Source organism: Pseudomonas sp. 58 R 3 (assembly GCF_900006605.1).
Classification (GTDB): domain Bacteria; phylum Pseudomonadota; class Gammaproteobacteria; order Pseudomonadales; family Pseudomonadaceae; genus Aquipseudomonas; species Aquipseudomonas salomonii.
The window spans coordinates 1-57671 of sequence record NZ_CVTT01000069.1; the positions used below are offsets into that span (position 1 = coordinate 1).

General features: G+C 61.3%; 48 protein-coding genes (1 of these 48 running past the window's edge). 18 read left to right on the forward strand and 30 right to left on the reverse strand.

The features are described 5' to 3' along the window. Positions 1 to 3: 3 nt before the first annotated feature. The 8 genes from BFP92_RS23280 to BFP92_RS23315 all read right to left on the reverse strand — a co-directional run bounded on the left by BFP92_RS23280 (position 4) and on the right by BFP92_RS23315 (position 8045). Positions 4 to 303 (reverse strand): DUF6124 family protein, encoded by a 300-nt coding sequence (locus tag BFP92_RS23280; protein WP_083221788.1) that lies wholly within the window; start codon positions 301 to 303, stop codon positions 4 to 6. Between the two features lie 359 nt (positions 304 to 662). Next, entirely contained in the window at positions 663 to 2303 is a 1641-nt protein-coding gene (locus tag BFP92_RS23285; RefSeq protein WP_065931295.1) for a BatD family protein, read from the reverse strand. Next, a complete protein-coding gene (locus BFP92_RS23290) occupies positions 2300 to 4039 on the reverse strand; it encodes a tetratricopeptide repeat protein (RefSeq protein WP_065931296.1) in 1740 nt (579 codons plus the stop codon). Before BFP92_RS23290 ends, BFP92_RS23285 begins: the two co-directional genes overlap by 4 nt. Continuing rightward, a complete protein-coding gene (locus tag BFP92_RS23295) occupies positions 4036 to 5124 on the reverse strand; it encodes a vWA domain-containing protein (protein WP_065931297.1) in 1089 nt (362 codons plus the stop codon). Before BFP92_RS23295 ends, BFP92_RS23290 begins: the two co-directional genes overlap by 4 nt. Next, complete coding sequence (locus BFP92_RS23300) at positions 5117 to 5611, reverse strand: DUF4381 domain-containing protein (RefSeq protein WP_017136650.1); 495 nt, start codon at positions 5609 to 5611, stop codon at positions 5117 to 5119. The genes BFP92_RS23295 and BFP92_RS23300 overlap by 8 nt, the downstream gene beginning before the upstream one ends. Beyond that, complete coding sequence (locus tag BFP92_RS23305; protein WP_056860262.1) at positions 5608 to 6540, reverse strand: DUF58 domain-containing protein; 933 nt, start codon at positions 6538 to 6540, stop codon at positions 5608 to 5610. Before BFP92_RS23305 ends, BFP92_RS23300 begins: the two co-directional genes overlap by 4 nt. Before the next feature lie 5 nt (positions 6541 to 6545). Continuing rightward, positions 6546 to 7505, reverse strand: a complete 960-nt coding sequence (locus BFP92_RS23310) for an AAA family ATPase (protein ID WP_003174327.1) — start codon at positions 7503 to 7505, stop codon at positions 6546 to 6548. Positions 7506 to 7691: 186 nt separating this feature from the next. Then, complete coding sequence (locus BFP92_RS23315; RefSeq protein ID WP_065931298.1) at positions 7692 to 8045, reverse strand: hypothetical protein; 354 nt, start codon at positions 8043 to 8045, stop codon at positions 7692 to 7694. Between the two features lie 492 nt (positions 8046 to 8537). Between BFP92_RS23315 and BFP92_RS23320 the strand changes: the two genes are divergently transcribed. Next, positions 8538 to 13406: an NAD-glutamate dehydrogenase gene (locus BFP92_RS23320; RefSeq protein WP_065931299.1), complete on the forward strand. Its 4869-nt coding sequence runs from the start codon at positions 8538 to 8540 to the stop codon at positions 13404 to 13406. Positions 13407 to 13499: 93 nt separating this feature from the next. Here the strand turns inward: BFP92_RS23320 and BFP92_RS23325 are convergent, their stop codons facing one another. The 4 genes from BFP92_RS23325 to BFP92_RS23340 form a co-directional block, all read right to left on the reverse strand. Then, positions 13500 to 14102: a hypothetical protein gene (locus tag BFP92_RS23325; protein WP_065931300.1), complete on the reverse strand. Its 603-nt coding sequence runs from the start codon at positions 14100 to 14102 to the stop codon at positions 13500 to 13502. A gap of 69 nt (positions 14103 to 14171) precedes the next feature. Continuing rightward, positions 14172 to 14870: a GntR family transcriptional regulator gene (locus BFP92_RS23330; protein WP_065931301.1), complete on the reverse strand. Its 699-nt coding sequence runs from the start codon at positions 14868 to 14870 to the stop codon at positions 14172 to 14174. Positions 14871 to 14887: 17 nt separating this feature from the next. Further along, complete coding sequence (locus BFP92_RS23335; RefSeq protein WP_065931302.1) at positions 14888 to 15589, reverse strand: FadR/GntR family transcriptional regulator; 702 nt, start codon at positions 15587 to 15589, stop codon at positions 14888 to 14890. 169 nt (positions 15590 to 15758) lie between these two features. Then, entirely contained in the window at positions 15759 to 17084 is a 1326-nt protein-coding gene (locus tag BFP92_RS23340; protein WP_169986452.1) for a C4-dicarboxylate transporter DctA, read from the reverse strand. Between the two features lie 217 nt (positions 17085 to 17301). Between BFP92_RS23340 and BFP92_RS23345 the strand changes: the two genes are divergently transcribed. Further along, the gene (locus BFP92_RS23345; RefSeq protein WP_065931303.1) at positions 17302 to 17931 is read left to right on the forward strand and encodes a DNA-3-methyladenine glycosylase I; all 630 of its coding nucleotides are present in this window, start codon (positions 17302 to 17304) and stop codon (positions 17929 to 17931) included. Between the two features lie 50 nt (positions 17932 to 17981). Here the strand turns inward: BFP92_RS23345 and BFP92_RS23350 are convergent, their stop codons facing one another. From BFP92_RS23350 to BFP92_RS23380, 7 genes are all read right to left on the reverse strand, one after another. Continuing rightward, positions 17982 to 18749 (reverse strand): SDR family oxidoreductase, encoded by a 768-nt coding sequence (locus BFP92_RS23350; protein ID WP_056860254.1) that lies wholly within the window; start codon positions 18747 to 18749, stop codon positions 17982 to 17984. Positions 18750 to 18771: 22 nt separating this feature from the next. Continuing rightward, on the reverse strand, positions 18772 to 19839 hold the full coding sequence (locus BFP92_RS23355) for a phosphotransferase family protein (RefSeq protein ID WP_065931304.1): 1068 nt from the start codon (positions 19837 to 19839) through the stop codon (positions 18772 to 18774). A 130-nt stretch (positions 19840 to 19969) separates the two neighbouring features. Beyond that, positions 19970 to 21862, reverse strand: a complete 1893-nt coding sequence (locus BFP92_RS23360) for a pilus assembly protein TadG-related protein (RefSeq protein WP_065931305.1) — start codon at positions 21860 to 21862, stop codon at positions 19970 to 19972. A 90-nt stretch (positions 21863 to 21952) separates the two neighbouring features. Further along, a complete protein-coding gene (locus BFP92_RS23365) occupies positions 21953 to 22903 on the reverse strand; it encodes a 2-hydroxyacid dehydrogenase (protein WP_065931306.1) in 951 nt (316 codons plus the stop codon). Positions 22904 to 22998: 95 nt separating this feature from the next. Further along, positions 22999 to 23523: a cysteine hydrolase family protein gene (locus BFP92_RS23370; protein WP_065931307.1), complete on the reverse strand. Its 525-nt coding sequence runs from the start codon at positions 23521 to 23523 to the stop codon at positions 22999 to 23001. A gap of 182 nt (positions 23524 to 23705) precedes the next feature. Beyond that, on the reverse strand, positions 23706 to 24320 hold the full coding sequence (locus BFP92_RS23375; protein WP_065931308.1) for a TetR/AcrR family transcriptional regulator: 615 nt from the start codon (positions 24318 to 24320) through the stop codon (positions 23706 to 23708). 133 nt (positions 24321 to 24453) lie between these two features. Continuing rightward, entirely contained in the window at positions 24454 to 24894 is a 441-nt protein-coding gene (locus tag BFP92_RS23380) for a hypothetical protein (protein WP_065931309.1), read from the reverse strand. A gap of 494 nt (positions 24895 to 25388) precedes the next feature. Between BFP92_RS23380 and BFP92_RS23385 the strand changes: the two genes are divergently transcribed. The 3 genes from BFP92_RS23385 to BFP92_RS23395 all read left to right on the forward strand — a co-directional run bounded on the left by BFP92_RS23385 (position 25389) and on the right by BFP92_RS23395 (position 29045). Next, the gene (locus BFP92_RS23385; RefSeq protein WP_065931310.1) at positions 25389 to 26666 is read left to right on the forward strand and encodes a serine/threonine transporter; all 1278 of its coding nucleotides are present in this window, start codon (positions 25389 to 25391) and stop codon (positions 26664 to 26666) included. A 125-nt stretch (positions 26667 to 26791) separates the two neighbouring features. Next, the gene (locus BFP92_RS23390; protein WP_065931311.1) at positions 26792 to 27409 is read left to right on the forward strand and encodes a ParB-like protein; all 618 of its coding nucleotides are present in this window, start codon (positions 26792 to 26794) and stop codon (positions 27407 to 27409) included. After that, a complete protein-coding gene (locus BFP92_RS23395; protein WP_065931312.1) occupies positions 27399 to 29045 on the forward strand; it encodes a SulP family inorganic anion transporter in 1647 nt (548 codons plus the stop codon). Before BFP92_RS23390 ends, BFP92_RS23395 begins: the two co-directional genes overlap by 11 nt. A gap of 136 nt (positions 29046 to 29181) precedes the next feature. On the opposite strand, the gene acnB is transcribed toward BFP92_RS23395, so the two are convergent. Further along, a complete protein-coding gene (gene acnB, locus BFP92_RS23400) occupies positions 29182 to 31791 on the reverse strand; it encodes a bifunctional aconitate hydratase 2/2-methylisocitrate dehydratase (protein ID WP_017137496.1) in 2610 nt (869 codons plus the stop codon). Positions 31792 to 32185: 394 nt separating this feature from the next. Here acnB and BFP92_RS23405 point away from each other — a divergent pair, with 394 nt between their 5' ends. Continuing rightward, the gene (locus BFP92_RS23405; RefSeq protein ID WP_065931313.1) at positions 32186 to 32656 is read left to right on the forward strand and encodes a DUF1289 domain-containing protein; all 471 of its coding nucleotides are present in this window, start codon (positions 32186 to 32188) and stop codon (positions 32654 to 32656) included. 139 nt (positions 32657 to 32795) lie between these two features. Here the strand turns inward: BFP92_RS23405 and BFP92_RS23410 are convergent, their stop codons facing one another. Next, on the reverse strand, positions 32796 to 33659 hold the full coding sequence (locus tag BFP92_RS23410; protein WP_065931314.1) for a universal stress protein: 864 nt from the start codon (positions 33657 to 33659) through the stop codon (positions 32796 to 32798). Positions 33660 to 33809: 150 nt separating this feature from the next. Between BFP92_RS23410 and miaE the strand changes: the two genes are divergently transcribed. Then, positions 33810 to 34412, forward strand: coding sequence for a MiaE family protein (miaE, locus tag BFP92_RS23415; RefSeq protein ID WP_056860242.1), 603 nt, complete (start codon positions 33810 to 33812; stop codon positions 34410 to 34412). Here the strand turns inward: miaE and BFP92_RS23420 are convergent. Genes BFP92_RS23420 through BFP92_RS31460 form a run of 5 tightly spaced genes read right to left on the reverse strand, consistent with a single transcriptional unit; the run spans position 34368 to position 39679 of the window. After that, positions 34368 to 35567: an MFS transporter gene (locus BFP92_RS23420; protein ID WP_065931315.1), complete on the reverse strand. Its 1200-nt coding sequence runs from the start codon at positions 35565 to 35567 to the stop codon at positions 34368 to 34370. The two genes, miaE and BFP92_RS23420, sit on opposite strands and share 45 nt — an antisense overlap. A 44-nt stretch (positions 35568 to 35611) precedes the next feature. Further along, positions 35612 to 35998, reverse strand: a complete 387-nt coding sequence (locus BFP92_RS23425; protein ID WP_056860240.1) for an ectoine synthase — start codon at positions 35996 to 35998, stop codon at positions 35612 to 35614. 12 nt (positions 35999 to 36010) lie between these two features. Next, the gene (locus BFP92_RS23430; RefSeq protein ID WP_083221789.1) at positions 36011 to 37129 is read right to left on the reverse strand and encodes an acyl-CoA dehydrogenase family protein; all 1119 of its coding nucleotides are present in this window, start codon (positions 37127 to 37129) and stop codon (positions 36011 to 36013) included. Continuing rightward, entirely contained in the window at positions 37122 to 38210 is a 1089-nt protein-coding gene (locus BFP92_RS31455) for a class I SAM-dependent methyltransferase (protein ID WP_239694310.1), read from the reverse strand. Before BFP92_RS31455 ends, BFP92_RS23430 begins: the two co-directional genes overlap by 8 nt. Next, positions 38144 to 39679: a class I adenylate-forming enzyme family protein gene (locus tag BFP92_RS31460; protein ID WP_122528122.1), complete on the reverse strand. Its 1536-nt coding sequence runs from the start codon at positions 39677 to 39679 to the stop codon at positions 38144 to 38146. Before BFP92_RS31460 ends, BFP92_RS31455 begins: the two co-directional genes overlap by 67 nt. 566 nt (positions 39680 to 40245) lie before the next feature. Between BFP92_RS31460 and BFP92_RS23445 the strand changes: the two genes are divergently transcribed. Together BFP92_RS23445 and BFP92_RS23450 are read left to right on the forward strand one after the other, a co-directional pair. Further along, positions 40246 to 40953: a winged helix-turn-helix domain-containing protein gene (locus BFP92_RS23445; protein ID WP_065931318.1), complete on the forward strand. Its 708-nt coding sequence runs from the start codon at positions 40246 to 40248 to the stop codon at positions 40951 to 40953. Continuing rightward, complete coding sequence (locus BFP92_RS23450; RefSeq protein ID WP_065931319.1) at positions 40954 to 42231, forward strand: ATP-binding protein; 1278 nt, start codon at positions 40954 to 40956, stop codon at positions 42229 to 42231. A gap of 150 nt (positions 42232 to 42381) precedes the next feature. Here the strand turns inward: BFP92_RS23450 and BFP92_RS23455 are convergent, their stop codons facing one another. The 3 genes from BFP92_RS23455 to BFP92_RS23465 all read right to left on the reverse strand — a co-directional run bounded on the left by BFP92_RS23455 (position 42382) and on the right by BFP92_RS23465 (position 45597). Then, positions 42382 to 43173, reverse strand: coding sequence for a MipA/OmpV family protein (locus BFP92_RS23455; protein ID WP_065931320.1), 792 nt, complete (start codon positions 43171 to 43173; stop codon positions 42382 to 42384). A gap of 17 nt (positions 43174 to 43190) precedes the next feature. Further along, positions 43191 to 45014: a serine hydrolase domain-containing protein gene (locus tag BFP92_RS23460; RefSeq protein WP_065931321.1), complete on the reverse strand. Its 1824-nt coding sequence runs from the start codon at positions 45012 to 45014 to the stop codon at positions 43191 to 43193. 94 nt (positions 45015 to 45108) lie between these two features. Next, the gene (locus BFP92_RS23465; protein WP_065931322.1) at positions 45109 to 45597 is read right to left on the reverse strand and encodes a GFA family protein; all 489 of its coding nucleotides are present in this window, start codon (positions 45595 to 45597) and stop codon (positions 45109 to 45111) included. A gap of 91 nt (positions 45598 to 45688) precedes the next feature. Between BFP92_RS23465 and BFP92_RS23470 the strand changes: the two genes are divergently transcribed. The 4 genes from BFP92_RS23470 to BFP92_RS23485 are packed head-to-tail and all read left to right on the forward strand — an operon-like array spanning position 45689 to position 51926. Further along, the gene (locus BFP92_RS23470; RefSeq protein WP_065931323.1) at positions 45689 to 46804 is read left to right on the forward strand and encodes an AAA family ATPase; all 1116 of its coding nucleotides are present in this window, start codon (positions 45689 to 45691) and stop codon (positions 46802 to 46804) included. Further along, on the forward strand, positions 46801 to 47247 hold the full coding sequence (locus BFP92_RS23475; protein ID WP_065931324.1) for a bpX5 domain-containing protein: 447 nt from the start codon (positions 46801 to 46803) through the stop codon (positions 47245 to 47247). Before BFP92_RS23470 ends, BFP92_RS23475 begins: the two co-directional genes overlap by 4 nt. Further along, positions 47234 to 49039 (forward strand): hypothetical protein, encoded by a 1806-nt coding sequence (locus tag BFP92_RS23480; protein ID WP_065931325.1) that lies wholly within the window; start codon positions 47234 to 47236, stop codon positions 49037 to 49039. The genes BFP92_RS23475 and BFP92_RS23480 overlap by 14 nt, the downstream gene beginning before the upstream one ends. Further along, positions 49032 to 51926 (forward strand): bpX6 domain-containing protein, encoded by a 2895-nt coding sequence (locus BFP92_RS23485; RefSeq protein WP_065931326.1) that lies wholly within the window; start codon positions 49032 to 49034, stop codon positions 51924 to 51926. Before BFP92_RS23480 ends, BFP92_RS23485 begins: the two co-directional genes overlap by 8 nt. Here the strand turns inward: BFP92_RS23485 and BFP92_RS23490 are convergent. Further along, positions 51913 to 52812, reverse strand: coding sequence for a LysR family transcriptional regulator (locus tag BFP92_RS23490; protein WP_065931327.1), 900 nt, complete (start codon positions 52810 to 52812; stop codon positions 51913 to 51915). The two genes, BFP92_RS23485 and BFP92_RS23490, sit on opposite strands and share 14 nt — an antisense overlap. A 253-nt stretch (positions 52813 to 53065) precedes the next feature. On the opposite strand from BFP92_RS23490, the gene BFP92_RS23495 reads away from it, so the two are divergent. The 5 genes in view from BFP92_RS23495 to BFP92_RS23515 are tightly spaced (at most 28 nt apart) and all read left to right on the forward strand, a layout consistent with a single transcriptional unit that may run on beyond the window. Continuing rightward, positions 53066 to 53884 carry an HTD2 family dehydratase gene (locus BFP92_RS23495; protein ID WP_065931328.1) on the forward strand — a complete coding sequence of 273 codons (819 nt, stop codon included), beginning with the start codon at positions 53066 to 53068 and terminating at the stop codon, positions 53882 to 53884. Between the two features lie 28 nt (positions 53885 to 53912). After that, positions 53913 to 55076, forward strand: a complete 1164-nt coding sequence (locus BFP92_RS23500; RefSeq protein WP_065931329.1) for an acyl-CoA dehydrogenase family protein — start codon at positions 53913 to 53915, stop codon at positions 55074 to 55076. Positions 55077 to 55086: 10 nt separating this feature from the next. After that, a complete protein-coding gene (locus tag BFP92_RS23505) occupies positions 55087 to 56436 on the forward strand; it encodes an MmgE/PrpD family protein (protein WP_065931330.1) in 1350 nt (449 codons plus the stop codon). A 9-nt stretch (positions 56437 to 56445) separates the two neighbouring features. Continuing rightward, the gene (locus BFP92_RS23510; RefSeq protein WP_065931331.1) at positions 56446 to 57639 is read left to right on the forward strand and encodes a CaiB/BaiF CoA transferase family protein; all 1194 of its coding nucleotides are present in this window, start codon (positions 56446 to 56448) and stop codon (positions 57637 to 57639) included. 15 nt (positions 57640 to 57654) lie between these two features. Beyond that, positions 57655 to 57671: the 5' end (the start) of an HpcH/HpaI aldolase/citrate lyase family protein gene (locus tag BFP92_RS23515; RefSeq protein WP_065931332.1), read on the forward strand. 799 nt of this gene lie beyond the right edge of the window; the window shows 17 of its 816 coding nt (coding positions 1-17); it begins with the start codon at positions 57655 to 57657; its stop codon lies off the right edge, out of view.

Consider the following 57671-nt stretch of genomic DNA (forward strand, 5'->3'; position numbering starts at 1 on the left):
GGGTTACGCGGCGTTCATGCACTCCAGTGCGCGGTCGGCAAGGGTTTTGGCCTGGTTGATCAAGTGCTCGGTGGCGCCGGCCATGTGGTGTTCATCGCCTGTCAGCGTTTGGCGCGTGCCTGCGGCAGTGGCGGCTGCACAGCGCAGCAAATCGCAGATTTGGGCGAGGGCGTCTTCGAAGCTGAGGTCGTGATGCACGGTGAAGGACGGCGGTGGGGCAGGTTGCAGGTAGTGGCGCAGGGCGCGCTCAAAGAGTTCGCGGTCGGGGGTGAAGCGGGGTGGGTCTGGGACGATTTTGGTCATGAATGAAACTCCTAAAAGGTTGGGAGCCATTCTTTTGCAGATCTCACTCAACAAAAGGTGGCAGCTATGTGCGGGGTGAGATAACCGGTCAGGAGCACCCGGCCAGACCTAAGTCTGCCCGCACACAGCCGCCATAGAGCATGTTGCTCGCGGTTGTGGCACTTGGCACTCCGTTCACAGGATCTCACTCCTGATCGCTGATATGCAGCGACGGAGCGAAGGCTAGCCAGTGAAGTGAGCAGGCGCAAGGCCGAAGGATTGTCTAGGAAACTTCCCGCAAATTAAAGGGATATGGACTGCTGGCCTTTAACAATGCATGTCGCCCAGGCAACAGATCAACTGTGTGAGCTGGATCAAGATTACTTGGGGTACAGCGGCGGCAAGCTGGTGGTATCCATCGCCGGGTCTTGCTCGCGCTCGACCATTGGAATCGCCTTGACCGCACGCCATAAATCTTCACCCAGCCAATACTGGCCGCTCTCGCTGTACAGCGCGCCATTCAACCCATCCAGGGCATCCGACAACGGCACAAATCGCGCCGCCATGTCGGCCAGGGTTTCCGGCTGTTGCCGCGCCCAGGCATCCAGCGCCTGGCGTGTGGCTTGCGGGTCGTTGGCCTGGGTGGCGCGTTTGAGGTCGTCCAGCAGCGAGCGTGGGCTCGGGCCGGTTTGGGCCGCGCGCTGCACGGCAGGTTGGCGACGCGCGCGCCACCACAGGCCGAAACCCAACAGCGTGGTGCAGGCGAGTATCAAGGTGCTCAGTTGCCACAGCCACAGGCGGCTATCGTCCGGTGCGGTAATCACCGTTGGCGTGGCGGGCGTGTCCACCACCAGGCTTGGGTTGGTCGCCACTTGCAGCGTGCGCGCGGGCAGGCTGGTGCGTTCCAGGTGATCCTCGTGGGTGTTCCACCACACCACTTCCACGGCGGGCATTTCCACGCTGCCGGCGCGGGTCGGCACCAGGGCTTCGCGGTCTTCACGGCTGCCGATCAGGCCTCGGTCGCTGTTCTGGTTGGCGAGTACCGGCTGGTCCGGGTAACGGCGCAGGCCGTTGATCTCGCTGGTGGGCAGTGCCGACAGTTGTGCGCTGGACAAACCCTCGGCCTTGACCGTGAGGCTGCGCGTCAGGGAGTCGCCGACTTGTACGTGATCGGGTTCAGGGTTCCAGGCTTCACTCAGGGTCAGGCTGCGCGCAGGCAACCAGGCCACGTCGGCGGGGTAAAATTCCGGCTTGGGCTTTACCGTCAGTGGCAACTCGGCCGAGCTGACATGAATCAACTTGCCCGGTTTGGTGCCTTGCAGGGTGTTCTCCTGGGGCGGCCGCGATTCCACCAGGGTGGCACTGAAGGTCTGCGCCGGTATCACCAGGGCGCCGCTGCGCTGCGGGTAGATCGCATAACGGGTTTCGATCACACCGTGTCGAATGCTGTTGATGACCTTTTCGTAGGTGCGCGACTCGCCCAATTGCTCGATGCGCGCATCCGGGATTTGCAACGGCGTGAGGCTGCTGTCGTCATACAGCGACACCGAGTGGTACACGCGCACGGTCAACAGTGCCTGGGCCTGCACGTACACGCTGCTCTGGTCGAGGTTGGCTTCGATAAACACCGGGGCCAGTTCGGCGCTGGTGTTTTGGCTGGCGGTTTCCAGCACTTGCAGGCTGATCGGCTGGGTCTTGAGTTCGCCCACTTGCAGCGGCGGAATCACCACGGTGCCGTTTTCCTTGGGCAGCAACGTGATGATCCAGCGCGTGGTGGCGTGGTTATCGCCGCCCAAGGTGGTGAGCTGGTTGATCTGACGCGTGCCGCTGACTTCGAACTGCGCATCCAGCGGTGACAAGTCGGGTTTACCGAACTGGGTGACGTCACTGGACTCCACCGTCAGCTCCACCGTTTCCCCGGAATTGACGCGGCTGCGGTCGACACTCGCCACCAGGTTGGCCGCCTGGGCGTGGCCTGCCGAGAGTGCAAACAGGAGCAGAAGGGTGGTGCGGCGGCTCATCGAGTCTTGTCCTGATGTTGTTGCTGTTCGTACCAGAATTTACGCCGCAGCAACTCGCCGGGGTTGTCCGGGATCTGCTGCAGCCATTGCTCCAGCGCCTGGCGATGCTCGCCATCGAGGCTGGCATCGGCGGGGCGCAAGGGCGGGGTGGTGGTGTGCTCGTCGCCCAGTTCGCTGCCGGGTACGTCATTGCCGCCGGCTTTGGGGGTGGCGCCCGTCTGGTTGTCGCCGGCACTGGCCTGGCCTTGGCCTTGAGGCGATTGCTCGCCGCCCGTGGCACTTTGGCCGCTGGCGCCCGGTTGCGCAGTTTGGCCGGGTTGGGTGGTTTCGTCATCCTCATTTTTGGCGGGCCTGGCCGGTTCCGGCTGGGCTTTTTCCTGGATCAGGCTTTCGACCAGGGCTTTGTTTTTCAACGCCGGTTGCAGGTCGGGCTGGGCTTCGAGCGCTTGCTCGTAAGCGTCGATGGCGGCTTCCAGTTCACCGGACTTGGCCAGGGCGTTGCCGCGATTGTAGTGGGAATAGGCGTCGTTGCCCTGGGCAAAACGCTTGATCGCCTCGGCGTAGTCACCCGCCTCATACAGTGCTACGCCTTGCCATTGCGGGTCTTCGAAGTGTTCGGCGGCCTCGCTGGGGCGCTTTTTCTTCAGCAGGTATTGGCCTTGCTGGTCGGGGCGCAGCCACAGGTCCTGAAGTTCAAAGGCATAGCTGGGCTGCGGCGCGCCCAACAGCAGCAACGGCAAACAGAACAGCCAGCCTCGGCGGCCCGCGCAGGCGGCGAGCAGCAACAGGGGCAGCAGCAACCAGTAACCCTGGTCGGCCCAGGTATCGAGGTGCAGCAGTTGGCCGTCATTGCGCAGTTGTTGCGGGCCGTCGAGCAGGTTGAGCTGGCGCAGGTCTTTGTCGTCCAGGCGCGCGGCGCGGTAACGGCCGCCCATCTCACTGGCAAAGGCTTTGAGGGTCGGGCTGTCCAGGCGCGGCACCAGGATGGCGCCCTGGTCATCCTTAAGGAACTCGCCGCTTTCCTGGGTCACCGGCGTGCCTTCGCGGCTGCCGATGCCGAGGATCGACAGGCTCGGGGCCTGGGCGCTCTGCAACTGCAGGCGGATGCCCTGGCGCTCCTGTTTCGACAGTGACGAACCCACCAGCAGCAGGCGTCCCTGGCCAAGGCCGGCCTGCTTGAGCAGGCTCAGGGCTTTTTCTACCGCCAGGTCGGCGCGATGGCCGGGCTCGGGCATGATCGAGGGGCGCAAGGCTTCGAGCAGGTTGCGGCTGGTGGCCAGGTCGTCCGACAGCGGCACCAGCGTGTGCGCGCTGCCGGCATACACGACGATGGCGGTGGGCGCGTTGTCACGTGCTTGCAGCAAGTCGTAGAGCTTGCGCCGCGCCTGTTCCAGGCGATTGGGCGGGCTGTCGGTGGCAAGCATTTCCGGGGTCAGTTCCAGCAGCACCACCACCGGGTCGGCGGGTTTCTGGCTGTTCTGTTCAACCCTTTGCCAGCTGGGGCCGAGCAACGCCAACACGGCCAGCAGCCAGGCGACGCCCAGCACCACCCACGGCGATTTGCTCTCGCGGCCGTTGCCGCCACTGAGCAGCACCGCATGAAAGGCCGGCGGCAAAATCATCTGCCAGCGCCCGGCGCGCTTTTGCCGGTGCCACAGCTGCCACAGCAGCCAGCCGAGCAACGGCAGCAGCAACAGCCACCAGGGGCGGAACCAGTGCGGCCACAGGTCGATCATCGACGCCTCCGCAAGCGCAGGCGTTTAAGGCGTTGGCGCCATTGCGGGTGTTGCTGCAAAAAAATGCCTTTGGTCGAGAGCTTATTGAACCAGCGTTGCAATGCGTTATTGGGCCAGCGCTCCTGCACCACCAGCAGCATGCTCAGTATCAGGGCCAGCGTCAGGGGTGCGCTATACAGCGCCTGGGCCGGGCGTGCCTGGGTCGGTTGTTGGGCCACCGGTTCCAGCTGATCGAGGGTTTGCTTGATCTTTTGCAGCTCATCGCCGTCGCGGGCGCGGAAGTAGCGGCCACCGGTGGCGTCCGCGATGGCCTTCAAGGCCGGTTCATCCAGGTCCAGGCTCGGGTTGACGCCCAGGATGCCCAATGAGCCGGTTTGCTCCGGGTCGGCGCCGATGCCGATCGGGTAGATTTTCACCCCTTCTTCGGCCGCCAGGCGCGCAGCGGTCAGCGGGTCGATCTGCCCGGCGTTGTTGGCGCCGTCGGTGACCAGGATCAGCACGCGGCTTTGCGCCGGGCGCTGGCGCAGGCGTTTAAGCGCCAGGCCAATCGCATCGCCGATGGCGGTGTTTTTACCGGCGATGCCGATGCGCGCTTCATCCAGCCAGGTGCGCACGGTGCGCCGGTCGAAGGTCAGCGGCGCTTGCAGGTACGCCTGGCTGCCGAACAGGATCAGGCCCACGCGGTCGCCTTCACGGCTTTCCAGGAAGTCGCCGAGCAAATGCTGCACCAGGCTCAGGCGGCTGACGTCATCGCCCTGCCAGTGCATATCGGGAAAGTCCATGGAGCCGGACACGTCCACGGCCACCAGCAGGTCACGGCCGCTGGCGGCAATCGGCAGCGGTTCGCCGAGCCATTCCGGGCGCGCGGCGGCGGTCAACAGCAGTAACCACAGCACCACGAACGGCGCTTGCTGACGCCAGCCGGGCAGGTTGACCCGTGCGCGGCGGCGCGCCAGGCCTTCAAGGTCGGCCAGGTAGCTGACCTTCAGCGCGGGCTCGCCGCTGTCGGCCACCGGCAGGATAAAGCGCATCAACCACGGCAAGGGCAACAGGGCGAAGATCCACGGCCAGGCGAACTCAAACATGTTTGCGAATCCAGGTATCGACCGCTTGGGTCAGGCCGGCGATGGCCTTGTCGTCGAGTTTGCATTCGGGTTTGTAGGCGCCTTCGACCAACACCATCCAGCGCGTAAGGCCGGCGGCCGGGCAACGGTTGTCGAGGAACGCCAGCCATTTGCGCCCGTTGAGCGTGTGGCTCTGGCTGTAGGGGTAGTCGTTGCGGCACAGGCGCTTGAGCAGGCCATTGAGTTGTTGCAGCCAGGCACCGGCGGGCGCGCCGTCGTAGGGTTTGGGCATCAGCGCCAGTTCGGCCAGGGCGGCGATGCGCAGCGGGTCCAGTGGTTGTTCGGCACGGGCCACGGGGCGGCGTGTGGGCAGGAACCGGCGCAACCACCACAGGCCCCAACCCAACAATGGAATCACCAGCAGCAACAACCACCAGCCCGGCGCAGGTGGCCAGAAGCCGATGGCCGGTGGGGCGATCAGGGGCTGCAGTTGGTCGAGGCTGCTCATTGCTTTTTAACCGGGCGTTGCGGGTTGAGGTATTCGCGCAGTTGCTCGACCATTTCGCTTTGGGTGCTTAAGGGCATCAATAGAATGCGCAGCTTCTGTGCAAGCAGTTCCCAGCGCGCAATACGCTCCTCGGCCTGGGCTTTGTAAGCCTGGCGCAAATCGAAGTTCAGGGTGTCCAGTTCCAGTTGCGCGCCTCTTTGCGCGAAACGCAGCAGCCCCGCAGCGGGCAGGGCGTGGTCCAGCGGGTCAGAAATAGGCAGCAACAGCAGGTCGCAATGCCGTGATAACAGGCTCAGTTGCTGCTCGGCACCTTCGGTCAGGGCGCGCTCGTCGCAGATCACAATGACCAGGCTGCCCGGGCGCAGCACTTCGCGGCCACGGCGCAGGGCCATGCCCAACGCGTCGGCTTCGGGGCGACTTTCGGTGTTCAGGCTCTGGTTCACCCGCACCAGGCGGTTGAGCAATTGCAGCAGGCTTTGTTTACTGCGCCGGGGTTTGATTTCGTAGTGTTCGCTGTCGCCGAACACCAGCCCGCCGACACGGTCGTTATGCCCCAGCGCGGCCCAGCCGATCAGGCTGGCGGCTTGGGCGGCGAGCACCGATTTGAACATTTGGCCGGAACCAAAAAACAGCCGGCAGCTTTGCTCGACCATGATGAAAATCGGCCGTTCGCGTTCTTCGTGGAACAGCTTGGTGTGCGGCTCCTGGGTGCGCGCCGTGACGCGCCAGTCGATGGTGCGCACATCATCGCCGGCCTGGTACACGCGCACCTGGTCGAAGTCGACCCCGCGCCCACGCAGCTTGGAGTGGTGCAGGCCGATCAACGGGCTGCGCTGGCTGGGTGTGGAAAACAGCTGCACTTCGCGAACGCGATGGCGCATCTCAATCAATTCACTGAGCGTGACGCGGATTCCATCGCCGGCATTCATGGGGTTCAAGCGACGGCTACGACGTCGAGAATGCGTTGCACCACGCGGTCCTGGTCAATGCCGGCCGCTTCGGCCTCGAACGACAGAATAATGCGATGGCGCAGCACGTCGAACAGCACCGCCTGGATATCTTCGGGGCTCACAAAATCGCGCCCGGCCAGCCAGGCATGGGCGCGGGCGCAGCGGTCGAGGGCGATGGAGCCGCGCGGGCTGGCGCCATAGGCGATCCACTCGGCCATTTCCGGGTCGAACTTGGCCGGGGTGCGTGTGGCCATGACCAGTTGCACCAGGTATTCCTCCACCGCATCGGCCATGTACAGGCCCAGGATTTCCTTGCGCGCGGCAAAAATCGCCTGCTGGCTTACGCGCCGTTCAGGCTTGGTTTCGCCATTGAGTGCTTCGCCACGGGCCTGTTGCAGGATGCGCCGTTCGACGGCCGCGTCCGGGAAGCCGATTTTGACGTGCATCAGGAAACGGTCGAGCTGGGCTTCGGGCAACGGGTAAGTGCCTTCCTGCTCGATGGGGTTTTGCGTGGCCATCACCAAAAACAATGGCGACAGGTCGTAGGTGCTGCGGCCCACGCTGACCTGGCGTTCGGCCATGGCTTCGAGCAGTGCCGATTGCACCTTGGCCGGGGCGCGGTTGATTTCGTCCGCCAGCACCAGGTTGTGAAAGATCGGGCCTTGCTGGAACACGAAGCTGCCGGTTTCCGGGCGATAGATCTCGGTGCCGGTGATGTCGGCGGGCAGCAGGTCGGGGGTGAACTGGATACGATGGAACTGCGCTTCGATGCCTTCGGCCAGCTCTTTGATGGCCTTGGTCTTGGCCAGGCCCGGTGCGCCTTCGACCAGCATATGGCCGTCGGCGAGCAGGGCGATCAGCAGGCGATCGATGAGTTTTTCCTGGCCGAGAATCTGCGTAGAAAGAAAGGTTCGCAGCGCAAGCAGCGCTTCACGATGTTCCATCGATGACGGTTCCTGGAGAGATGAGCCCCAACGTCGAAAAAAACCGCCGGGCCTGGGGCGTCTACTTTAATGCATCGCGGGGTGCGGCGACTAACGGCGCGGGCGGTATTTTTAGCAAAACGTGTAGGATTTTTGTGTGCAGCGTACAAATTTCACCAAAAGTTACTCGGTCCCTGTGGGAGCTGCCTAAATACGGGCAAAGGTGCCGGTGCCCTTGAGAATGTTCTGCAAGGTTTCTTCCACTTCAGCCATCTCCGCCACGGCGGTGGTGTGGGTGATCGCCAGGCAGTCCTTGCCGCCCAGTGCATCGGCATCGCCGGCCGCCAGTTCAATCACCAGGGTGGTGTCACTCAAGGTGACTTTCAGCCCGTCCAGGGTCGATGGCTCATAGTCCCAGGTCAGCTCAACCTCATCCTCGTCCGGGTAGCGGCTGAGCATGAACATTTCGCCATTTTTGCCGTGACAGCAAAGCATGGCCATGTTGTCTTCTTCGTCGTCGCACGGAGTGGCCATCAACGCATCAGTGTTCATTTGCAGCATGGGAAATCCTGTCTGGGGGCGGGCGCAGCGAGGCAATTGTGCCATTGCGGCGAATTTTGTGCTGCATTCTGTGTCAGAACCAATGCATGACTTGACGGGCAACATCAGTCATTTTTGATACTCGACAGGTTGGAAATAGCCGGTTTTTCTTCGGAAAAATTCGGGTTGCCCAAGTCGCAACCCCAAGCCTGCGTACCGATGACCGAATATGTCGCAGCGTCGCAAGCAGCTGTCTTCCTACACTCGTTAAGCTGCGCAACGGATGTGCCCTGTGCCGGGAGCCTGACCTGCCCGTCTTACCGTCGTCTGGCGTGGAGTGCATCTTATGGAAGTTGTATGTGACCTCATTGTCTTGTCCAGCTTCACCCACCTGTCACCCTGATTCGTTTAAGGTGCTTGTTATCAGTACCGACGAACAGCGCTGACGGTCTCCCTGCAAGGGGATAACACGCGACGCTTCCATCAATAACAAGCCCAAGCGGAGTACCACAGATGGCGTTCTTCACCGCAGCCAGCAAGGCCGACTTCCAGCATCAACTGCAAGCGGCACTGGCGCAGCACATCAGTGAACAGGCACTGCCACAAGTGGCGCTGTTCGCTGAGCAATTTTTCGGCATTATTTCCCTGGACGAACTGACCCAACGTCGCCTTTCCGACCTGGCCGGTTGCACCCTGTCTGCCTGGCGCCTGCTTGAGCGCTTTGACCACACTCAACCGCAAGTGCGGGTCTACAACCCCGATTACGAACGTCATGGCTGGCAGTCGACCCACACCGCGGTTGAAGTGCTGCACCATGACCTGCCATTTCTGGTCGACTCGGTACGCACCGAGCTCAACCGCCGTGGCTACAGCATCCACACCCTGCAAACCACTGTGCTCAGTGTGCGTCGCGGCAACAAAGGCGAGTTGCTGGAAATCCTGCCAAAAGGCACCCAGGGCGAAGGCATTCAGCAAGAATCGCTGATGTACCTGGAAATCGACCGTTGCGCCAATGCCGCCGAACTCAACGTGCTGAGCAAAGAGCTTGAGCAGGTGCTGGGCGAAGTGCGCGTGGCTGTGGCCGACTTCGAACCGATGAAAGCCAAGGTCCAGGACCTGCTGGCCGGTATCGACGCCAGCCAGTTCAGCATCGACGGCGAAGAGAAAGCCGAGATCAAGAGCTTCCTGGAATGGCTGGTGGGCAACCACTTCACCTTCCTGGGTTATGAAGAGTTCGTGGTACGTGACGAGGCGGACGGCGGTCATATCGAATATGACACCGGCTCCTTCCTCGGTCTGACCAAATTGCTGCGTGCCGGCCTCACCGCCGAAGACACGCGCATCGAAGACTATGCCGTGGCCTACCTGCGTGAGCCGACCGTGCTGTCGTTCGCCAAGGCCGCGCACCCAAGCCGCGTGCACCGCCCGGCTTACCCGGACTATGTGTCGATCCGTGAAATCAGCGCCGACGGCAAGGTCATCAAGGAACACCGCTTCATGGGCCTCTACACTTCGTCGGTGTACGGCGAAAGCGTGCGGGTTATCCCTTACATTCGCCGTAAAGTCGCGGAAATCGAGCGTCGCTCGGGCTTCCAGGCCAAGGCGCACCTGGGCAAAGAGCTGGCCCAGGTGGTTGAAGTGTTGCCCCGTGATGACCTGTTCCAGACCCCGGTCGACGAACTGTTCAACACCGTGATGTCGATCGTGCAGATCCAGGAGCGCAACAAGATCCGCGTGTTCCTGCGCAAAGACCCGTACGGTCGTTTCTGCTACTGCCTGGCCTACGTGCCGCGCGATATCTATTCCACCGAAGTGCGCCAGAAGATCCAGCAAGTGCTGATGGATCGCCTCAAAGCCTCGGACTGCGAATTCTGGACCTTCTTCTCCGAATCCGTACTGGCCCGTGTGCAGTTGATTCTGCGGGTGGACCCGAAGAATCGCCTGGACATCGACCCGGTTCAACTGGAAAAAGAAGTGGTGCAGGCCTGCCGCAGCTGGCAGGACGACTACGCCAGCCTGGTGGTGGAAAGCTTCGGCGAAGCCCAGGGCACCAACGTGCTGGCGGACTTCCCGAAAGGCTTCCCGGCAGGTTACCGCGAGCGTTTTGCCGCGCATTCGGCGGTGGTCGACATGCAGCACCTCAACAGCCTGACGGAAGCCAACCCGCTGGTCATGAGCTTCTATCAGCCGTTGGGCCAGGTCTCCGGCCAGCGTGAGCTGCATTGCAAGCTCTACCACGCCGACACGCCGCTGGCGCTGTCCGACGTGCTGCCGATCCTGGAAAACCTCGGCCTGCGCGTGCTGGGCGAGTTCCCGTACCGCCTGCGTCATGCCAATGGCCGTGAGTTCTGGATCCATGACTTTGCGTTCATCGCCGCCGAAGGCGTGAACCTGGATATCCAGCAGCTCAACGACACCCTGCAGGACGCGTTCGTGCACATCGTGCATGGCGATGCCGAAAACGATGCGTTCAACCGCCTGGTACTCACCGCCGGCCTGCCTTGGCGCGACGTGGCGTTGCTGCGTGCTTACGCCCGTTACCTCAAGCAGATCCGCCTGGGCTTCGACCTGGGTTACATCGCCAGCACCCTGAACAACCACACCGACATCGCCCGCGAGTTGACCCGGTTGTTCAAGACCCGCTTCTACCTGGCGCGCAAGCTCACCGCCGACGACCTCGAAGACAAGCAGCAACGCCTGGAGCAAGCGATTCTCACGGCCCTGGACGATGTTCAGGTGCTCAACGAAGACCGCATCCTGCGTCGCTACCTGGACCTGATCAAGGCCACCCTGCGCACCAACTTCTACCAGACCGACGCCAACGGCCAGAACAAGTCGTACTTCAGCTTCAAGTTCGACCCGCGTGCGATTCCCGAGCTGCCCAAGCCGGTGCCGAAGTTTGAAATCTTCGTGTACTCGCCGCGTGTTGAAGGCGTGCACCTGCGCTTTGGTAACGTGGCACGCGGCGGCCTGCGCTGGTCCGACCGTGAAGAAGACTTCCGCACCGAAGTGCTCGGCCTGGTAAAAGCCCAGCAGGTTAAGAACTCGGTCATTGTGCCGGTGGGCGCCAAAGGTGGCTTCCTGCCGCGTCGCCTGCCATTGGGCGGCAGCCGTGACGAGATCGCGGCCGAGGGCATCGCCTGCTACCGCATCTTCATTTCCGGCCTGTTGGACATTACCGACAACCTCAAGGACGGCGCCTTGGTGCCGCCGGTCAATGTCGTGCGGCATGACGACGATGACCCGTACCTGGTCGTTGCGGCGGACAAGGGCACTGCGACCTTCTCCGACATCGCCAACGGCATTGCCATTGATTACGGCTTCTGGCTGGGTGATGCGTTCGCTTCCGGTGGTTCTGCCGGTTACGACCACAAGAAAATGGGCATCACCGCCAAGGGCGCGTGGGTGGGTGTGCAGCGTCACTTCCGTGAGCGCGGCATCAACGTGCAGGAAGACAGCATCACCGTGGTGGGCGTCGGCGATATGGCCGGTGACGTGTTCGGTAACGGCTTGCTGATGTCCGACAAGCTGCAACTGGTCGCGGCCTTCAACCACCTGCACATCTTCATCGACCCGAACCCGAACCCGGCGACCAGCTTCGTCGAGCGCAAGCGCATGTTCGAGCTGCCGCGTTCGGCCTGGACCGACTACGACACCAGCATCATGTCCGAAGGCGGCGGGATCTTCTCGCGCAGTGCCAAAAGCATCGCCATTTCGCCGCAGATGAAAGAACGCTTCGACATCTCGGCCGACAAGCTGACCCCGACCGAACTGCTCAACGCCTTGCTCAAGGCGCCGGTGGACCTGTTGTGGAACGGCGGTATCGGGACTTACGTCAAGGCCAGCACCGAAAGCCACGCCGACGTGGGCGACAAAGCCAACGACGCGCTGCGCGTCAATGGCAACGAGCTGCGCTGCAAGGTCGTGGGCGAGGGCGGTAACCTCGGCATGACCCAATTGGGCCGTGTGGAATTCGGCCTCAATGGCGGCGGCTCCAACACCGACTTTATCGACAACGCCGGTGGTGTGGACTGCTCCGACCACGAAGTGAACATCAAGATCCTGCTCAACGAAGTGGTGCAGGCCGGTGACATGACCGACAAGCAGCGCAACCAGCTGCTGGCGAGCATGACCGACGAAGTCGGCAACCTGGTGTTGGGCAACAACTACAAGCAAACCCAGGCACTGTCCCTGGCCGCGCGCAAGGCTTACGAGCGTGCTGCCGAGTACAAGCGCCTGATGAGCGACCTGGAAGGCCGTGGCAAGCTGGATCGCGCCATCGAGTACCTGCCGACCGAAGAGCAGCTTGTGGAGCGTGCCTCCACCGGTAAGGGCCTGACCCGTCCCGAGCTGTCGGTGCTGATCTCCTACAGCAAGATCGACCTCAAGGAAGCCCTGCTCAAGTCGCTGGTGCCGGATGACGACTACTTGACCCGTGACATGGAGACCGCGTTCCCGCCGAGCCTGGTGGCCAAGTTCGGCGAAGCCATGCGCCGTCACCGCCTCAAGCGCGAAATCGTCAGCACCCAGATCGCCAACGACCTGGTCAACCACATGGGCATCACCTTCGTTCAGCGACTCAAAGAGTCGACCGGCATGAGCCCGGCGAACGTGGCCGGCGCTTACGTGATCGTGCGTGACATTTTCCACCTCCCGCACTGGTTCCGTCAGATCGAAGCCCTGGACCACCAGGTGTCCGCCGACGTGCAACTGGAGCTGATGGATGAGCTGATGCGCCTGGGCCGTCGCGCTACGCGCTGGTTCCTGCGCAGCCGTCGCAACGAGCAGGACGCTGGCCGCGACACCGCGCACTTCGGTCCGCACCTGGCGGCGTTGGGCCTCAAGCTCGACGAACTGCTGGAAGGCCCGACCCGCGAAGGCTGGCAGAACCGCTACCAGGCCTACACCGAAGCCGGCGTACCGGAGTTGTTGGCGCGCATGGTTGCCGGTACGACTCACCTGTACACCTTGCTGCCGATCATCGAAGCCGCTGACGTGACCGGGCATGACGCCGCCGAAGTGGCCAAGGCCTACTTCGCCGTCGGCAGCGCCCTGGACTTGCCGTGGTACCTGCAGCAGATCAGCGATCTGCCGGTGGCCAACAACTGGCAGGCCCAGGCCCGCGAAGCGTTCCGCGACGACGTGGACTGGCAGCAACGGGCGATCACCATCTCGGTGCTGCAAATGGCCGATGCGCCACAAGACATGGAGGCCCGTGTGGCACTGTGGCTTGAGCAGCACCAGGACATGGCTGATCGCTGGCGCGCAATGATGGTGGAAATCCGTGCAGCCGTCGGCACGGACTACGCCATGTATGCGGTCGCCAACCGTGAGTTGCTCGACCTGGCGTTGAGCGGTCAGTCGGTGCTGCAACCGGCTTGATCCCTCGGTAAAACAAAAGCCCCCGCCTCGTGAGAGGCGGGGGCTTTTTGTTGGCGCCACATTCATCAAACCCCACACTTTGATCTTCCAGCGTTAACGACTACCCAAACACGGCTGGATAACTTTTTTTAACCCATCGTTGTTTGCCGGCAATGTGAAGGTCGCCGTCAGCGGCTTGCCGCCTGCCATGGCGGGCGCCAACCAAAGTTTCAGCGTCTGGCCCCGTGAGGCATCACTGGCCCAGTAGGCCAGTTCATCACGCGGCACTTGGGTGCTGAACGCAAAGACGGTTCCTAGCTGGAAAGACCCGGCGTAAGCCCAAACGCCGCTGACCGAAAGCTCAATGGCCGTGCGGGTTCCTGTGGCAATACGCAACGGCCCACTGGTACTGGCGTCTGGACCATGAAAGGGTTCAATATCGAAGCCCAACGATTGCGGCTCTATTTGCAGCGCCAGCCCGGCCGTTGGGTTTCGCGGGTGGCAGCTGATTTCCAGGCTGGCCTTGGTGTGGAAGTTGTTGTAAGCGCTGTCACCAAAAGTCCGTGCGGTGGTCAACATCGGGTTGTCGACGTCGGGCCGCTCAAGCAACCACACGGGGTGCGCGGGTGTGATGATTACGTCGTCACCGGCGTGTGCGTAAACCGTGAGCGATGGTATGAAAAGAGCTGCGAGCAACGTAAAGGCAAAGGGTTGCATAGAAGTATTCATCCGTAGGTGGGCCTTGATGTAAGGAATGAATGCATTCTGCAGCTTAGCGGGCGCTCGTTATGTCGGGCGTTTCCCAAGCGGGAGTAGTTTGTCTTCCAGGTGATCCAGATGCCGGCTCATCAGGCTTGTGGCGCTGCGCACGTCGCGTTGCTCCACCGCATCGACAATCGCCAGATGCTCCTGCCACGCGCAGTAGGTGCAGGCTTTCGCTTCATATTGCGCAATGATCAATGACGTCAACGGCACCAGGCTGTTGAGGAATTGCGCCAACGGGGCGTTGCCTGCCATCTGCGCCAATTGCAGATGAAACTCCCCCGATAATCGAATGGCCGGCCCGCGCTGGTCGCGTTCGATGCAGTCGCGCTCCCGTGCAATCAACTCGCGCAGCTGGCGTATGTGCGTGGTGGTCGCCTGGGCGCACGCCAACTGCACCACGGTGATCTCGGTCATCCGCCGTGCTTCCAGGATCTGCCGCGTCTGTTGCGCATCCGGCGCCGCCACCTGGGCGCGCTGGTTGGGGCGCAGGATGATCACTTGCTGGTGGGACAGTTTGGCCAGCACACGGCGAATCACGCTGCGGCTCACACCAAAGGTTTCGCCCAGGCTCTCTTCGGTAAAACGGCTGGCCGGGGCGATGCGTTGTTCGAGGATGGCGTCGAACAGGCGTGGGTAGATGTCATCCACCGACAGTTTTTTGCCGCCAACCAGGCGCAGGGCAGGGAGGACGGCATTGCGTTGCAGGGCGTGGGCGCTCATGGTCGGTCTCCAAAAAATCAGCTGCCCAGATGGTCGTCCGGGATGTTCAAACGAATGCCCATGCGCAGGCCTTCCTGGAGGATGTGCCGGCGCATTTCGGCGCTGGCCAGGGCGCTGTTCTTGTTGCGGATGGCGCGCACCACGGCGTCGTTCTCCTGCAGGCGTTCGGCCAAGTGCTCGGGCGAATTGCGCAGTACCTGGGCGCTTTGCTTGAGGGCGTTGCTGGTCTGCTGCACCACGTTCTGGAAGATCGGGTTGGAGGTCAGCGCGAACAGCTCTTCGTGAAAGCCGATGTAAGCGTTCATGCCTGCTTCGGCGTCGCCGGCCTCCAGGGCTTCGCGCATGTCCATCAAGGTCAGGCGCAACTGGCCGACTTCCTTGCTGCTGATGGACTGGGCCACCAGGCCGACAATAAAGGGTTCGAGGGTGTAGCGCAGTTGCAGGATATCTTCGAGGCTGGCGTCGGCCACGGCGTCGCTGGATTGCGGTTCGTTGACGCTGGTTTCCAGCACCACCACGCCTTTGCCGGGCATCGAGCGCACCAGGCCGAGGGTTTCCAGCACGATCACGGCTTCGCGCAGGCTCGGGCGGCTGATGCCCATCTGCTCGGCCAGTTCACGCTGGCCGGGGAGCATGTCGCCCTGGCGCCATTGGCCCCGCTTGAGTGCGGCGCGCAGTTTTTCTACGACTGAATTGACGACGGTTGAAGTGCTGATCACGTCTACGTCTCCTTGGATGTTGCCAATACGATGGTCAAATTAGCGATGACCAAAATGTGGGAGCGGGCTTGCTCGCGAATGCGCAGTGTCAGCAATGGATTTATCAACTGACCCGCCGCTTTCGCGAGCAAGCCCGCTCCCACATTTGATTTGTCGCTCATAGACTGGGTTAAAACTCCTGATGCGCCGGCAACACCGGCTTCTTGGCCTGGAAGGCATACCCTTGCTCGCCGTCGAGCACCTTGTTGGCGCGCTGGATATCAATGTCTTTTTCCCAACGGGCGATGGCCACGGTGGCCACGCAGTTGCCGATCAGGTTAGTCAGCGCGCGGCCGATGCCCATGAACCAGTCCACCGCCAGCACCAGCACCAGGCCGACTACCGGAATCGCCGGGATCGCGGTCAGCGTGGCCGCCAAAATCACCAGCGCCGAGCCCGGAATGCCATGGGCACCTTTGGAGGTGATCAACGACACCAGCAGGATGGTCAGCAAATCAGTCATCGACAGCGGCGTGCCGGTGGCATTGGCGATAAACACAATGGCCAGGGTCAGGTAGATCGAGAAACCGTCGAGGTTGAACGAATAACCGGTCGGAATCACCAGGCCGACGGTGGAGCTGCCAATGCCCAAGTGCTCGAGTTTACGCATGATCTGCGGCAATACCGCGTCGGAGGAGGCGGTGCCCATCACGATCAGCAGCTCTTCGCGCAGGTACTTGAGCAGCGGCAGCATGCGCAGGCCGGACAACCGCATCACCAGGCCCAGCACCAGCCCGACAAAGGCAAAGCAGGTCAGGTAGAACAAGCCCACCAGGCTGCCCAGGTGTTGCAGCGAATCCAGGCCGTAGGTACTGGTGGTGAAGGCAATGGCGCCGAATACACCGATTGGCGCCAGGCGCACGATCATGCCCATGATGCGAAAGATCACATGGCTAAGTTCGTTGATCAGCCGCGAGATGCCGGAAGCGGCTTCGCCCACCAGGTTCAGCGCGCTGCCGAACAGCACCGAAAACAGCAGCACTTGCAGTACGTTGTTGTCGGCAAAGGCGCCGATCACCGAGTTGGGGATCAGGTCCATCAGGAACTGGCTGGTGCCGCGAATGTGCTGGCCCTTGTCGGCCAGTTCATTGAGACCGGCGGACGACAGCTGCTCCAAGTGAATATTGGCGCCTTGGCCGATACCGGTGCTGAACGCCATGATCAGGCCGATCACCAGGGCGACGGTGGTCAGCACTTCGAAGTAGATCACTGACTTCAAGCCGATGCGCCCGACCTTCTTCAAGTCGCCGGCACCGGATATACCGCTGACCACCACGCAGAATACGATCAGGCCGATCAGCATTTTGATCAGCTTGATAAAGCCGTCACCCAGGGGTTTGAGTTGCGAGGAGAATTCGGGAAGGGCCAGGCCGCAGATAACGCCTAACATCAGGCCAATCACGACTTGCAGGAAAATCGAACGCGAGCACCATCTGAGCATGGGAGGGATCTCTATTCGGTGCCCTGGTGGTTCCAGGGCTTAATTGTTGTGGTCTTACCGGTATGTCCAGTGCGGGGCCAGTCTACGCCGGGTTTTTTTCAAATCACAAGTAAATATTCGGCGGTTGCCAGGTCCCGGTCTGACCAGTTGGTCGGTAAGGGTGATGCTTGAGCGGTTGGCAGGTAATATTTTTTTTCGCTTATCATCCGCGTCTTGATTGGCGAGGTGACACATGGACAGACCCGGGCTGACCACCGACGCAGCAGGCCAGACGCACTGCACCTGGCGCACTGCCGCACCTGAATATCCGCGTTACCACGACCACGAGTGGGGCGTGCCGGTGGCAGACGATACCCAGCTGTACGAGAAAATTTGCCTGGAAGGTTTTCAGGCGGGCATGGCGTGGATCACCATTTTGCGCAAGCGCGAGCAGTTTCGGGCGGCGTTTGAAGGGTTTGATTTTCGCCGCGTTGCGCAATACGGCGAGGCCGATATCGAGCGGCTGATGAACGACCCAGGCATCGTGCGCAACCGCGCAAAGATCGTCTCGACCATCAACAACGCGCGCCGGGCCTGTGAACTGGTGGACGAAACCGGTTCGCTGGCGCGCTGGTTGTGGGCATTTGAACCTCCGCCAGAGGAACGCCCGACGGTGGTGGACATGGCTTACTGGACCGGCAACCCGACGTCACCGGCATCGGTGCGCTTGTCCAAGGCCTTGAAGAAACGCGGCTGGACCTTTGTTGGCCCCACCACGATGTACGCGCTGATGCAGGCGATGGGCATGGTCAATGATCACCTGGAGGGGTGTGTTTGCCGAGCGCGCATAGAGACGCTACGCCAACAGTTCAAGCGCCCTTGAGTCAACGACTGCCGCTCCCACAGGGGATTGGCAGTGTCTGCAGGCTCTGGTCAGGACAGGAAACCACCGTCCACATTCAGCGACACACCGGTGGTGTAGCTGGACGCATCGCTGGCCAGGAACAGCACCGCACCGGCCATCTCGCTTGGGTCGGCCACGCGCTTGAGCGGGATCTGCGCCAGGGCCATCTTCAGGATCGAGTCGTTCTTGACCAGCGCCGAGGCGAACTTGGTGTCGGTCAGGCCCGGCAGCAGCGCATTGCAACGGATGCCGAACGCCGCGCATTCTTTGGCAAACACTTTGGTCATGTTGATCACGGCGGCCTTGGTCACCGAGTAGATGCCCTGGAACACACCCGGGGAGATGCCGTTGATCGAGGCCACGTTGATGATGCTGCCGCCGCCGTTGTCGCGCATCAGCTTGCCGGCTTCCACTGACATGAAGAAGTAGCCGCGAATGTTCACGTCAACGGTCTTCTGGAACGCGCCCAGGTCGGTGTCCAGTACGTTGCAGAATTGCGGGTTGGTTGCGGCATTGTTGACCAGGATATCCAGGCGACCGAACTGCTCACGGATACCGGCGAACACCTGGGTAATCTGCTCCATTTCACCAATATGGCAGGCCACGGCGGTGGCTTTGCCGCCGGCGGCGATGATCGCATCGGCCACGTGCTGGCAGCCTTCGAGCTTGCGGCTGGAGACGATCACATGCGCACCTTGCTGGGCCAACAGCTTGGCGATGGCTTCACCGATGCCACGGCTGGCGCCGGAAACAAATGCGATTTTGCCGTCGAGGTCGAACAGGTGGGTCTTGGACATGCTGGGTTCCTTGCTCTTGTAGTCAGAGGGCTGATTTAGCGATGACATTCAGGCTCATTTGCTCCAGCAGCTTGTTCATATGGATGAACTGCGCAAAGCGTTTGTCCTGGGTCTGGCCGTGGAAAAAACGGTAGTAGATCTGCTGCACAATGCCGGCCAAACGGAACAGGCCATAGGTGTAGTAGAAGTCGAAATTGTCGATCCGGATGCCGGAGCGTTCGGCGTAATAGTCGACGAATTGGCGACGAGTCAGCATGCCCGGCGCATTACTGGGTTGGCGGCGCATCAGTTGTACCGGCGCAGGGTCCGCGGCTTCGATCCAGTAGGCGAGGGTGTTGCCCAAGTCCATCAGCGGGTCGCCCAACGTGGTGAGTTCCCAGTCCAGTACGCCGATGATCTGCATCGGGTTGTGCGGGTCGAGAATCACGTTGTCGAAGCGGTAGTCGTTGTGCACGATGCTGGAGGTCGGGTGGTCGGCCGGCATCTTGTCGTTGAGCCACGCGCGCACTGTTTCCCAGCTGGGTGCGTCGGGCGTCAGGGCTTTTTCGTAGCGGTCGCTCCAGCCGCGAATCTGACGGGCTACATACCCTTCGGGCTTGCCCAGGTCGGCCAGGCCACAGGCGGCGTAATCCACCTGGTGCAGTTCAACGAACTTGTCGATAAAGCTCTTGCACAGTGCCTCGGTCTTGGCCGCGTCCAGGCCCAGTTCGGCGGGCAGGTCCGAGCGCAGGATGATGCCGTTGACGCGCTCCATCACATAGAACTCGGCGCCGATCACCGATTCATCAAGGCAGTGCACATAGGCTTTGGGGCAATACGGGAAGCCGTCCTTGAGCTGATTGAGAATGCGGTATTCGCGGCCCATGTCGTGGGCGGACTTGGCTTTGTGGCCAAACGGCGGGCGACGCAGCACGAATTCCTGGCCGGGGTATTCCAGCAGGTAAGTCAGGTTGGATGCGCCACCGGGGAACTGGCTGATTTTGACCGGGCCGGCAAGGCCCGGAATATGCGCCTTGAGGTAGGGATCGATGAGGCTGGCATCAAGTTCTTCGCCGGGGCGAATCTGGGTCGATTGGTCGTTAAGCGCCATGCTTATCCCTTCTGCTTATTCTAAAGGCCTTGGACTATTGGCTAATCTAATGCGCACCGCCGCCCAGCGACAAGGTCGGGGCGGCTTAATAGGTTAGCGTGTTGGACGATGATCAGTGGGCCTGATGTGCTCAAATCACCAGCATCGCGCGGCCACCGGGATTGCAGGACAGGTTGGCACCGATTTCGACTTTTGCCAGGTCGATGCCAAGGCCGGCGAGCAGGTTGTTGACGATGGGGTCGAGCAGCGGGCCGAGCAGCCCGGCAATCAAACCGCCCAGGGTGGTGAGCAAACCGTTGACCACGCCCGTGACCAGGCCCAGTACGGCGCCCAACAGGCTGGCCATTTTGGGCGGGTGGTTGATCAGTTGGACGCCGGTGAGTGTTTCCTTGAGGCTGCTGACCGCGTTCGAGCTGGCGAATGCGTAATAGAGCGGTTGCTGGTTGATAGCGGGCGGGTCGGTGTAGGTGTGGGCACGCGCGGTTTTCAACACTTCGCTGTCGACTCGGACGCCCAGGCCGCCCGCGGCAAAGGCCTGCCTGTTGCCGCACACGCCGGTGCCGCGCTTGCAGGTTTTAGTGCCGATATCCACCAGCGGGTATTCGTCTACCTTGAGTGTTTCGGTGGATGAGTACAGGTTCTTGGGGTCAACCTGGCCAATCATCGCGCGCAATGCCGAGGTTTCGCCGAGTACCGACAACGACTTTTTACCGCTGTCGCAACGGTAGCCGGTGACCCTGGCGCTGCCGGCGGCCGCTTCCAGGGCGATATTGAGGGTGTCGCCGATTTCCAGGCTGGCGACCAGGCAGCAATTGGGGTCGAGCAAGCCAAACAGCCCACCCAACAGGTCACTGAGCGCCTGCACCACGCCCCCCAGCAGGTTATTGACCAGGGTGACGATCGGCAATTTTACCGAGATCAAGGTGCGCACTTGGGCGGTGCGCACATAGATGGGTTGCCTGGCGATATCTTTGGGGTTGCCGATGCTGGAAACCTGCCCCGGCTCGATCACTTTGGTCGACAGGGTCACGCCGAGCAGGCCCAGCACATTGACCGGCAGCTCCACGGCAACCGCGCTGGCTTTGTTCGACAGTTGCACAAAACCCTGGATCAGGTTGAACAGTTGCAGGTTCACATCCAATGCAGTTTTGTCGGTGCCGTTCTGGATATTGATCAGGTCGCCCAGGTGCAGGATCTGCGAGCCCGGCGCAATCAGCTTGATGGCTTCCAGGTTGTTGATCACCACGTTGACCGCATCACCGCCCAGCTTGAGCACATCAATGGCCGCCTGGATCAGTTGGCCGACGGTGGCGTCGGTCTTGAGCAACTGGTCGTAACTACCGGCGCTGACTTTCAATTCGATGGCCAGGGCATCCAGGTACTTGAGCAGGCTGATATCGGTATTAAGCAAACCGTTCCAGCCCACTGCGTCCAGTTGCAACTTGCCGCCCAGCAGGCCACCGATCAAGGCGTTAAGGGCAACAGACTGGGTGCTGTCCACGGTCAATAAGGTGCTGCGAACCGTGAGCTGGGCAACCGTGGGGGTTGGCGCGGCGGCGACGGCAGTGGCGCTCAGCAGCGTGGTGAGGTTGACGGATTGGCGCGAGAACAGGGTGAGCACGCCATGGGCAAGGCTGGTGTGCACGCGATGGGTGGCAACCACCCGGATAGCGTCGGTTTTGTTCGGGTCGGCGCTGAACGTGCGCATAAAATCTGCGCCGGTGGCGAGGGTGCCGCAGGCGGTGGCCAGGGTGCGATTGTCGTCGAGGCTGAAGTTGTTGCGCGCCGCGCTTTCAGTTGCAAACTGCGCAGCAGTGTTGGCGGGCGCCGCACAAGTGCCGCTGCGGCTTACCGCCTCCAGCGCTGCGGTGTCGGCCACACGCTGCAATTTTCGCTTCTCCAGGTACAGGCGACCGCTGTCGACCACCAGCAGCAGAAACAGCAGCGCAATACCGAGGGTTAACGCGCCTATCAGGCCGATGGCGCCGCGCTGGCGGGCCGGGCCGAGTCCATGGCCAATCATTGTGCGTTCCTTCGCCGGTCCTGCACCGACGTCCTGAGCATACCCGCAAGCAGTGTAGTCAGGTTTTGCGCCGGCGCTGGCTAATCGCTACTAGTTGCGCGGCGGCAGGGTAACCGGTGTCAGCACTGGGCGGCCGGCGAAATATTCCACCAGGTTATCGGCCACGCGTTGCACGGTGTCGTGGGCCGCTTCCGGCGACAGGCCGGCGACATGGGAGGTGAGCACGGTATTGCTCAGGCACTTGAGGGCGTCGGGCACTTTCGGTTCATCGTCGAACACATCCAGCGCGGCGCCGCCGATACGGCGTTGTTCCAGCGCAGCCACCAGGTCGGCGGTCACCACCACGCTGCCACGTCCGATGTTCACCAGGTAACCGTTCGGCCCCAACGCGTCCAGGGCGTGGCGATCAATCAAGTGGCGGGTGCTGGCCCCGCCCGGCGTGGCCAGGATCAGGAAGTCCGAGGTGCGCGCCAGCTCCACGGCGGTTGCGCAATAGGTGTAGTCCACATCATCGCGGGGCTGGCGGTTGTGGTAACTCACTTCCATGCCAAACCCGAGGGCGGCACGCTTGGCAATCTCCATGCCCACTGCGCCGAGGCCGAGAATGCCCAGTTGCTTGCCACCCAGGGAAGGGCGCATCACTTTCGGCCATTCGCTGCGCCGCACCGCCGCGTCAGTCTGGGGAATGCCGCGCACCAGCGCCAACAGCAAGGCCATGGCGTGGTCAGCTACCGACGGCGCGTTCACGCCAGCGCCGTTGGTGACCACGATCCCGCGATTGCTTGCCGCTTGCAGATCCACGTGCTCATAACCTGCGCCGATCACGCAGATAATCTCCAGCAACGGCAGCGCCGCGATTTCTTCGGCATACAGCCCCAGCGGGCCACGGGTGAGTACCGCCTTGATCTGCGCGCCGTGGGCCTTGATCGCTTGGGCACGCTCGGCCGGCGTCGGCGCCAGAATCACATGAAAGTCATTGCTCTCGATGATTTGCAGGTATTCGTTGATGGTTTCAACCAGGACCAGAACAGTGGTGGGCATCGCAAGGCTCTTCCTGAAGGGTTTGATAGGACGAGTATGCGGGATTTGTAAGACGGAACGATCTGCTCAATCAGAAAAATCCCGCACAGGTGACGCTAGAACTCGATATCCAGCGCTTTCACCCGCTTCACAAATGCTCCCGCCAAGGTCGCATTGTGATGCTCGATGATCGCCTGGGCCGACAAGGTCGGGGTGTCCATGCAGGTATGGCCGTCCTCGGGCAGCACCACCGAAAACCCAAGCTCCACCGCTACGCGGCACGTGGTGTCGATGCAAAACTGGGTTTTCATGCCGACCACCACCAATTCGTCGACCTGCGCTGCCGCCAGTTGTTGCGCCAACTCGGTGCCCAGGAAGCAACTGGGGCGGGTTTTATTGAACAGGTGGTCGCGCGCTGCGTCCACCTCGAGGCCGTGCCACAGCTGCCAGAGCGGGCTGCCTGCTGCAATCGGCGAACCCGCCGGGCCGGTGTGGCGGGCGACGAAGATGGGGGCGCCGGCGTTGCGGGCGCGCTGGATAAGCTGATTGATGGTGCCCAGCACGCGCTCGCGCTCGAAGGGGGATTCAGGCCCGTCGTATAAACCGGTTTGCATATCGATGATCAACAGGGCGTTTGCCATGGTCTTGCTCCTTGCAGTGGCCAGCGGGCGGGGCAATAAAAAGGCCCCGTCCATTACTGGCGGGGCCTTGGGTTGTTGCTGGGTGTCTTTAGCTCTGGCACCCACAGCAACCGCACGACCCGCCATAAGCGGTCGTGGTGGTGGTGCGGGTGAGGCAGGGCTGAGTTAAGTTCATGGCCTGATCATGCTGGGGAGGGTGCGTGGCTGTCAACGGCGCTGTCCGAGTTCTGCTCTTGCAGCAGGGTATTTCTTGCAGCCTCAAGGAATTCATCTGACAAACTGCTGCCGCGTGTCGCACGGGCGAGGGTGAGCGCGCCAATCATCATTGCGTACTTGGCGAGCATCGCCTCGCGGTCTTCATCCTGAAGCTGCGCAAAAACCTGCAGTGACTGTTCAACACCCTCAATAAAGGTATGTTGCAACGCCGTGTCAGCGGGCTCATGGCACATGTCCGGGGTGAAGGCCGAGATGGGGCAGCCGTCGCCAGGGTTGTCACGGTGCCTGGTGGAAAAATACGGGCGCAGGATGGCTTCGCGGGCGGCGCGCACATCATCACTGCGGCTGATTTTTTCCTGCCAGCCCAGGTTCGATTGTTCGAATGCCTTTTGGCACGCCTCGGTGGCCAGCGCTTCCTTGGATGCGAAGTGCCCATAAAAACCGCCGTGGGTCAGGCCGGCTGCGGCCATTACGTCAGACAGGCTGATACCGTGCAAGCCGCGCTCTCGGAAGAGGTGCGTGGCTGCCTCGACGATGATTTCGCGGTTGAGTTCGGCTTGTTTGCGGGAGACGCGCGGCATGGCTGGGTTCTCAGGATGTAGGCGGACACTGCCTGAAACGTACAGGAATGGGGGGGATTCTAAAATAGATTTGTTGTGGAATGTATTCTCCATGGGCTGCCGTGGTGTTTGAAACGGCAGCCCTGCATCGCGACTACTGAGTGGTTTGCGCTTGCCGCGCCTTGGTTTGTTCCGCTTGCGCAATGGGCATGAAGTCGTAGGTTGGGAAGAATTGCGTGGTGTAAACACCCCAGGCGGTGTTTTCGATCGCCAGGTTTACTTCTGCCAGGCGCGACGCGGGCAGGCGCAGGACGATGACCTGCCCGATGCCCATGGTTATGTTCCAACTCACCACTTCCACACCGGCAGGCGGGAATACTTTGTGAAATTGCTGCTTGGCCAATTGTGCCTTCAACTCACTCAAGGGCCGCGACTGATCATGCTTGAGAAACACCGTTAACATGACGGCGTTTTCAGGCGTGGTCGTGTTAACGGTGGTTTGCGTACTGGTTGTGGCGTTGGCTGCGCCGGGAAACAATACGGCGGTTACCAAGGCAGGTATTAAAAGCAGTTTGAGAGCGTTGCTGGGGTTCATGTTGGGCACCTTCATTGTTGTTAACGTGCAGGGTGCAGCATTGGGGCGGGGGAATAATGTCATTCGATAGGGCTGTTTTTTTATTGAACCGCTAACGGGTTAACAGCACGGCACGGTGTTTGTGTGAAGTGTGAGCGGGGATCTTAGTTTGCACCTTGGCGATGGCTCAATGGCTATGTATGGTTCTGTAACAGTTATAGGTCTATTGAGATGAAAATATGAATTAGATGCAGGACGTGTCTTTTTTTAATGTCGGATGTGTCTTGTAAGTTAGTTGTTTTAAATGGATTCCGGATCCTGCGCCTACGCTGCCCCAGCCCTCGCAAACGGCCGCCCAGGGCCCCCTTGCACGCCTGCACCGGCTAACCATTCCTCAGCTAAGTCTTTGCTTATTCGAGAGAATCCCGGACAATCCGGCCCCTTCTATGGACGGGGCGCTGCCTGTCAGGTTTTTCTGACTCGCCCCGGCCGTGTAAATGCGGAGATCCGACCGGATGAATGATCAGGCCAATAGCGTCGACGAACGCTATGCAACGACACCTGCAACCCTCACAAGCTGGAGCCGCCAGGACACCACCTGGATGCTCGGCCTGTTCGGCACCGCCATTGGCGCCGGTACTTTGTTTTTGCCGATCAACGCCGGCCTGGGCGGCTTCTGGCCCCTGGTGATCCTGGCATTGCTGGCGTTCCCGATGACGTTCTTCGCTCACCGTGGCCTGACGCGCTTCGTGCTGTCCGGCCGCGCCGGCTCCGACATCACCGACGTGGTTGAAGAGCATTTCGGCCTCAAGGCCGGTGCGCTGATCACCTTGCTGTACTTCTTCGCCATCTTCCCGATCCTGCTGATCTACAGCGTGGCCCTGACCAACACCGTCAGCAGTTTTATGGAACACCAACTGCACATCCTGCCGCCGCCACGCGCGATCCTTGCCTTTGTGTTAATCCTCGGCCTGCTGGCCGTGGTGCGCTGCGGTGAGCAAGTGATCGTCAAGGCCATGAGCCTGATGGTGTATCCGTTTATCGTCGCCTTGCTGTTCCTGGCGGTGTACCTGATCCCGCACTGGACCGGCGGCATCCTCAGCACTGCCGGCGAAGTCCCGGCGCCGTCCGCGCTGCTCAATACCCTGTGGCTGGCGATTCCGGTGATGGTGTTCTCGTTCAACCATTCGCCGATCATCTCGGCGTTCGCGGTCGACCAGAAGCGCCAGTACGGCGCCAATGCCGATGAACGCAGCTCGCAGATCCTGTGCCGTGCGCACCTGTTGATGGTGGTAATGGTGCTGTTCTTCGTGTTCAGCTGCGTACTGACCCTGTCGCCGGCACAGCTGGCCGAAGCGAAAGCGCAGAACCTGTCGATTCTGTCGTACCTGGCCAACCACTTCGACAACCCGACCATCGCCTTCGCCGCACCGTTGATTGCATTCGTGGCGATTGCCAAGTCGTTCCTGGGCCACTACATCGGCGCCAGTGAAGGCCTCAAGGGGCTGGTATTGAAAACCGGGCGTCGTCCGGCTGCCAAATCCCTGGACCGCATGACCGCCGCGTTCATGCTGGTGGTGTGCTGGCTGGTCGCCACGCTCAACCCGAGCATTCTCGGCATGATCGAAACCCTCGGTGGCCCGATCATCGCCTCGATCCTGTTCCTGATGCCGATGTACGCGATCCGCAAGGTGCCGGCCATGGCCAAGTACCGTGGGCAGGCGTCGAATGTGTTTGTCACCGTTGTAGGCCTGGTCGCGATTACTGCGTTGGTTTACTCGCTGCTGTCCTGATAACCGGCAGCAGGCAGCAAAGCCGATTCGCGCACTGCGTGAGTCGGCTTTTTTTGTGTCCGAAAAAAATCCCGATGGCAATGAGGGCTAAGCTGTCGACGTGTTGGTTCCCTTTGGAGATACCCATGGCTCGGCCCCGTCCGCAACTGGTCACAGGCAAACTGGAAAAACTGCACCCTACACAATTGACGGTCGGCATGGCTGAAGTCGCTGCCAAGCGCGACGCCTGGACCAAACTCAAGCGCAGGGAGCGCGCCGCCGCCCTCGATAAGCACTGGTTTCCTTGTGTGCTGGGGCCGGACGAACGCTACTACATCACCGACCACCACCATTTTGGTTTGGCCTTGATTCTGGAAGAGGTCAAGAGTGTCTCGCTGCTCATGCTCAAGGACCTGTCTTTCGTCGAGCGCAGCACCTTCTGGAATGTCATGGCATTCAATCAATGGGTCCACCCCTACGACGCGCGCGGTTTGCAGCGTACCTATGAAGCCATTCCCCGCAAGATAACCGACCTGCAGGACGACCCTTACCGCAGCCTTGCCGGCCTGCTGCGCACCGCCGGTGGTTACGCCAAGGACGCAACACCGTTCAGTGAGTTTTTGTGGGCGGACTTCTTTCGCAGCCGTATCGGCAGCGATGTTGTCAGCCAGCCAAATGCCAAATTGTTGGGCAAGGCCATGACCCTGGCGCGCAGTCAGGAAGCCCGTTATTTGCCTGGGTGGGTTGGGCCGATTGAAAACTGAAACCGTTACGCCCGTTGCCGTACCCCCCAATCGTACCCAGGACATCCTTGCCGGGCTGTCCATCGCCGGTTTATTACTGCCGGAGGCTGTGGCGTATTCCAGCATCGCCGCATTGCCGCCGCAGGCCGGTGTTATCGCTTTGTTTGCCGGGCTGGTGTGTTACGGCCTGCTGGGCACCAGCCGTTTCGCGATTGTGTCGGCCACGTCCTCTTCGGCGGCGGTATTGGCGGCTGCTACCGCCAGCCTGGCCGGTGATGATCCGGCGCTCAGGCTGTCCCTGGCCTTCGGCCTGGTGCTGATCACCGGCGTGCTGTTTTTGCTGGCCGGTTTGTTCAAGCTGGGCGGTGTGACGTCGTTTATCGCCAAGCCGGTGTTGCGCGGTTTTGCCTTTGGCCTGGCGCTGACCATCATCCTCAAGCAATTGGCGAGTGTGGTGGGCGTACACCTGACCGATAACAACCTGATCCGTTTCCTGCCGCAACTACTGGAACAACTTCCGCGCTGGAACTGGCCGGCGGCGCTGGTGGCAGCGGCAGCATTGGCCGTCTTGTGGCTGTGCGCGCGAATCCCGCGTTTGCCGGGCGGCTTGCTGGTGGTGGTGCTGGGGATTGTTGCCGGGCAGTACCTGGGCTTGCAGGCCCATGGCGTGCCCTTGATCGGCATGATTGATCTGCGTCTGGAACTGGGGCACTTTCCGGTGCTGCCGTTCGCGGATTGGTTGCGCCTGGGCGAGCTGGCCTTTGCCTTGGTCATGATCCTGTATGCGGAGTCCTACGGCTCTATCAGTTCGTTCGCACTAAAACATGGCGACCGGGTGTCATCCAATCGCGATCTGTTGGCGCTGGGCGCGGCGAACCTGGTGTCCGGGTTGTTCCATGGCATGCCCGCCGGTGCGGGCTATTCGGCGACGTCGGCGAATGAGGCCGCCGGCGCCGGTTCGCGCCTAGCGGGCATCATTGCGGCGTTGGTGGTGCTGGTGATCGTGTTGACGGTGCTGCCGTATGTGGCGTTAACACCGGAGCCGGTGCTCGCCGCCATCGTCATCTACGCGCTGGGCCGTAGTTTGAGCCTGCAACCTTTGGGCCGTTATTTCCGGTGGCGCCGTGACCGTTTGCTGGTGGTCTGCGCGGTAGCGGCGGTCCTGGTGTTGGGCGTGCTGGATGGCTTGCTGGTGTCGGTGGCGATCAGCGTGGTGTTGATGTTGCGCCAGATGTCTTCGGCGGATATTCAAGTGCTGGGGCGCTTGGGCGACACTCACGATTTTGTTGACCAACAACACCATGCCGATGCGGTGCAAGTGCCTGGCCTGTTGATTGTGCGGCCCAGCGAGGCGCTGTTCTTTGCCAATGCCGAACGCATCCTGGGTGCGGCGTTGCGCTTGATGCGTCAGTCGCCGGTCGATGCGGTGGTGTTGAGCATGGAGGAGTCTCCTGACCTTGACGGCACCAGTATCGAGGCGCTGGCAGCGTTTTTTGCGCAGGTGCACGGGGAGGGCAAGCGGCTGGTACTGGCGCGGGTGCGGCATGCGGCGCTGGAAGTACTGCAAGCCTTGCCCGAAGCCGTTGCGCCACAGGTTTTGCTGAGTGCCTTGAGTGTCGATGGCGCAGTGCAGTTGGCGTTGCACACCAGGTCGTGAGTGCCAATGATCAAAAAGTGTGGGAGCAGGCAAGCCAGCTCCCACATTTGTTTGGTGGGGTTGTTAGCGCTGTATTCCAGGCATAAAAAAACGCCGCGCATCTTGCGATGCGCGGCGTTTTTTAAATCACAACATCTTAGGCTTGAATCACCGGGATGTTGGCGCTTGCTGCGATCTTGCGGAACTCGGCGATCTGGTCGAAGTTCAGGTAGCGGTAAACGTCACTGGCCATGGTGTCCAGTTTCGCTGCGTAACCCATGTACTCTTCGACGGTCGGCAGGCGACCCAGCGTGGAGGCAACTGCCGCCAGCTCAGCCGAAGCCAGGTAGACGTTCGCGCCATCACCCAGACGGTTCGGGAAGTTACGGGTCGAAGTCGACACAACCGTCGAGTTCGGCTCTACACGTGCCTGGTTACCCATGCACAGCGAGCAGCCCGGCATTTCCATGCGCGCGCCAGCCTTGCCGTAGATACCGTAGTAGCCTTCTTCGGTCAGTTGGTGAGCGTCCATCTTGGTCGGCGGCGACAGCCACAGACGGGTTGGCAGCTGCCCCTTGACCTGCTCCAGCAGTTTACCGGCAGCGCGGAAGTGACCGATGTTGGTCATGCACGAACCGATGAACACTTCGTCGATCTTCTCACCGGCAACGCTGGACAACAGACGGGCATCGTCCGGGTCGTTTGGTGCGCAGAGGATCGGCTCGTTGATTTCGGCCAGGTCGATCTCGATGATTTCGGCGTATTCGGCGTCGGCATCGGCTTCCATCAGCTCCGGGTTGGCAACCCAGGCTTCCATCGCTTGGGCGCGACGTTCCAGGGTGCGTGCATCGCCGTAACCTTCGCCGATCATCCAGCGCAGCAGGGTGATGTTGGAGTTCAGGTACTCGGTGACCGAATCCTTGGATAGCTTGATGGTGCAACCGGCAGCCGAACGTTCAGCCGAGGCGTCGGACAGCTCAAAGGCTTGTTCCAGCGTCAGGTCGTTCAGGCCTTCGATCTCCAGGATGCGGCCGGAGAAGGCGTTCTTCTTGCCTTTCTTCTCTACGGTCAGCAGGCCAGCCTGGATCGCGTAGTAAGGAATGGCATGAACCAGGTCACGCAGGGTGATGCCAGGTTTCATTTTGCCTTTGAAGCGCACCAGGATCGATTCCGGCATGTCCAGTGGCATTACGCCAGTGGCTGCGGCGAACGCGACCAGACCGGAACCGGCCGGGAACGAGATGCCCATCGGGAAACGGGTGTGGGAGTCACCACCAGTGCCGACGGTATCCGGCAGCAGCATACGGTTCAGCCAGCTGTGGATGATGCCGTCGCCTGGACGCAGCGATACACCGCCACGGGTCATGATGAAGTCAGGCAGGGTGTGGTGGGTGGTCACGTCGATCGGCTTGGGGTACGCCGCGGTATGGCAGAACGACTGCATGACCAGATCGGTCGAGAAGCCCAGGCACGCCAGGTCTTTAAGTTCATCACGGGTCATAGGACCGGTGGTGTCCTGAGAACCCACGGTGGTCATCTTCGGCTCGCAGTAGGTGCCAGGACGAACGCCTTTGCCTTCTGGCAGACCGCAGGCCTTGCCGACCATTTTCTGTGCCAGGGTGAAGCCCTTGCCGGTGTCGACAGGTGCTTCTGGCAGTTTGAACAGGTCGGTAGGGCCCAGGCCCAGCTCAGCACGCGCCTTGTCGGTCAGGCCACGGCCGATGATCAGCGGGATACGGCCGCCGGCGCGAACTTCGTCCAACAGCACCGGGGTCTTCATTTCGAAGGTGGTCAGGACTTCGTCGGTGCCGTGTTTGCAGACTTTGCCAGCATGCGGGTACAGGTCGATCACGTCGCCCATGTTCATGTTGGTCACGTCGAATTCGATTGGCAGTGCGCCAGCATCTTCCATGGTGTTGTAGAAGATTGGGGCGATCTTGCTGCCGAAGCAGAAGCCGCCGGCGCGCTTGTTCGGCACGTACGGTACGTCGTCGCCGAAGAACCACAATACCGAGTTGGTTGCCGATTTACGCGACGAACCGGTACCCACCACGTCGCCGACGTAGGCGATCGGGAAACCCTGGCCGCGCATCTCTTCGATCTGCTTCATCGGGCCGGTTTTGCCTTGCTCGTCCGGCACGATGCCTTCGCGTGCCATTTTCAGCATGGCCAGGGCGTGCAGCGGGATGTCAGGGCGGGACCAGGCGTCCGGGGCAGGGGACAGGTCGTCGGTGTTGGTTTCGCCGGTGACCTTGAAGACGCGCAGGCTGATCTTGTCGGCCAGGGTTGGGCGGTTGCGGAACCACTCGCCGTCAGCCCAGGACTGGATCACGCCTTTGGCGTGCTCGTTGCCGTTCTTGGCTTTTTCGGCCACGTCGTGGAACGCATCGAACATCAGCAGGGTGTGCTTGAGTTGGGCGGCCGCGACAGGGGCCAGCTCGGCGTCGTCCAGCAGCTCGACCAACGTCACGATGTTGTAGCCGCCTTGCATGGTGCCAAGCAGTTCAACCGCGCGTTTCTTGTCGATCAGGGGAGAAGTGACTTCGCCCTTGGCCAGGGCGGACAGGAAACCGGCCTTGACGTAGGCAGCCTCGTCAACGCCTGGTGGAATGCGGTTGGTGATCAGGTCAACGAGAAATTCTTCTTCGCCAGCCGGAGGATTCTTCAGCAGCTCGACCAGGCCTGCGGTTTGTTCGGCGTTAAGCGGCTGGGGAACGATACCCAGTGCTGCGCGCTCTTCGATATGTTTGCGGTAGGCTTCAAGCACAGTTATTACCCTCATCAGTGGTCCCACGGGACGCTCATCCAGAAATGAACGGCACGCATGCGCTCGGGGGCTTTTTGGGCCGCAAAGCCAGCGCTGCCGGCATTCCTCACAGAAGCTGCTTTCAAAGTTTTACGCCTGCAGAACGGAGCTGATGAGGGTTGGCGCGGGCTCTGACCTACCGGGTCGAACCTGCGCCAACACCGTTCTGAAGGAACGACTGTGCTCGTGACGCTTTGAAAACAGCTTCCAGCGGATTATTGGCGCCTTACAAGGCCGGATGATTCTACGGCAAAAAAAATCTAAAGGTAAGTTACCTCACCAAGTTTGCTGGGTGATCAACCTTAGACAAAGGGCTAACATGGCGCATCGTTTCGCTGATTTGTGTGCGCTGCCCATGTCCAACCAAGCCATCAAGACCCCCTGCGTCGGCCTGTGCTCCACGGTTTACGGCGATCTCGTGTGCCGTGGCTGCAAACGCTTTCACCATGAGGTGATCCAGTGGAATGGCTATAACGAAGAAGAAAAACGCGCGGTATGGCTGCGATTGGAACAGCTGTTGGTGCAAGTGATGGCGGCCAAACTGGAAGTCTTCGACCCCAAGATGCTGCGCGGGCAGCTTGAGCAGCGCAAGATTCGCTTTGTGCCGCACCAGTCCGAATACTGCTGGGCCTACCAGTTGATCGCCCGTGGCGCGCGGGTGATTTCCAACCTGGAAGCCTATGGCATGGTGCTGCTGCCGGAGTTTCGTGAGTGGGCGCTGCCGGAACTGCGCGATGCCATTGATCGTGAGTTCTTTATCTTGTCCGAGGCGCATTACCAGCGCTATATCGCGCCGGGGTTCCTCAGAGATGCGTTGGCGGACTGACAACACACATCAAACATGTGGGAGCGGGCTTGCTCGCGAAAGCGGTAGATCAGTCAATAATTCGGTGACTGACACTCCGTATTCGCGAGCAAGCCCGCTCCCACATTTGATCTCCATGGTCTGAGGAGGCTATTTCAGGTCAGGCCTTGGTCGCCAGCTCCTGCAGGTGATCCATCAACGTCTGCGGCTTGAGCACCAGCACATCACCTTCCACCGCATCCAGCACCACCTCCGCCGTATTGCCGATCAATGCGCCGGAAAGCCCGGTGCGCGCCACCGTACCGATAATGGTCACCGCCGCTTGCAGCGTGTGGGCGGCATGGGGGATCAACACATCCGCCGGGCCTTCCTCGATATGCAGGTGGGTGTCGTCGATATCAAACTCGGCCTGGAACGCCTTGCATTGTTCGCGATAGCGCGCCTCGATGGTTTCCTTGAGCTGGAAGGTCGGGTCTGCAGCCGACAGCATCGGCGACGGATGGGCACTGATCACGTGCAGCTGCGCTTTGGCCAGGCGCGCAATGTCGAAGCCATGGTCGATGATGGTGTTGTGCAGCGCCTGGTGTTCGCTGTCGCTGTTGCCCACATCAATCGCCCCCAGCACCACCTTGTCGGCCCAGGGCGTCGAGGTTTTCACCAGCAGCACCGCGGTAGGGCAGTAGCGCAGCAGTTTCCAGTCTGCCGGCGTCAGCAGGGCCTTTTTCAATGGGCTGTCCGGGAAGTGCTGCTTGATTACCAGGCCACAGCCTTCGGCCTGCTGCACGTCGATGATGGTTTCATGCAGGCTGTCGTTCCACGCCTGCTCGGTGGTCACGCTGTAGCCGTCCTCCTGCAGGCCGGACTTGAGCAGGCTCAGCAGCGCCGAATGCTCGTGCTTTTTGTCGCACACCAGCAAATGCAGGTGCGCGCCGGTGACCCCGGCAATCAGCTTGGCGCGCTTGAGCGCCAGGCTTTCGGAATGCTCAGGTTCGATCACCACCAGGATGCTGCGAATGGCTTGCATGGTCGGGGTCTCCAAAAGGGTGGGCCTGGAACAACTATAGTTGCTGCCCGCCAGACGTCATGTTGATGCACATCAAGGCCGGTGGCTGGTGGTCTGCGGCGGGGTCGGTATAATCGCCGGCCTTTTGTGATCCTTTTGCCCGTGAGCCCGATGAACCTGCCCGAAATCCACGAATTCCTCGGCTGCCGCACCCCTGACGCCTGGGTCCAGGCCGCGTTGGCCGATCAGCACACCCTGCTGATCGACCACAAGAACTGCGAATTCAAAGCCGCCAGCACCGCCCTCAGCCTGATCGCCAAGTACCACGCCCATGTGGACCTGATCAGCATGATGTCGCGCCTGGCGCGTGAAGAGCTGGTGCACCACGAACAAGTCATGCGCCTGATCAAAAAGCGCAAGGTCGAGCTGCGCCAACTGCATGCCGGCCGTTACGCCTCGGGTTTGCGCAAGGTGGTGCGCAGCCATGAGCCGGTCAAGCTGGTGGACACGCTGGTGGTCGGCGCCTTTATCGAGGCGCGCAGTTGCGAGCGTTTCGAAGCCCTGGTGCCGCATTTGGACGAAGAACTCGGCAAGTTCTACTTCGGTTTGCTCAAAAGCGAGGCCCGGCACTTCCAGGGTTATCTGAAGCTCGCCTACCAGTACGGCGACGCCAAGGACATCGCCCAGGTGATCCAACGGGTGCGCGCCGCCGAGCAGGAACTGATCGAGTCACCCGACATCGAGTTCCGCTTTCACAGTGGCGTGCCAGCCTGAGGCGACGGCCACGCCGATCAGCGCGGTGATCCCGGCCAGCAGCAGGATCACCGTTTGCGTGCCCAGCGGCGCCGCCAGCACGGCGATCAACAGGCCCGCCAGCGGCTGCGCCAGGTTATTGAGCAAGGTGATCACGCCCACTGTCTTGCCGAAGTCCTGCACCGGAATCACCCGCTGGCGGGTGCTGCGCATGTACACATTGAACATCTTGTCGAACCCGGTGATCAGCAGGAACCCCAGGGTGTAAGCCCACAGATTGGGGCTGACGGCCATGATCAACGCCCCGGCCGCGATCATTGAATAGGACAGCCCGCCGAGCACCTTTAACGGCAGGCTGGAACGCGCCAGGTAAAACAGAATAACAATGGTCACCACCGCGCCCGCAGCCTGCAACAACGCATAGGCATCTTTGCCCGCCGCGAACAGGCCGGTGACCATGGCCGCGGACGTGGCCAGCGTGACCCCGATGATCAAGTTGACGCCCACGGCCAGGACAATGATGCGCTTCAGCTCGACCAGGCCGCGGATATGCCCGAAGGCAATGCGCAGCGGTTGCAGCCAGATATCCTGATGCTGCTCAAAGCTCTCCAGGCTGACCGTGGTGTTGCGCTGCCACACCAGCATCGCCAGGTCCGCGAGCACAAACAGCCCGGCAATGCCCACCACCACCCAGTGCCACGCCCACACCTCCAGCATCAGCGCCGCCACCAGCGGCCCCAGCACCAGGCCGGTCTGGTCGGCGATCTGTGAGTAGGACAAGGTCTTGGCATAGGTGTAATGCTTGAAGATATGCGGCATCACCACTTCGCGGGCCATGATGCCCTGGGTCGTCAACACGCCGCACAGCGCCGACAGGATCACCAACCAATAAATACCGTCGAACACGCCATACAACGTCACCGCCAGCACGCATGCCAATGCGCGGTAAACCTGGCTGATATGCAGGATGCGCACCGGCGAGAACTTGTCGCACAATGCGCCGCACACCGGGAACGCCAGGTAACGCGGCAGTGACTCGACGAAGAACGCCAACCCCGCCCACGACACACTGTTGGTGGTTTGGAATACGATCAGCGGCACGATAAACAACAGAATCTGGTCCGCCAGCCGCGACAGGAACAGCGAGATAAAAAAAGCCAGGTAGTCCTTGCGCATGGTGCTCTCGTATCAATGGATCAAAGCGTCAACAAACCGGCTGCTTAATAGCTTGAGCCGCCGGTATCGGTGAGGTTATGGCGCTCATCGCCACGAAGCGGCGGGTTGAACACGCTCACCAGTATCAGATCCTGATGCACGCCACCGCGCAGATAATGCCGGTCATGTTGGTCCAGGACATACATATCGCCCGGGCGGATCGGGTAGATATTGCCGTCCATATCTTCAACCTCACCTTCACCGGCGATGCAGTAGCAGGCTTCCAGGTGATTGCGGTAGTGCAGCAGCGACTCCGTACCGGCTCGCACAACGGTATGGCAGACGGTATAGCCCATTCCGTCTTTCTCCGTCAGCAAGCGGTGACTGGTTCCAGCGCCCCATTCAACAAAGTGAGCGGTGTTCTCAATATCGGTCTTGTTGCGAACAAACATGATCGTCTCCTGTTAATGCTGGGCGTTAAGGCAGTGATGGAGTTCTGAGGTGGCGCTCGCCAACATGGCCGAGTCCCAGTGCACGTCACGGTGGGCGGCCATGGTCTGCAGGTCGCGCCAATGCCTGTGCAACGGGTTCTCGGTGGTCATCAGCGAGGCGCTGCTGTGTTCGACCAAACGCCGCACTGCTTCGACGCATTGGTGGGTGAGGTAGCTGCGATCACGCTTGAGGGCCAGCAACTCGCGCTCGGTGAGCGCGCGTTGTGCCTGGCCCGACGCATGCAGACGATCGACCAATGAATCAAACAGCGCACCGGCTGCTGTCAACTGCGCGCCACTGTGGGCCGCGCGCTCAAGGGCGATGGCGCAAGGGGCTGTGGTATCTCGTGCCAGTGCCTGGAGGTGCAGCTCATAAGCGCCCTCGGCGCATCCCAGAATTGGGCCGATGATCGACGTCGTGATGAACGGCACGATGGGTACGCAGTACAGGTACTCGTGCCCGGCCCCAGCCGGCCGGTGGCCAAACACGTGTTGAAGTGGGAACACTTCGTCATGAGGCACCAGCAGATCGGGCGTCACCACATCATGAGAGCCTGTTGCGCGCATGCCCGTGGTATCCCAGGAATCGAGTACAACGACGTCTTTTTTCGCTATGACAACCAGGCAGCGTTCGCTGGCGCCGGCCGTGGGATGGTTGGGGCATGGGGCATTCAGGATCAACCACGTGGCATGTTCGATGCCGGAACTGAAGCGCCATTGACCACTGACGCGCATGCCCTCAGGTTCAAACCAGAATCGACTGTCCAGGCCTGCTGACGCGGAGGCAAATAGTTGGGGCGTGCCTGTACGGTAGAGTTTCGCCTCGAAGGCCTGGTTCAGGCGTGCGGCGATGGCGGCATGTCCGCCCACCAGGCTGATCAACCAGCCGGTCGACGCGCATGCCCTGGCTGCCGTCCTGGATGAGCGCACCAGCGTTGGCCAGCCAGCTAATGTCGGTTGCGCTCGGCGCGGGCAGACTAACGACAGCAAGCCGCTGGCGTGCAATTCTCTGAGTGTTTGATCGCTCAATTGGCGATTTTTGTCGGCCAGGGCTGCGCGTTCGCGCCACCTTGATAGATAAGCTTCAGGCATTGGGCGCTTCCTTTTGTGTCTGCTTGCCCAGGGAGGCGTGTTCGAAGCAAAAGGAGCGCGGTTGGTTGACTGGGCCAAGCAAATCAATGAATTGCTCAATATGGTCGTGTTCGTCTGAGGCAACGAACTCGCAGAAGTTGGTGCTGTTCCATAGCAGGAACACGTACTTGAAGTGCCGCTGAAGGGCTGCCACCAGCACGTCCATGCACACTTGCCCGTTTTCCATCTGTTCGAGCATTTGCAGGCGCTTCCACTCGATTTCTGCGGCGGTAAAGTAGCGCGTCTTGAAGTCCTGGTCCTTCAACGCTTCTCGGCGCAGATACTCTTGAGGGTCGACGTGATTGACCTTTTCTAAAAAGAACGCGAGGCCGCCTGGCTTGAGCAGCGGTTTGACATGGCTGAGCTGTAAGTCGCGGTCCTGGGTGTAAAACTGGAAGGCCGCGGTTTCGTAAAGGTAATCAAAACCTTCGGCAAATCGTACAAGAGGTGGTGAGCCAAGTAGCGCCGGGCTGACTTTGAAGAACGACTCCGGGTAGAACAGCGAGTGTTCGGGGCTTGCAAACCGGTCGAAGGCGAGCTGATTGGCACGGTTAGGCGAGCAGGTCAGTGTCTGCACCAGGCCGGCAGAGTGAGCTGCCAGCGCGCGGCCGTTGCTGCCGTCGAAGGCGTCGACTTCAAAAAAACTGAAGCGTTGCTCCGGCCCTGTGCGGCGGGCCTGGGAAAGCCGGGTGAGCGCCACACCAATGCGTGCCATTTCCTCAAGAATGTACGGCACGCTGGCCAGGAAATGTGAAAACAGTGGGCCGGCCTCAGCTACCAGTTGATCGTGATAAGCGACGACATCGGCGTCAACGATTGTCTCGCGCAGGTGGCTGGTGAGTGGGCGCGAAGGAACCTGTGTGGAGCCAGTGGCCAGGCTGTGAAAATGCTCGGCCAGTTTAAACATCGAGCTGTTTTGTAAGTCTGTTTCGAGCCTACTGTTGTGCAAGTGATCCATCGAATCGCTCCTTGATGTCAAGCCAGGCCTTTGCCGGTCGTCTTGCCTGAATCGGTTTGCGGCAATGCGTCCATAAACGCCCACTGCGCAGGGACCATGTGCCAGTCCATATGCCGTTTGCAGTATTCATGCAGTGCGGCTTCGCAACTTGAATCATGGTTGCGCTCCAGCACCACACAAGCCTTGGGCAAAAATCCGGCAGACTCATCCGCCACAGGCACTACAACCACTTGGGCGACGGCCGGGTGAGAGGCCAGGCACTGCTCTATTTCGCGCGGGTTGACATTCCATATGTTGCGTGCAAATACATCATCCTTGCGGGCGACGTAATAGAGAAAGCCTTGATCGTCTCGCTTGAAGAGGTCGCCCGTGCAATAGAATCTTTGTGCACCGACTACACCGGTCTTGATAGCCGTATGAGTAGCCTCGGGCATTTTCCAATACTCCAGCAACAGGTAGTCGCTGCTCACCCAAAGTTCACCAATAACTCCCGGCTGTGTTATCTGTTTGCCTTCCTCATCGACAATAAGTGCGGTGACGCCGGGTAAGGGTTTACCAACTGAAGTGGGGTATTTATCAATGTAATCAGGTGGCAAGTAGCTGACCCGTTTGCATTCGGTCAGCCCATAGTTGGAGTAAATCTGAACAGCGGGAAGTGCAGCACGAATGCGTTTTATGTGGCGGGTATACAGCGGCTGGCCACTGCTGGAAATGTAGCGCAGACGAGGCAGTTGACGTTGCCAGTGTTGTTTTGTTTCGGCCAGCAGGAAAAATATCGGCGGGAAGATGTGCATGCCAGTCACCCCCTCGCGTTCCGCGACCTTCAGCACCGCGTCTGCATCCTGAGGCGGGCGACTTTCAATGACCGACGTGCCACCGAAATACAAGGGCATCAGGATGTTGTACACGCCGTAATCGGAAGCCAGTGTGGAATAGCTGAGGATCACGTCGTCGGGTGTGTTGTTCAAATAGGCGGTAACGCTCGTCGTTGCGGCAACCATGATTGAGTGGTTAACGACCACACCTTTTGGATTGAAAGTCGAGCCGGACGTATAGAAGATCGAGGTGATGCGGGCGTCGTCCTGCAGGTCGGGAAGTGCTGCCTGCGCAACGTCGGGCGCCAATACGGCGTGGTCAAGAGAGATGACCTCAGGCGGCGGTGCCTCAGCGTCGCCGATCATTATTATTCGTTCTAAATCGGTGTCCCGACCCAGTGTTTCCAGCGCCTCGCAGCCTTTGGTGATGAGGACCCTGGCACCGGTATGCTTGAGTTGGTGAACCAGTTTCTCGCGGCTGTAAGTGGGGTGCGTTGCCGCCGTAATTGCACCCACGCGCAGGACGGCGAGATAAGCGGCAATGAGATCGATGCAGATCGGTGAATACAGGGCGACGCGATCGCCTGGTTGAACACCGCTGGCGACCAGCAGTCGGGCTATTTGTGTCGTTCTTGCTTGAAGCATTCCATAGCTGCAATGGACGGCATCGAGCGCAACAGCGCACTTGTGCGGGTGGCGGGAGGCGTTATGTTCGATGACCTCGTGATACAAAAGCATGGTGTGTACCTGTATTCAATAACACGCTTAAATAAAGACAGAACGGCTGTGTAAGCGCGGTTCGCTAAATTAAATAAGGGCTGTGTTTGAATAAGGCGCTGAGGTAAGCACCAGGGGTAGCAATCGATAAAAGTTGCGAGTGCACGATATCAACTCCTTTGATATTTATTTTAATTATCTTCCATGACTTTCATCGGCAGGTGTCGCTGAAAAGTGCATGGATAGTTTCATTGGCGTTGTTGGGCTGTCAACGACGGCCGCGTCACTGTTTTGTCACTGCGTCGTGACAATTTAAGGCGTTTGCTCAATAAATGTTAGTGTCGAAACTTCCGAAAATGACGTGAGTTATGGCTGTCAGAAAAATTACGATTTTTCTTGGGCAAGGCTGCGAACGCCGCGATTTGATACGTTAAAAACTCCGGGTGAAATGTTAAAAACCTTTAAAAACATGAAGGTTGTTCGAAAGCCCCACAGAAAGGCGTTTTTTGCTGCGCCCAGTACCTTTTCAGGCCAGCTTGCCACCTATAATGCTCACACTTCAATCCGCGCATCCACACTGAGAACTTATGGAAAACCTGGGTCTGGGCAAGGTCCTGCTCGTTGAGGACGATGAAAAGCTGGCAGGGCTGATCGCGCACTTCCTGTCGCAACATGGTTTCGAGGTGCGCGTGGTGCATCGGGGTGATGAGGCTTTGGCGGCCTTTCTCGACTACAAGCCGAAGATTGTGGTGCTCGACCTGATGCTGCCGGGCCAGAGCGGGCTGCATGTGTGCCGGGAGATTCGCAATGTGTCCGACACGCCCATCGTCATTCTCACCGCCAAGGAAGACGACCTGGACCACATCCTGGGCCTGGAGTCGGGCGCCGACGACTACGTGATCAAACCGATCAAGCCGCCGGTACTGCTCGCGCGCCTGCGCGCCTTGCAGCGCCGTCAGGTGCCGGAGCCCACGGTGCGCGGCGCGCTGGAGTTTGGCCGTCTGTCGATTGATCGCAGTTGTCGGGGCGTCAGCCTGGGTGGTGAGGCCATCGACCTCACCACCATGGAGTTCGAGTTGCTGTGGCTGCTGGCCAGCAACTCGGGGGCTATCCTTTCGCGCGACGACATCCTCAACCGCATGCGCGGCATCGCGTTCGATGGCCTTAACCGCAGCGTCGACGTGTACATCAGCAAGTTGCGCAGCAAGCTCAACGATAACCCGCGCGAACCGGTGTGCATCAAGACCATCTGGGGCAAGGGTTACCTGTTCAATCCGTTTGCGTGGGAGGTTTAGATGCTGCGCCTGTTTCTGCGCCTGTATGTGATCCTGGCGCTGGGGTTGGCCGGGGCGATCTGGCTGGTCAACTACACCTTCGATGAGTTATTGCCCGAAGCCAACGAAGTCTATAACCGCGAAGCCTTGCGCGGGCCGGCCTACGGCCTGGTCGAGCAACTGCGCCCGGTGCAGGGCGCGGCCCGCGATGCGCGCCTGGCCGAGCTGCAAACCCATTACGGCCTGCGCCTCAAGCTGGTGGCACGCGACACCCTGGCGCTCACTGACCGCGAACAACAACTGCTGGCCGGCGGCCAATTGGTGGTGCGCGGCGACTTCATGGAATTTCTGGCCACTATTGATGGCGGCCCACAGCTGCTGCAGATCAAGCTGCCGGAAGAGCCCAAATGGTTGTACCTGTGGGCCTATGGCTTTCTGGGCGTAAGCCTGGCCATCGTCCTGTATTTTTGGGTACGCCCGCACTGGCGTGACCTGGAGCATATCCGCCTGGCCGCGCAGCGCTTTGGCGATAACGACCTCGGCTCGCGCATCCTGCTGCCACGCCGTTCGACCGTGCGCGAGCTGGCCGGGCACTTCAATCAGATGGCCGAGCGCATCGAAAGCTTGATCGCCAACCAGCGTGAGCTGACCAACGCGGTGTCCCATGAGTTGCGCACACCGATTGCGCGCTTGTCATTTGAGCTGGATCAACTCAAGCAACAGGCCGACCCACGCCAGAGCCGCGAACTGATCGCCGATATGTACGCTGACCTTGGCGAGCTGGAAGAAATGGTCTCCGAACTGTTGACCTACGCCAGCCTGGAGCGCGGCGCCACCCAGGTCACTCGGGAGAATATCGAAGCCCACAGCTGGCTCGACAGCGTGATCGGCAGCGTGGCGCTGGAGGCCGAGGCAGCCGGGGTGCAGTTGTCGTTGCGCACCTGTGAGGTCGACTTTATCCAGATCGAGCCGCGCTTTATGGCGCGTGCAGTGATCAACCTGCTGCGCAATGCCATTCGCTACGCTGAGCGACGTGTAGAGGTGTCGCTGGTCAAGTTCGGCAATGGCTACGAAGTGCGGGTCAATGACGACGGCCCTGGTGTGCCGATGGAGGGGCGGTCGAAGATCTTCGAACCCTTCCTGCGCCTGGATGCCAGCCGCGATCGCCGCACCGGCGGCTTTGGCTTGGGCCTGGCGCTGGTCAAGCGCGTCAGCCAGTGGCATGGCGGGCAGGTAGAAGTGCTGGATTCGGAGTGGGGCGGGGCTTCATTCAGGATGACATGGGCGTACGCCGAGTAAAGCTCGGGCCTAGCAGGGTACAGGTGTGATAACCCCTTCAATGTGGGAGCTGGCTTGCCTGCGAATGCGGTGTATCAGTTAAAGAATTATTGACTGACACACCGCATTCGCGAGCAAGCCCGCTCCCACACGTTCTGATCGGCTAGCCGATCAGAACGTGTATTCCAAAACCCCCATCACCGACGTCTGCAACCGTCGCTCCACGATCGGGCTCTTGCCCGCTTCATCCGCCAGGTACTGCACATCCAGCAAGGTCGAGAACTGGGTGTGCTCGCTGATCGGCAGGCTCCACACCAGGTTCAGGCCATTGCTGATATTGCCCGCGCCGGCCTTGTAGGCTTTGAAGCGGCTTTGCGCGGCCTGGCCGGTGGTTACGCCATACCAGGTCTGCAAGTAGTTGCGGTCGCCAAAGTGGCTGCTGAGGCTGGCATCCACCGAACCGTAGCGACCTTCGTACAGGTTGGTGCCCAGGCTCAGTTCCAGGTGGGTGTAGGCCTTGCCGGTGTCTTTGCGGTCGTTCTCCTTGAGGGCATGTTCCAGGGTCGCGCCAACAATCACACCGCCCAGGTTATAGCTGGCGTTGACGCCCAATTGCGGGCGGGCCTTGATCTCGCCCATGCCTTTAAGGCGTTTGGAACCGGCATGCAGGCGCTCGTTTTTGTCCTTGCGCGCGGCGCTTGCGCCGACATACGCACTGAAGCTCAGGGCGTTGCCTTCGTAACCCCAGCCCAGGCCCTTGTCGGTGTCGAGGAAAATCCCCCACGGGCTCACGACTTTGCCGCCCAGCAGTGGCGCGGTCATGCGTTCGTCGCTGCCGCTGTAGCGCGGCAGGTTGCCCACGCCGGCCTTGAGGCTGTATTGCCAGTCGTCGGCAATCGCCGTGTCTGCAGCCGCGAGCAGGCACAGTGAGGTGAACGACAGGCAGAGGTTTTTTGAGCGCATCCGGGTATTTGTCCTTGTTAAAAATTCAAGAGGTTGTTGGGCGATTGCGTGCGTTTGAAGGAGTAACCCGAGGCGCTGAGGCCGTTGACCTGGCGGCTGACGGTATCGCCCAGGCCGTAGCCGTTGCCGGCCAGCACCGCGTGGGCGTTGTCGACGGGAAGCAGGATGTAGTCGGTAAGCGGCTCGTTGTGCAGTTGGCCGCGAATCACCAGGAAGCCTTCTTCCAGACGCACGCTGATGCCGCTCAACGGCGCGTCGGGTTCATGGGTGTTGAGCACCTGATAGGTGCCGATGGTGGAGGCCCAGGCCAGCGGCAGCGGCGGCGGGTCGATGCGTTCACCGATGGCCAGGCGTTGGCCGTGGCTGCGGGCGGTGAGCACTTGGCGGCCCTGCACCGTGACCACGTCCAGCTGAACGCGGCCCAAATCACCGAGGTCCTTGAGCCAAAAGCCCAGGACTTTTTTCTGCGCGCGCAGCCAGCCGTGTTCGTCGCGCAATAACTCGAAGTCAAAGCCGGCCAGTTCTCCGCTCAGCCGATTGCCCTCATCCTTGACCCGAAATACGCCCCAGGCCGTGGCATAAAACCCGGCCAGGCGCTTGCGGTCGACGGCGGCCGGCACCTGGCGCAACTTGAGCCCATGGCTGGGTGCCTGGCAGTCGTCGGCGCACACGGCTTGCCCGGTTTGCGCCTGGAGCAACAGACGCAGGGTCTCGGTGGCCAGGCGTGCGACCAGTTCTTCGGCATTGCTGTCATTGGCCATGATGATCACCGCCAGTTGCTGGTCGGGCAGCACGCTCAACTGCGCGGCAAAATCATCACCGCCGCCACTGTGCTGGTAGGTGCGCACGCCGGGGGCGACGGGTTCATCGCCGCAGGGTGCGAGGAACCAGCCCAGGCCCATCCGGCAATCGAAGTCCAGGGCATTGCCGGTGTTTTGCTGGGTGAACATCTGATCAATCGACGGGCTCTCAAGCACGCGGGTGCCTTTATAGAGGCCATGGGCAAACAGCATCTGCACGTAGTGGCTGAGGTCTTTGGGGCTGGCCCACAAGCCGCCGGCGGCCAGGTCGCGCACCTGCGCATCGGTACTCGCCACGCCGTCTTCGTAACCGAGGGCGCGAAAGCTCAACTGCGTGCCGGTGCCGACAAAACTCGACTGGTTCATCTCCAGGGGCTGGAGCAGGCGACTTTGCAACTGGGCTTCAAAACTTTTGCCGCTGCTGCGCTCGATCGCCGCACCCACCAGCGAATAACCGAGGTTGGAATAGGCCACCTGCGAGCCCGGCGGGCTGCTCAGCCACACGCCCGACACGCGCATCGGCATCTGGCCCATGGCATAGGTGCTGCGCACGTCGCGCAAGTGTTCACTGGGCAAACCGGATTGATGACTGAGCAAGCGGCGCAAGGTGATGTCGCGGTCGGCGGCGGCCTGGTCGGTGTGAAAGCGCGAACGCACGTGGAACTCGCGCAAGGTCTGCTGGATGGGTGCGTCGAGGGCCAGGCGCTGCTGCTCGACCAATTGCAGCGCCGCCGTGGCCGTCAGCAGTTTGGAAATGCCGCCGGCGCGAAACGCCGTGTTGGCGGTCACCGGCACCCCCTGGGCCTTGTCGGCCAGGCCAAAGCCGCGCGCCCAGATCAGCTCCTGGCCATTAACCAGCGCAATCGACAAACCGGGCACATTTTCGCGGGCCAGGTCTTTGGGAATACGCGCTTGCAGGTAGCGGATGATCGCGCCGTAATCGCCCTTGGGAATCGCCGGCGGGGCAGGCGGCTGCACGTGGCAGCCGAGCGTGCCCAGCAGGCAACCCCATAACGGAATACCGCGCAATGTGCGAAACATGAAGAGCACCCGGATGGTGGTTTGGATGCTCGAATGCTAGGGCCATGCCGGCCAACAATCTTTGAGAGCTTTGTCGAGAAACTGTCAAAGAATGTTAACGCGTCAGCCCCAAACGCTCATGCCACTGGGCGATGGATTCTTCGGGGTATTCGTCCAACTGCAAATCGCCCTTGCGCACACTGACTTCCACCCACGGCGCCTTCGAGCCGAGCATCAGGTGCGTGTGCTCAGGCGGCACCGGCAACGGCGTGTCGATGGCCGAGGCAAACGGGTGAATCAACGCCGGCCATTCGGGGCTGAACAGCCACAAGGCGCTGCCGCACTGCGAGCAGAAATGCCGTTCTGCAGTGCTCGCATGCGCGCGGCTGGCGCCTTCGGGCTTGAGGCGGGCGTGGTAGATCGAAATGTGTTTACGCCCGTGAACCTTCAAACTCTTGGCGTCGGCGCCCAGGTTGATCGCATAACCTCCGCCGCCTTGGGTTTTGCGGCAGATGGAGCAGTAGCAGCGCTGGTACGGGTAGGGGTGCTGGCTGGTCAGGCTGAACGTTACGGCGCCGCAATGGCAGGATCCTTCGAGTTGCATGGGCTGACTCCTCAAGGCAGGTTGTAACAACGCTTTGCTAATACTTTAGCCTCAGGCAAAATTCCCCGCTTTGGTTTCAGGGAAGATACCCATGATTGCTCAGTTGCAAAGCGCTGCCACGCAAATCCGCCACGCTGTGCGTAATGCGACCGAAGGCTTGGTCGGGCGCGAGCAATTGGCCGAGCTGATTGTGCTGGCGGCGGTCGCCCAGGAGCACATCCTGGTGATCGGCCCGCCTGGTACGGCCAAGAGCGCCGTGGTGCGCCGTGTGGCGCAGTCCATGGGCGGGCGTTACTTCGAATACTTGCTGGGGCGCTTCACTGAGCCGTCGGAGCTTTTTGGTGCCGTAGACCTGAAAAAACTGCGTGAAGGCACGGTGGAAACCGACGTCAGTGGCATGTTGCCGGAGGCCGATGTCGTGTTTCTCGATGAAGTCTTCCTGGGCTCGACCGCCATCCTCAATACCTTGCTGGGCGTGCTCAACGAGCGCCGCTTTCGCCGTGGCCATACTCAAATTCAATGTCCGCTGCGGGTGTGTGTCGGCGCGGCCAATGGTTTGCCGGACGATGAAGCGCTGGCAGCGTTTGGCGACCGCTTCCTGTTGCACCTGTTCGTCGAGTCGGTGCCGGACAATCAACTGGAAGCCATGCTGGCGGGCGGTTGGCAGTCGGAGCAGCGGCCGGTGCACCAGTTACTGGGGCTGGCCCAGCTGGACACGCTGAGCCAGGCCCTGAAAAACGTCGATCTGGGCGCGGTGCGTCCCGCCCTGGCCCAGGCAATTCGGCGCCTGCGCGAAGCCGGCATACAGTTGTCGGACCGCCGCATCGTCAAGTCTCAACGGTTGATCGCGGCCGCCGCGTTGCTGGGCGGGCGGCTGCAAGCCAGCGACGCAGATCTGTGGCCGCTGCTGTATGTGCTGCCCACTAAAGAGACTCAGCAGCATGGTCGCGAGGTGCTGCGCGACTTGTTTGCCGCGTCCAGCAACAGCCACTTGTTCAGTGCGGTCGAAGAGGCCACCTTGCAACCGATGTCGCGCTTGAATCGCTTGCTGGAAACTGCGCAAGACTACCTGGCCCGCAGCGAGCCGCCCGACAGCCCGGCGCTTGAAGGGCTACTGCGCGAGATCGACGCCAACTTCAATAGCGAGACTATGCCGGAACCCTTGCAGCAGGTACGCGGGCAACTGTCCCGAATGCTGACGCCATGAGTGCCGACCACTACGCCTGGACCTGGCGCCCAAGGCAGGTGCCTGCCGACCCTAAAGCCGCCGTCGCCTGGGGAGACGCCGCGCGCCGCTTGCATGCGCGCTTGCTGCTGCTCGCCGATGAACAGGCGGCGCGCTTGCACGCTACCGCCAGCGGCGACGTACTGGTGGTCACCGGGGCGGCGGCGGATTTGCCGTGGGTGGACGGCGTGGCCTACGCCGCAGTGCACCCCGGCGCGCCTGGGCTGTGGCTGCCCACCAGTTGGGAGCCGACAGTGCCGGTAGACCTGCTCGGCCAAACGCTGTCGGCACGGTTCAAGCGCTCGCCCTTGCTGTTGTGGCGCGAACCGCAAGCCGTAGTGCCATTGGACCGCCTGTTGCCTGTGACGGTTGAACACCTTCAGCGCATCGCGACGCATTGGGGTGCCAGCCATGCAATTGCCTGAAGCCCTGCAACCCTGGCGCCAGTGGCTGGAGTGGTTTGCGCCGCAGCATCTGCCGCTGTTCGCCGATTTGCTTGGGCGCCTTAACCCGGTGCTGGGGCCACTGCGCGGCAGGCAGCAAGGCGGGGTGCCTGAGCCGGATGGCGTGGGTGATCTGCAACGCCGTGGGCCTTACGAGCGCCTGCTCTCCAGCGAATGGCTGCTGGCCGATGAAGTGCCGGATGAGTTTATGCGCCGGGCTGTCGGCGGCGAACATATGTTCCTGGCGCCGCAGTACCGCGCCCGTGAAGCCAACCGCCTGATTGTCGTGCTGTTCGACGCCGGCCCGTTGCAGTGGGGCGCCGCGCGGCTGGTGCATATCGCCTTGCTGATGCTGCTGGCCCGGCGTGCCGAGGAGGCGGGGGCGCAGTTGCGCTGGGGCATCCTGCAAGGCGCTCCGCTGCTGCATGAATTCGATAGCGCGGGGCAGCTCAAGCAGCTGCTCAAGGCGCGCACCTATGAAAGTGTCGCCCCGGCGCACTGGCACGCCTGGCAGGAATGGCTGGCCGCGCAGGGTGAAACCTTGGGTGAGTGCTGGACAGTCGGGCAGCGCTTGCCCAAGGACACGACCAAGACCTGTACGCACCGGGTGCAGGTGCAGCGCAGCCTGGATGGGCACAGCCTGTCATTCGAGTTGCAGGCCGCATCGGTGCGGCGCGTGCTGCTGCCTATGCCGGATGAGGCGCGCGCGGTGCAACTGCTCAAAGGCCAGTTCGACGATGAAGTCCAGGCGCCGCCGCCGAATCTCGCACGTGCGGTGCCACGCGTCGCCTTGACCTTGCCGCCGGTGATCTCCAGCGCCGGTAACTATGTGGCGCTGCGCCTGCTCGATGAGGCGGGCATGGTGGTGATCAAGCTGCCGCACAAAAACCAGAAAAAGTCGCTGGAAGTTCGACGCCGTCTGTGGGGCAAGCATCAGCGCGTATTGAGCACCACCTTTCACCACCGCAGCCTCGGTGCCGTGTTGAGCGACAACGAAAGCCTGACGTTCTGGAACATTCCCGGTATGCCCACCGTCGACAAGCCCGCCCGTGAACAGCTGCAACTGCCACCGGGCACTGCGACGTTCCTGCCGAGTGTGTGGCTGCACAGTCAGAATTCCGTGCGTGTGTACTTGCTCGACAGCCAGGGGCGGCTTGCCTACTGGAAGTCGCGTCAACTCTGCCAGGTGGCGGACGACGTGATGAGCCTGGTACAGGTCGACCCTTTGACCATCGCTTATGTGCGCAGCGAAGGCGGGCAGATCGTCGCGTATTCCGGGTCTGCTGACGGTTTACGCGCCAATGGTCATGCGGTCGGCTCGGCAGCGGGCGTTAGCCAGGTGCTGCTGGCCGCCAACTTTTACTGGCGCCAGTACTGCGGCGGTTGCGCGCTGCTGACCACCCAGGACGGCCACCAGAGTTGGCGCCTGGTGACCCATGAAAGCTTTCCGGCGAAACACGAACAGATCGACTTGGCGCCGGGCTGGAAAGCCATCGGCCTGCACCACGCGTTCGCCCAGCGACAGCTCTACTCACTGGTGCTGCTGGGGCCGAACCAGCACAGCGTCGGGCTCTACGCCGAGGGGCAACAGCGCACGTTGTTTACCACTTCGGCGCCGATTGCCCGCGCGAGTTTTTGCCCCATGAGCGGCTTGATCGCTGTACTGACCACTGACCGCGAATTACTGGTTTACTCGGTTGGCGAGCGCTCCATGCGTTTGCAAGTGATGTGCAACCAGGCACCACAGCTCAGCCAGGAAGCTGCCAATGCTTGAGCCAGAACGGATGCTGATTCGCCGCCCGCTACTCACCGGGCACCAACAGATTGACGGCCTATGGTTTGCCGCCGAGCGTTTTGATGAAGGCGAGCGCAAGCGCCTGATCCTCAAGTATTGGCAAATCGACGCGCGTGCCTACCGCTTTGCCGACGGCGACTTGCTGCAGTTTCACACACCTTGCCCAGTAAACTGCGAAAGCCTGCACGGCTGGCCGCTGATCCGCCAGGGCCTGGGCTTGTCGTCTGCCGCGCTGCACCCTGAGGAATTGCGCCGGCTGCCCGTTGCCGACCTGTGGCTGGTGCGCGGCAGCCAGATCCATGCACTGCAGCTGCGCGATGCACACGTGCTGACGCCTGGGCTGTGGCTCGACATCAGCACCTACACACTGCTCGACACCTTTGACTGCCATACCCCGTTGCCTGCAACGCTGCCGGATGCAGTGATCACCGACCTGCGTGAAATCCTCGGTGGGCCGCTGGAGCCCGTCAGCCCGGAGCGTGAAGCAATCATGCAAGCGCTGCTGGAGCGCCCGCGTCACACGTCGAGTAAAGGGGCTGGCGCCAGCTCGTCGCCCGCGCGAAACAACATGGATGACGCCCGTGAAGTCTCTTCCCCGGTGCTGAAAATCGTGATTGGCTTGCTACTGTTGGGGGGGCTGATCCGCCTCTTCGGCCAAAGCGATGCTGCCGCCATGCTGGCCACGCACACACAGTCCTTCAGCGGTATGCTCCTGGGCAGCGTGATCTGGATGGTTGTGATTACCGCGCTGCTGTTCGGGTTGAACCGCTTTCTGCACCGTGGCGCGTCGGCCCCCGCCCAAACGGCACCCAGGCCGGTTGCCCGCGCACCCGCTGACCCAGGCATCGCTGCGCGTGCCACCCCGCGCAGGCACAAACCTGCCGCGTGGCGCCGCTTGTTGACCCGGCTGACCCAGCATTCCCAGCTTTCCAAACTGTATGGCAAACGCCAGGCCGCCTACATGCAGCGCATGTTGGAGATGTTCGAAGACGGCAATTTCGAAGAAGCCTTGCGCCACGCGATCCCCTTGAACGGCGGTGCCTCCAGCGGTGAACAGAGCTTTGGTACGCCCCAACGCCGCGAGGATTTGAGCCTCAGCCAGCAGGATGGCCCGGCGCGCTCGATGCTGTTTGAAGACGACTTGGCCGAGCACTTGCGCCAAGTGTATCGCCAGACTTTTGAGCGCCTGGACCGTGCCGGTCGTATCGAGGAAGCGGTATTTGTACTCGCCGAATTGCTCAAAGAGCACCAGCAAGCCCTCGATTACCTGGAGAAACACGCGCGCTATCAGCAGGCCGCCGACCTGGCCCTGGCGTGGGACATGCTAGCTGCGGTGATCGTGCGCCTGCTGTGCCTGGCCGAGCAGTGGCAGCGCGCCGTGCAGGTGGCGCGGCGCGACAATGCGTTCGCCGACGCCGTGGTGATGCTCCAGGCCAAGTCGCCGGAAGCCGCCGACCGCTTGCGCCTGGAATGGGCCGAGTCGTTGATCGCCAAAGGCCTGTGGTTGCAAGCCGTCGATGTTATTTGGAGCCTGCCCGCAGAGCGCCCACGCGCCGCGCAATGGCTGCTCAACGCCGAGGCGGCTGGCGGGCGCTTGGGTATTGAGGCGCTGGTTAAACGCGCAATCCTGTTGCCCGAAACGCTGAACGCTTACGGGCCGTGGGTCGAGCAATTGCGTGACGACCCCACGCGCGCCAGCGAACGCTCAGCCCTGGCGCAGGCCTTATTGCTGCACAAGGCCAACACCACCGCCCTGGCCTGGCTGGCCGGTGCCACCGTGCAGGCGATTCTGGCCGATCAATTCAGCGATCAAGGCCAGCTGACCCATAACCAGTTACAAGCACTCGTCAAGATGAGTCGCGACAAAGCGCTTCAGGCGGATTTGCCGGGCCAAGCCTTGAAGCGTACGCCCGTGGTCTCGCTGGAGCGTTTGGGTGAAACCCGCGAGTGGTCTGCGCCGGCCGCGGGCAGCCGGCCGATTTTCGACGCGGCCCCGCTGGAAGACCAGCGTTACCTGGTGGCGCTGGGCGAGGCGGGTGTGATGGTGGTGGATGCGGCGGGCACAGCGTTGTTTCACTTTGCTGTACCGGCGCAGAAAATCGTTATTGCCCATAGCCGACATGTTGCGTTGGTGCTGATCTGGCGGGGGAATGTATGGCGCGTGAGCAAACTGGACCTGGTCAATCGAGTCGCCAAAGACCTCGGTATGCTGGCCATGGATGTCTATGCAAACACCTTTGATGGCAGCAACTGGACCATCGGCAAAGGCTCGCAGTTGCGCGTGGTGGATGTTGACCGTGGCTTTGAAACGCTCTGGCATGTGAGTGATCTACCGGAGTCGGTGCGTGCCATCAAGGTGGATGAACACAACGAATACCTGTGGCTGTCGGCGCCGGGCGGGTGCCTGATGCTGTGGCATTATCGTCTGCCGGAGCGGCGGCTGGTCAGCCGTGAAAGCGCGTTTGACATCGTCGCGACGGACTTCCAGGTTCCCAGTGCCACCGCTGAATCGGCGCAGTATCGGATCAAGCACGACTATGGAACACCCACGCTGATACTGAAGCAGCACGGGGTTCGGAAGCGCTACCGGCTGCCTGGCAACTTACCGGAAGAAGAATGGGATGAGTCCGTCAGCCCGTTTCTATTTGAGGACTGGTTGCTGATCAGTTATCGGGTTGAGGAACACGGCACCTGCTGGCACGTGATCCACCGTGCCAGCGATCGGCTTTGCGTCACGTTGCACTGGCCGCAATCGCCGGCCCAGCTTCGCCGCCTCGGGTCTGATCTGTTGCTGTTCGATGGGCAGGGCCGGCTGAGCCATATCAATATTGATAACGCCAGCCAGCGCAACATCAGCCTGCACTGAGTGTGTCCGGCATCAAGGTGGCGATCAACGCCCGAATGGTGCCGGGCAATGCTTCCAACTCGCGCACCAGGATACTGCGCTCGCGAATCGCCCACGGCTCATCGAGTTTCACCGTCACCAACTGCATGGTCCGGCTGTGCCGCACGGCGGCGGACTCGGGAATGATGCCGATGCCTACGCCGGCCTCGACCATCCGGCAGATCGCTTCGAAGCTCGACACCTGGATGCGCAGCGATAAATGCTTGCCCAGGCGATCAACGTGTTCACGCAAAAAACTCAATAGCGTGCTGCCTTCGTGCAGGCCAATGTGCTGGTAGGCCAGTGTTTGCTCCAGCGTGACCGAAGGCTGGTCGGCCAATGGGTGGCCGACCGGCACCATCAACACCAATTCATCGGTGCTGAAATGCAACACCTGCAAACCTGCGGCCTCAACCGGCCCGGCAATGATGCCCATGTCGCTGGTGCCATCAAGCACACCACGCACAATATCCCGGGACAAACGCTCCTGCAGGTCGACGGTCACACCCGGGCGCTGGGACAGGAAGCCTGCCAGCACCTCCGGCAGAAACTCGGTCACCGCCGTGGTGTTGGCGAAGATGCGGATATGCCCGGCCGAATCCACGCCGTATTGGGTGAACTCGCTTTTAAGGTAATCCACCTGGCGCATGATCAGCCGCGCATGGTGCAGCAGCCGCTCGCCCGCCGGGGTGATCTCCACGCCACGGCTGTCGCGGTACAGCAGGCGCGTGTCCAACTGACCCTCCAACGCCTTGATCCGCGCACTGGCGGCGGCCGGCGAGAGGAACGCACGCTTGGCGCCCTGGGTGAGGCTGGGAGATTCGGCGATATGGATAAACAGGCGCAGGTCGGCGAGATCGAAATGCATGCAAACCCCTATTTGGGCAACGGTGAGGTTCAAGTGTGGGAGCTGGCTTGCCTGCGATAGCGGTATGTCAGCACCGATGATGCTTCTGGTACGCCGCTATCGCAGGCAAGCCAGCTCCCACAGGATATAAGGGCGGACTCGAAGTTGGCGTTCAGCATAACCGAACGCTGGTTTATTGAAATGCAAATTCTCAGAACGGGCAGGCGCTTGCATGATCCGGGGCAGACATTCACTGCCCGAGGACCTGCACCCGATGAGCGCCACTGATTGGATCGGCCGAAGCGAGACCGCCCACGACCACTTGAGCCATAACCTGCTCAAACGCATTGCCGCCACTTTTGGCGAGCCGGTGCCTGCACAGGGCGCCGATTTGCCGCCGCTGTGGCAGTGGTGTTTTTTCCAGGACCCGCTGCCGGAACCCGCCTTGGGCACTGACGGCCACCCGGCCCGGGGCGGTTTCCTGCCGCCGGCCGACAACCGCAATCGCATGTGGGCCGGTGGGCGCATCGAGTTCCTGCATGCCTTGCGCGCCGGTGAGGCCGCCACTCGCGTGTCGACCATCACCCAGGTCGAAGAAAAGACCGGGCGAACCGGCTCGCTGCTGTTCGTCACCGTGCGGCATGACTATTCCCAGGACGGCCGCCTGGCGATCCGCGAAGAGCAGGACATCGTTTACCGCGAGCCCACGCCGCCCAAATCAGGCAGCGGTGACGCCTTGCCCGAAGGTGAATGGCAGGAGTCGATCAGCCCCACGCCAACCCTGTTGTTTCGTTACAGCGCCGTGACCTTCAACGGCCACCGCATCCACTACGACTACCCCTATGTTACCGGCACCGAAGGCTATTCAGGCCTGGTGGTGCACGGCCCGTTGATCGCTACCTTGAGCCTGAGCGCGTTTTGCCGCGCCCATCCCGACGCAACCCTGCGCCGCTTGGCCTATCGCGGCGTGCGCCCGCTGATTGCGCCGCAGCCGTTTGCTGTGGGTGGGAGGGTGATTGAAAACGGGGTTGCAGAACTGTGGGCTGGCAACGCAGACGGTCTGGCTCAGAAAGCCGAAATCCACTTCGAATAATCCAAGAACAACAGGCGGAGAGCCGTTAATGAACCCCAATGACAACGAAGAACTCAATGCCATCCGCGAAGGCGTGCGCGCCTTGTGCGCCGAGTTCGATGCCGCTTACTGGCGCAGGATCGACGAACAAAAAGGCTTCCCCGAAACCTTCGTCAAAGCCCTGACCGACGCCGGCTGGCTGTCGGCGATGATCCCTGAAGAGTACGGCGGCTCAGGCCTGGGCCTGGCCGAAGCCTCGGTGATCCTCGAAGAGGTGAACCGTTGCGGTGGCAACTCCGGCACCGTGCACGGCCAGATGTACAACATGTTCACCTTGCTGCGCCACGGCAGCGAAGCGCAAAAAAGCTTCTACCTGCCCAAGCTCGCCAGCGGCGAATTGCGCCTGCAATCGATGGGCGTGACCGAGCCCACCACCGGCACCGACACCACCAAAATCAAGACCACCGCGATCAAGCGTGGCGACAACTACGTGATCAATGGCCAGAAGGTCTGGATCTCGCGCATCCAGCATTCCGACTTGATGATTCTGCTGGCGCGCACCACGCCGCTGGCCGAGGTGAAAAAGAAGTCAGAAGGCATGTCGATCTTTCTGGTCGACCTGCGCCAAGCCATCGGCAACGGCCTGACCGTGCAGCCCATCGCCAACATGGTCAACCACGAAACCAATGAGCTGTTCTTCGACAACCTGGAGCTGCCCCTCGACAGCCTGATCGGCGAGGAGGGCAAAGGCTTCAAATACATCCTCGACGGCCTTAACGCCGAACGCACCCTGATCGCTGCCGAGTGCATCGGTGACGGTCGCTGGTTTATCGAAAAGGCCAGTGCCTACGCCCGCGACCGCGTGGTGTTTGGCCGCCCTATCGGGCAGAACCAGGGTGTGCAGTTCCCGATTGCCGAGGCGCATATCGAAATCGAAGCGGCGGACCTGATGCGCTGGCGTGCCTGTGAGGAATACGACAGCGGCAAGAATGCCGGGGCCAGCGCCAACATGGCCAAGTACCTGGCGGCCAAGGCGTCCTGGGAAGCCGCCAACGCCTGCCTGCAAACCCACGGTGGTTTCGGCTTTGCCTGTGAGTACGACGTGGAGCGCAAATTCCGCGAAACCCGCCTTTATCAAGTTGCGCCGATCTCCACCAACCTGATCCTGTCCTACGTGGCCGAGCATCTGCTCGAACTGCCACGCAGCTTCTGAGGGCCTGACCATGAGCCATACCCACGCCTTGTGTCGGTTTCTTGCAGACCTGAATTACGAACTATTGCCGGAAAAGGTACTGGCACGCACCGAAGACCTGTACCTGGACTGGCTGGCCTCGGCGCTGGCCAGCAAGGGCGCGCACCCGATCCCGTTGTTTGAACGCTATGCGCAAAAAATGGGACCCGACAGCGGCCCGGCCCAGGTGATCGTCAATGGCGGCAGCACCAGCGCGTATTTTGCCGCGCTGGTCAACGCCGCATCCTCCCACCTGGTGGAGCAGGATGACCTGCACAACAGCTCGGTGCTGCACCCGGCGACCGTGGTGTTTCCGGCCGCGCTGGCTGCCGCCCAGGACCTTGGCAAATCCGGCCGCCAATTGCTGCTGGCCTCGGTGGCGGGCTATGAAGCCGGTATCCGCATCGGCGAATTCATGGGCCGTTCCCACTACCGCATCTTCCACACTACAGCGACCGTCGGCACCCTGGCGGCGGCGGTTGCCGTGGGCAAGCTGATGGATTTTAGCCAGGAGCAGTTCATCAACCTGCTCGGCAGCGCCGGTACCCAGGCAGCCGGGTTGTGGGAGTTTTTGCGCGATGCCGCCGACTCCAAGCAGTTGCACACGGCCAAGGCAGCTGCGGATGGCTTGCTCGCGGCGTATTTGACGGCGGACGGGCTCACCGGCGCACGCAATATTCTGGAGGGTGACCAAGGCCTGGCGGCGGGCATGTCCAGCGACGCTGAGCCTGGCAAGTTATCGGCCCGCCTCGGCAGCCGTTGGGCACTGCTGGAGACCTCGTTCAAGTTCCACGCCTCGTGCCGTCACACCCATCCGGCCGCCGATGCGCTGTTGGATCTGATGCAGCGCGAAGGGCTGTGCGCTGCCGATATCGCCACGGTTCAAACGCATGTCCATCAAGGTGCCATCGACGTGCTCGGCCGCGTGACCAGCCCTGCCACTGTGCATCAGGCCAAATTCTCCATGGGCACTGTGCTCGGCCTGATCGCTGTGCATGGCAAGGCCGGGCTAACCGAGTTCCACGAACACGCGTTGACCGACCCCGCCGTTTCGGCCTTTCGCGACAAGGTCAGCATGACCCTGGATGCGCACGTCGACGCCGCCTACCCGCAGCGCTGGCGGGGCCGCGTCACCGTCACCACGCTCGATGGCCGCACGCTGCAGGGCGCCATCGACGAACCCAAGGGCGACCCCGGCAACACCCTGAGCCGGGCGGAGCTGGCGGATAAATTCCAGCGCCTTACCCAATTCAGCGGCGCGCGTACACCGGCGCAGGCCACTGCACTGATCGAAAAGGTCTGGAACCTGCGCAGTGCAGCGTCCATGGCCCACTGGCTTTGAGGAAGCGTCATGACTAATCAACGACCGCTGGACGGTATCACCGTGATCAGCCTGGAACACGCGATTGCTGCGCCATTCTGCACCCGCCAGTTGGCGGACCTCGGCGCCCGTGTGATCAAGATAGAACGCCCTGGCGCCGGTGACTTTGCCCGTGGCTATGACGAGCGCGTGCGCGGCCTGGCCTCGCACTTTGTGTGGACCAACCGCTCCAAGGAAAGCCTGACCCTGGACCTCAAGCAGGACGAGGCCGGCGACATCCTGCAAAGCCTGCTGGCCGATGCCGACGTGCTGGTGCAGAACCTCGCACCCGGCGCGGCGGCGCGCATGGGCCTGTCGTTTGAAGCGCTGCATGAGCGTTTTCCACGGCTGATCGTCTGCGATATTTCCGGCTATGGCGAAGGCGGGCCCTACGAGAAAAAGAAAGCCTACGACCTGCTGATCCAAAGCGAGGGCGGCTTTTTGTCGGTGACCGGTGGCCCGGGTGAAGACCAGATGGCCAAGGCCGGTTGCTCCATCGCCGATATCTCCGCCGGCATGTACGCCTACAGCGGCATCCTCTCGGCGTTGCTGCTGCGCGGAAAAACGGGGCAGGGCAGCCGCATCGACGTGAGCATGCTCGAAAGCCTGGTGGAGTGGATGGGCTACCCGATGTATTACGCCTTCGACGGCGCGCCCCAGCCACCACGGGCCGGGGCGGCGCATTCGACGATCTACCCGTATGGGCCGTTTCCCACCGGCGACGGCGGCACGGTGATGCTCGGCTTGCAGAACGAACGCGAATGGGCGGCGTTCTGCGACAAGGTGCTGCTCACCCCTGAGCTGGCCACCGATGAGCGTTTCTCGGCCAACTTCAAGCGTTCGGCCAACCGTGAGGCGCTGCGCCAGATCATCGTTGACAGCTTTGCGCAGTTGGACGCGCAAGCCGTGATCCAACGCCTGGAAGGCGCGCAGATCGCCAGTGCCAGGGTCAACGACATGCAAGGCGTGTGGGACCACCCGCAGCTCAAGGCGCGTGACAGCTGGCGTGAAGTCCAAAGCCCGGCCGGGCCGCTGCCGTCGCTGTTGCCGCCAGCGCGCAATGCCGCGTTTACCCCGCGCATGGACGCCGTTCCCGCCCTGGGCCAGCACAGCCAGGGCATTCTCGATCAGCTGGGGTTTTCGGCGCACACCATCGACGGCCTGCGCGCACGCGGCGTTATTTAATAAGGAATTCACCTGATGCCAAAGCCTTTAGT

Coding starts and splice junctions, on each gene's coding strand:
- BFP92_RS23320 (WP_065931299.1), top strand. CDS start 8,538: ATGGCGTTCTTCACCGCAGCCAGCAAGGCCGACTTCCAGCATCAACTG.
- BFP92_RS23285 (WP_065931295.1), bottom strand. CDS start 2,303: ATGAGCCGCCGCACCACCCTTCTGCTCCTGTTTGCACTCTCGGCAGGC.
- BFP92_RS23405 (WP_065931313.1), top strand. CDS start 32,186: ATGTCCAACCAAGCCATCAAGACCCCCTGCGTCGGCCTGTGCTCCACG.
- BFP92_RS23485 (WP_065931326.1), top strand. CDS start 49,032: ATGCTTGAGCCAGAACGGATGCTGATTCGCCGCCCGCTACTCACCGGG.
- BFP92_RS31460 (WP_122528122.1), bottom strand. CDS start 39,679: ATGCTTTTGTATCACGAGGTCATCGAACATAACGCCTCCCGCCACCCG.
- BFP92_RS23315 (WP_065931298.1), bottom strand. CDS start 8,045: ATGCTGCAAATGAACACTGATGCGTTGATGGCCACTCCGTGCGACGAC.
- miaE (WP_056860242.1), top strand. CDS start 33,810: ATGAACCTGCCCGAAATCCACGAATTCCTCGGCTGCCGCACCCCTGAC.
- BFP92_RS23330 (WP_065931301.1), bottom strand. CDS start 14,870: ATGAGCGCCCACGCCCTGCAACGCAATGCCGTCCTCCCTGCCCTGCGC.
- BFP92_RS23290 (WP_065931296.1), bottom strand. CDS start 4,039: ATGATCGACCTGTGGCCGCACTGGTTCCGCCCCTGGTGGCTGTTGCTG.
- BFP92_RS23425 (WP_056860240.1), bottom strand. CDS start 35,998: ATGTTTGTTCGCAACAAGACCGATATTGAGAACACCGCTCACTTTGTT.
- BFP92_RS23295 (WP_065931297.1), bottom strand. CDS start 5,124: ATGTTTGAGTTCGCCTGGCCGTGGATCTTCGCCCTGTTGCCCTTGCCG.
- BFP92_RS23430 (WP_083221789.1), bottom strand. CDS start 37,129: ATGCCTGAAGCTTATCTATCAAGGTGGCGCGAACGCGCAGCCCTGGCC.
- BFP92_RS23310 (WP_003174327.1), bottom strand. CDS start 7,505: ATGGAACATCGTGAAGCGCTGCTTGCGCTGCGAACCTTTCTTTCTACG.
- BFP92_RS23390 (WP_065931311.1), top strand. CDS start 26,792: ATGGCTCGGCCCCGTCCGCAACTGGTCACAGGCAAACTGGAAAAACTG.
- BFP92_RS23450 (WP_065931319.1), top strand. CDS start 40,954: ATGCTGCGCCTGTTTCTGCGCCTGTATGTGATCCTGGCGCTGGGGTTG.
- BFP92_RS23505 (WP_065931330.1), top strand. CDS start 55,087: ATGAGCCATACCCACGCCTTGTGTCGGTTTCTTGCAGACCTGAATTAC.
- BFP92_RS23420 (WP_065931315.1), bottom strand. CDS start 35,567: ATGCGCAAGGACTACCTGGCTTTTTTTATCTCGCTGTTCCTGTCGCGG.
- BFP92_RS23480 (WP_065931325.1), top strand. CDS start 47,234: ATGCAATTGCCTGAAGCCCTGCAACCCTGGCGCCAGTGGCTGGAGTGG.
- BFP92_RS23350 (WP_056860254.1), bottom strand. CDS start 18,749: ATGTCCAAGACCCACCTGTTCGACCTCGACGGCAAAATCGCATTTGTT.
- BFP92_RS23475 (WP_065931324.1), top strand. CDS start 46,801: ATGAGTGCCGACCACTACGCCTGGACCTGGCGCCCAAGGCAGGTGCCT.
- BFP92_RS23355 (WP_065931304.1), bottom strand. CDS start 19,839: ATGGCGCTTAACGACCAATCGACCCAGATTCGCCCCGGCGAAGAACTT.
- BFP92_RS23490 (WP_065931327.1), bottom strand. CDS start 52,812: ATGCATTTCGATCTCGCCGACCTGCGCCTGTTTATCCATATCGCCGAA.
- BFP92_RS23385 (WP_065931310.1), top strand. CDS start 25,389: ATGAATGATCAGGCCAATAGCGTCGACGAACGCTATGCAACGACACCT.
- BFP92_RS23345 (WP_065931303.1), top strand. CDS start 17,302: ATGGACAGACCCGGGCTGACCACCGACGCAGCAGGCCAGACGCACTGC.
- BFP92_RS23375 (WP_065931308.1), bottom strand. CDS start 24,320: ATGCCGCGCGTCTCCCGCAAACAAGCCGAACTCAACCGCGAAATCATC.
- BFP92_RS23460 (WP_065931321.1), bottom strand. CDS start 45,014: ATGTTTCGCACATTGCGCGGTATTCCGTTATGGGGTTGCCTGCTGGGC.
- BFP92_RS23305 (WP_056860262.1), bottom strand. CDS start 6,540: ATGAATGCCGGCGATGGAATCCGCGTCACGCTCAGTGAATTGATTGAG.
- BFP92_RS23500 (WP_065931329.1), top strand. CDS start 53,913: ATGAACCCCAATGACAACGAAGAACTCAATGCCATCCGCGAAGGCGTG.
- BFP92_RS23445 (WP_065931318.1), top strand. CDS start 40,246: ATGGAAAACCTGGGTCTGGGCAAGGTCCTGCTCGTTGAGGACGATGAA.
- BFP92_RS23455 (WP_065931320.1), bottom strand. CDS start 43,173: ATGCGCTCAAAAAACCTCTGCCTGTCGTTCACCTCACTGTGCCTGCTC.
- BFP92_RS23470 (WP_065931323.1), top strand. CDS start 45,689: ATGATTGCTCAGTTGCAAAGCGCTGCCACGCAAATCCGCCACGCTGTG.
- BFP92_RS23370 (WP_065931307.1), bottom strand. CDS start 23,523: ATGGCAAACGCCCTGTTGATCATCGATATGCAAACCGGTTTATACGAC.
- BFP92_RS23410 (WP_065931314.1), bottom strand. CDS start 33,659: ATGCAAGCCATTCGCAGCATCCTGGTGGTGATCGAACCTGAGCATTCC.
- BFP92_RS23365 (WP_065931306.1), bottom strand. CDS start 22,903: ATGCCCACCACTGTTCTGGTCCTGGTTGAAACCATCAACGAATACCTG.
- BFP92_RS23495 (WP_065931328.1), top strand. CDS start 53,066: ATGAGCGCCACTGATTGGATCGGCCGAAGCGAGACCGCCCACGACCAC.
- BFP92_RS23280 (WP_083221788.1), bottom strand. CDS start 303: ATGACCAAAATCGTCCCAGACCCACCCCGCTTCACCCCCGACCGCGAA.
- BFP92_RS23360 (WP_065931305.1), bottom strand. CDS start 21,862: ATGATTGGCCATGGACTCGGCCCGGCCCGCCAGCGCGGCGCCATCGGC.
- BFP92_RS23465 (WP_065931322.1), bottom strand. CDS start 45,597: ATGCAACTCGAAGGATCCTGCCATTGCGGCGCCGTAACGTTCAGCCTG.
- BFP92_RS23510 (WP_065931331.1), top strand. CDS start 56,446: ATGACTAATCAACGACCGCTGGACGGTATCACCGTGATCAGCCTGGAA.
- BFP92_RS23300 (WP_017136650.1), bottom strand. CDS start 5,611: ATGAGCAGCCTCGACCAACTGCAGCCCCTGATCGCCCCACCGGCCATC.
- BFP92_RS23325 (WP_065931300.1), bottom strand. CDS start 14,102: ATGCAACCCTTTGCCTTTACGTTGCTCGCAGCTCTTTTCATACCATCG.
- BFP92_RS23380 (WP_065931309.1), bottom strand. CDS start 24,894: ATGAACCCCAGCAACGCTCTCAAACTGCTTTTAATACCTGCCTTGGTA.